Raw genomic sequence first — 43109 nt, 5'->3', positions numbered from 1 at the left:
GCGCGGGCGGCGCGGCCTGCGGCCGGGGCCGCGGCGTGCTGCCGGTGCGTCCGTCGGTCCGGCCGGCACCGTCGGCGCCGTTCGCGGCGGCGTCCTCGCCGACCGGCTTGCGCACCACGACCGGCGGGATCGGCCGCGACCCCGGAATGTTGATCTTGATGCGGGTGGTCAGCGTGGTCTCGGTCCTGGGCTCCCCCGGCCGCGCCGCTACCGCCTCGTCGGCGTCGCCCTGGCGGTTTCCGTACGGCGGGGTTCCCGAGGGGTAGGCGGCAGCGCCGCGCCCCTGGGGCCCGGAGGACGAACTGTCAGATTCACGACTCAAAGCAGGATCTCCCGGTTGGCTCCGCCGCTCGTCATCGACGTGCTTGGGCGGCTCGGCGGCGCGCACCACCATACTGTCCGGCGCGGGCGGGGATCCGGGGTGCGGAGGAACGCTCCCCGTACGGACGCCTGCCCGCGCCGCCGAACAAGGGCCGCGGACGGCCCGTCACATGCCACGTCGTACCGCACCCAGGTGCGCCGGGCGACCCATGGACGTCGTGGTACAGATCACAGCGACGGCGATGCCGCCCAGCAGGAAGGCATAGGCCCCCAGCCCGGCACCGAAGACGAAATCGCCCTCGGCGCGCGTCGTGCTGAGCGCGATCACCGTCACCAGCCAGACGGCGGCCGGGACCAGCGCCCCGACAACCGATACGGCCGCCCGCGCGCCCCCGGTGAACAGCGCCGCGGCACCCGCCAGCGCGAGCAGCAGGCCGCCGGGGAACCACGCCCCCTGGACCAGCGCCCCGGCCACCGCTACCAGCGCGCCGAGGACGACCAGGAGCACGTACAGCCCGGCCTTCAGCACGCCGCCGGGCGGCGTCTCCGACTGCCGCGGCGCCTTGGCCTCGGTGGCCCCGGCGCCGCCGCCGGCCGCCCGGCTGCGCCTGTCCGCCCCGTCGTTGCCGCTCATCGCGCCGTCTCCCTCGTGTCCGCGGCCGTATCCGGCCCGTCCTGCGTCCGTACGCCCGCGAAGAGGTCGTCCTCGCGCTCACCTTCCCGCGCGCCGGACGTGCCGCGCACGAGACGGTAGTGCTCGTCGCCCAGCAGCGGCTGGCCGAGATCGTTGGAGAGCGCGAAGAAGGGGCCGTCCACGGCGATCTGGGTGACGTGCGCGCGCATCGCAGCGGCCTTTGCCGCGCCGTGCTCGGGCGCGGCCGCGATCGAGGCGGTGACCTGGTCGTCCGGCACCACTCCGGGGACGTCGTCCACAGCGGCGACGCCGGGGAAGGACAGCCCGGCCGCGTGCAGCCGCTCGAAACCCTCCTCGACCACGGAGCGCGGATTGCAGTTCCAGTAGACCTTCTCGATCACGTGGGCCGCGCCGAGCTCCGGCCGGAAGGCGGGGTCGGCGGCCAGCTCCGCGGCGCGCATCGCGACCCGGTGGGCCTGGATGTGGTCGGGGTGGCCGTAGCCGCCGTCCGGGTCGTAGGTGACCAGGACCTGCGGGCGTACCTCGCGGACCACCTCGACCAGGTCGCCCGCGGCCGTGTCCAGGTCGGCCTGCCAGAAGGCGTCCGGACGGTCGTTCTGGGGCGCGCCCATCATCCCGGAGTCGCGGTAGCGGCCCGGGGCGCCGAGCAGGCGGTGGTCGGTGACACCCAGCTCGGCCATTGCGGCGGCCAGTTCGCCGCTGCGGTACGGGCCGAGCACGTCGTCCTTGTCGGCGGCCAGATGCGCGAGGTGCGGCGGGATGACCTCGCCCTCCTCGCCGAGAGTGCAGGTCACCAGCGTGACGAGGGCGCCCTCGGCCGCGTATTTGGCCATGGTGGCGCCGTTGTTGATCGACTCGTCGTCCGGGTGCGCGTGCACCAGCAGCAGACGGCGGGCGGGAAGGTCGGACATGGGGACAGCGTACGAGCCGTACGTGCGGCACGGGGAACCCGACCGGATGATCCACCCGGTCGGGCCCGCTGCCGCACGTCACGGCCGCCGGGGCGGCCGCGGTCGGCTCAGAACTTGATGCCGCCGATCATCCCGGCGATGTTGGTCGTCAGCTCTCTGATGGTGGGAGCGATCGTCGAGCTCGCGATGTAGAAGCCGAGCAAGATGCACACGACTGCGTGGCCCGCCTTCAAGCCTGACTTCTTCACCAGCAGGAAGACGATGATCGCCAGCAGCACCACCGCCGAAATCGAGAGTGCCACGGCGGTCACCTCCAAGTACGCACGGACGGAACGGGATTGGGCAGGTACAGGCCCCGGCCCTTTGGCCAATGGCTCCATACCCACACGCCTCAGCGATCATAACTATCGGCACGCACGCATATGCAGGTGCACGGGTGCAGAGTGGGGGCGCACACGATCTTCACGAGAGCGGCCACGGTGAGCCCCGTGGCCCTTACGCTCGGCCCATGACCGGACAGCTCTCATTTCCCCGGCAGCACGCGCGCACCCAGCGCTTCAGCCTGGGCGTGCCGCGCGGCTTCAGCATCTCGCCGGATAGTACGCGCGTCGTCTTCCTCCGCTCCCGATCCGGCACCGATCGGGCGAATCTGTTGTGGGTCCATGACCTTGACGCCGGGCGCGAGTACCCCGCGGCCGACCCGGCGGGGCTGCTGGGCGGCACCGACGAGGAACTGTCGCCGCAGGAGAAGGCGCGTCGGGAGCGGACCCGTGAGGGCTCGGCCGGCGTGGTCGGCTACGCCACCGACGCGGCCGTGGAACTGGCCGCCTTCCCCCTCTCCGGCCGGCTGTTCGTCTCCGAGCTGCGGGCCGGCACCTGCCGCGAACTGCCCGTCCCCGGCCCGGTGGTGGACCCGCGTCCGTCCCCGGACGGGCGGTACGTCGCGTACGTCGCGGAGGGCGCGCTGCGGGTCGTGCCCGTGGCGGGCGACGGCACGGCCGACGTTGACGGCTCACGGGACGGCGCACGAGACGGCGACCGTGCGCTGGCGGCGCCGGACGGACCGCACGTCACCTGGGGCCTCGCGGAGTTCATCGCGGCCGAGGAGATGAGCCGGTACCGCGGCTTCTGGTGGTCGCCGGAGAGCGACCGGCTGCTGGCCGCGCGGGTCGACGACTCCCCCGTACGGCGCTGGTGGATCGCCGACCCGGCGCACCCGGACAAGGCGCCCGCCGAGGTGGCCTATCCGGCGGCCGGCACGCCCAACGCCGAGGTCACGCTGGCCCTGCTGGGCCTGGACGGGGAGCGCACGGACGTCGTCTGGGACCGCGAGCGCTACCCGTATCTGGCCCGGGTGCACTGGTCCCCCGCCGGCCCGCCGCTGCTCCTGGTGCAGTCCCGCGACCAGCGCTCGCAGCGCTATCTGGCGGTCGACACCGATACGGGCGCGACGCGCCTGGTGCACGCCGACGAGGACCCGGTCTGGGTCGAGCCCTATCCGGGCGTGCCGGCCTGGACGCCCGACCGGCGGCTGGTGCGGATCGCCGACGAGGGCGGCGCGCGCAAACTCTTCGTGGGGGACCGGCCGCTGACGTCCGCGCCGCTGCACGTGCGCGGAGTGCTCGATATCGGCCAGGAAGATGTCCTGTTCTCAGCGAGCGGCGAGGACCTGCACGACGTGGGGGTCTACCGGGCCTGGTACCGCGGCAGCGGCGACCAGGGCGGCTGGGAGCGGGTGACGGAGCGCCCGTACGCCTCGTACTCCTCCGCGGTGCGCGTGGGCGAGGTGGCCGTCGTGTCGCACATGTGCGCGGAGCGGCCCGGGGCGCAGGTGGAGGTCCTGCGGCTGAGCGCCGACGGCAAGGAGACCCGGCTCGCGGAGATTCCGTCGCACGCGGAGACGCCGGTGCTCGCCGCCCGGCCGCGGTTCGTGACGGCGGGCGAGCGGGAGATCCCGTGCGCGGTGCTGCTGCCGACCGGTTACGAGGAGGGGGACGGGCCGCTGCCGGTGCTGCTGGACCCGTACGGCGGGCCGCACGCGCAGCGCGTGCTGGCGGCGCACAACGTCTTCCTCACCTCGCAGTGGTTCGCCGACCAGGGGTTCGCCGTGGTGGTCGCCGACGGCCGGGGCACGCCGGGCCGCTCCCCCGCCTGGGAGAAGGCGATTTCGCGGCGGGTCGCGGAGGTGGTGCTGGAGGACCAGGTCGACGCGCTGCACGCGCTGGCAGAGCGTTTCCCGCTGGATCTGGACCGGGTGGCCATCCGCGGCTGGTCCTTCGGCGGGTATCTCGCCGGGCTGGCCGCGCTGCGCCGCCCGGACGTCTTCCACGCGGCGGTGGTGGGCGCGCCCGTCACCGACCAGCGGCTGTACGACACCCACTACACCGAGCGGTACATGGGCCACCCGGACGAGGATCCGGATTCCTACGTAAGGAATTCCCTGGTCACGGACGCGGGCCTGGTGGAAGCGGCCGATCAGCACCGGCCAATGATGATCATTCATGGGCTGGCCGACGACAATGTGGTCGTGGCGCATTCGCTGCGGTTCTCCTCGGCACTGCTGGCCGCCGGCCGGCCGCACGAAGTACTCCCGCTGTCCGGGGTGACCCATATGACGCCCCAGGAACAAGTGGCCGAAAATCTGCTCCTTCTGCAAGTCGCATTCCTCAAGCGGAGCCTCGGCCTCTCCTAAGTACGGGAGAACGGGGCGAAAAGCGACCGGCCGGGGAGGCTGTTGGCCTCCCCGGCCGGTCCACGGCACCCGCACGGCCGTACGCTGTCGAGGATGGCGCGTTCGTATATCGGTGCTGCGACAGCCAAGTGTCCTTCTTGTTAAGGATGTTCGGGACGAAATGTCTCGCATGCCGTACACCTCCGGTAACTGTCAAGCACGCCGTGGCGTCAATCTGCGCAATCTTCGCTCAAGAAGCGAACAAGGTGGCTACGGTCCGTCCGCAGACTCTTGACTCCGCCGTAAATCACTTGCGAAAGTCCGCTCAACCAGCGGTGCAACTCTGTGCCGCTTCATGTTCCAAGAGAACTCGGCGCGGGGGCACTTCGCGATGACTAGTCCATCCCAGACCGCGGTTTCCAAGACCGACACCCCAGGACTTGGACCCGACGGGCTGAGCAAGGGAAAGGACCGCAAGGGCGGCGAATTGGTCGGCCGTTCGCCGGGCCAATTGATGTGGGCCCGCTTCCGGCGTGACCGCGTCGGAGTGATCAGCGCCTACGTCGTCCTGTTCTTCTTCGCCGTCGGCCTGCTGGCCCCGGTCATCTCCATGCTGTACGGCAAGGACCCCTACACGCGGTACGGCATGCTCACGCCGGGTCTGCTGACGAACGGTTACCCGACCCAGCCCAACGGCGGCATCTCCAGCGAGTTCTGGTTCGGCATCGAACCGACCCTGGGACGCGACGTGTTCATGCAGCTCGTCTACGGGATCCGCACCACGCTCTTCACCGCGCTCGCGATCACCATCGCCTCGGTGCTCACCGCCATCGTGCTGGGTGTGGCGGCCGGGTACTTCGGCGGCAAGACCGACTACTTCATCGGCCGGGTCATCGACCTGCTGATGGCCTTTCCGAACCAGCTCTTCTTCGTCGCCTTCGTCCCCGTCGTGGGCGCCGTCTTCGTCGCCCCCGAGGACGCCATGCCGACCTGGCTGCGCGCATCCATCCTGATCCTGGTGATGTGGTTCCTGGGCTGGATGAGCCTGGCGCGGCTGCTCCGCGGGCAGGTCCTCTCGCTGCGCGAACGGGAGTTCATCGAGGCGGCGAAGGTCTCCGGAGCCTCACCGGCCCGCATCATCCGGCGTGAACTGCTGCCCAACGTGGTGACGCCGATCCTGGTCCAGACGACGTACATGCTCCCGAACTTCGTGACGTCCATTGCGGGCCTGTCCTTTCTGGGCGTCGGCTTCGTCGAACCCACCCCGGACTGGGGGCGGATGTTCGCCAACGCCGCCGACTACTACCGCAACGACATCACGTACCTCTTCTTCCCCGGCCTGGCGATGGTCATCTTCATCGTCGCCTTCAACCTGCTCGGGGACTCGGTCCGGGACGCTTTCGACCCGAAGCGGGCTCGATGAGATCCGTTCCGTGGGGGGTGCTGCCACCCCGGCACCGCATGAGTCAGGCAGCAGCAACGGATCAACGACAGGCAGGTGCATACACCGTCATGAGCAGCAACCGTACGCGCAGAACTCACGCCACCCTGGTCGCGCTGGCCGCCGGCGCACTCGTCCTCACCGCATGCAGCAGCGGCGCGGGCACCGGCACCGGTGACGGCTCGGGCGACCGTTCGCACGCCGAGAAGCAGCGCGAGCAGATCGCGTTCGGCGACGCCGCGGCGTCCAAGGGAGCGGCCGAGGAGGTGCCGGGCGCCCAGAAGGGCGGCACCATCAAGGTCTACCAGCGCGACACCTACTCGCACCTGGACCCGGCGCAGATCTACGTCAGCGACGAGGGCGCGCTCGCCACGCTGCTGTTCCGCAAGCTGACGACCTACCACATGGACAACAAGGGCAAGTACACCGTCGTCGGTGACCTCGCCACGGACAGCGGCCAGTCCTCCGACGGCGGCAAGACCTGGAAGTACACCCTCAAGGACAACGTGAAGTGGGAGGACGGCTCCCCGGTCACCGCCAAGGACATCCGGCACTCGATCGAGCGGACGTTCGCGCCCTTCATCACCGACGGCCCGTACTACCTCCAGCAGTGGCTCGCGGACACGAACTCCACGGACTACCGCAAGCTCCTGAAGGACGGCCCGTACAAGGGCAAGCACCTTCCGGACAGCATCCTGGAGACGCCGGACGACAAGACCATCATCTTCCACTTCAAGTCGCCCCACCCGGACCTGCCCTACGCGCTGGCCATGGCCGGCTACGCCGCGGTGCAGGAGAAGAAGGACACCAAGGAGAAGTACGACAAGGCCCCGCAGTCCTCGGGCCCGTACAAGATCAAGCCGGGGTCCTTCAAGTCCGGCAAGGGCATGACGCTGGTCCGGAACCCGGAGTGGGACCCGAAGACGGACAACTCCCGCCACCAGTACGTCGACAAGTTCGACATCCAGTTCGGCGTGTCCTACCCCGACTCGACCCAGCGTCTGATCGCGGACAACGCCGACAACCAGACGGCGATCAGCTTCAACAACCAGGTCGACGCGGCCAGCATGCAGACCGTGGCCAACGACCCGAAGGTCAAGAAGCGGTCGACCTCGGGTTACCAGCCCTACGTCGGCGTCATCAACTTCAACATGAAGCGGATCAAGGACAAGAAGGTCCGCGAGGCCCTCGCCTACGCGATGCCGACGCAGGCCGTCCTGGACGCCTACGGCACCCCGGGCGGCGGCGAGCTGGCGGGCAGCTACATCAGCCCGACGGTCACCGGGTACAAGGACATCGACCCCTACGGCAAGCTGAAGAAGCCGCTGGGTGACGTGGCGAAGGCGAAGAAGATCCTGAAGGAAGCCGGCAAGACAGGCATGAAGATCACCTTCGCCTACATGAACGCGCCGGAGCCGCAGAAGTACTCGGTCTCCATCGTCGACAACCTCAAGAAGGCCGGCTTCGACGTCCAGCCGAAGGACCTGCCCTCCGACACGTACTACGACGTGGTCGGCAAGGTCGACAACAAGTTCGACATCTACGCGTCGGCGTGGGGCGCGGACTGGCCGAGCGCCTCGACCGTGCTGCCGCCCACCATGGACGGCCGGCAGATCCAGGACGGCTCGCCGAACTACGCGCACTACGACAACCCGGCGGTCAGCAAGGAGATGGACCGCATCTCCAAGATGTCCGACCAGGAGAAGGCGTCCGAGGAGTGGTTCAAGCTCAACGAGAAGATTCTCAAGGAGGACCTGCCGGCGATCCCGACCTTCTACTACAAGCAGATCCAGCTGCACGGTTCCAAGATCGGTGGCGTCGTGAACAACGACATCATCAGCGGTGTCGACCCGACGAAGCTGTTCGTCAAGAAGTAACCGCGCCCTCGCGCCGGTAACCCTGGCGCCCGGTGTGCCCGTCCGGACCGGACGGGCACACCGCGCGGTCCCCACCCACCTCCTTCCGCTGCCCCACGAGAGCTGCGATCTGCCATGCTTCGTTTCCTTTTCCGCCGGTCCCTCGGCGCGATCGTGATCCTGCTGCTGATCAGCGCGTTCACCTTCTTCCTGTTCTTCGCCGCCCCACGGGATCCCGCGCTGCTGTCCTGCGGAAAGAACTGCACCCCGGACGCCATCGCCCTGATTCACAAGAATCTCGGCCTGGACAAGCCGATCCCCGTCCAGTACTGGGACTTCATGTCCGGCATCGTGACCGGTCGCGACTTCGCCCAGGGCCCGTGCCCGGCCCCGTGCTTCGGCTACTCGTTCGCCAACGGGGACCCCGTCTGGGACACCATCATCGACCGTTTCCCGACCACCATCTCGCTGACCATCGGCGGCGCGGCGGTCTTCCTCACGGTCGGCCTGAGCACCGGCATGATCGCCGCCTGGAAGCAGGGCAAGCTGGTCGACAAGGTCTTCAGCTCCGCCTCGCTGGTGCTGAGCTCAATGCAGATCTACTTCATCGGCCCCATCGTGCTGGCCCTGCTGGTGTACAACCTCGAGATCCTGGGCCAGCCGAAGTACGTCAATTTCACGGACAATCCGGCCGCCTGGTTCATGGGGCTGCTGATCCCCTGGTGCGTGCTGTCGGTCATCTTCACCGCGCAGTACACCCGTATGGCGCGCTCCTCGATGATCGAGCAGCTGGCCGAGGAACACGTCCGTACCGCACGCGCCAAGGGCATGACCCGGGGGACGGTCTTCTTCCGGTACGCCTGGCGAGGGTCCCTCATCCCCATCGTCACCATCTTCGGCATCGACCTCGGGTCGCTCTTCGGCGGCGCGATGATCACGGAGCAGACCTTCGCCCTGCCGGGCCTGGGCACCCTCGCGGTGCAGTCCGTGCAGAACACCGACCTGCCCATGGTCATGGGCGTGATGCTGTTCGCGGCGACCTTCATCGTCCTCTTCAACATCATCGTCGATGCCTGCTACGCGTTCATCGACCCGCGCGTGCGCCTGTCCTAGGAGAGCCACCAGTGACCACACTCACCAAGACCGAAGGCGCACCGGTCCCGACCGGATCGGACCCCTTCCTGTCGGTACGCGACCTGTACGTGCGGTTCTCCACCGAGGACGGCATCGTCAAGGCCGTCGACGGGCTCTCCTTCGACCTGAGCAAGGGCCAGACGCTCGGCATCGTCGGCGAGTCCGGCTCCGGCAAGTCGGTAACGAACCTCGCCGTTCTGGGCCTGCACAACCCCGCCTCCACCGAGATCACCGGCGAGATCACGCTGGACGGCCAGGAGCTGACCGGCGCGACCGAGCGCACGCTGCAGAAGCTCCGCGGCAACAAGATGGCGATGATCTTCCAGGACCCGCTGACGGCGCTCTCGCCGTACTACACGGTGGGCCGGCAGATCGCCGAACCGTTCATCAAGCACACCGGCGCGAGCAAGCGCGAGGGCCGGCAGCGCGCCATCGAGATGCTGACCAAGGTCGGCATCCCGCAGCCGAACCTGCGGGTGGACGACTACCCGCACCAGTTCTCCGGCGGTATGCGCCAGCGCGCCATGATCGCCATGGCGCTGGTCTGCAACCCCGCGCTGCTCATCGCGGACGAGCCGACCACCGCGCTCGACGTCACCGTGCAGGCGCAGATCCTGGACCTCCTCAAGGACCTCCAGCAGGAGTTCGGCTCGGCGATCATCCTGATCACCCACGACCTCGGCGTGGTCGCCAACATGGCCGACGAGCTGCTGGTGATGTACGCCGGGCGGGCGGTCGAGCGCGGCACGGTCAAGGACATCCTCACCACGCCGCAGCACCCGTACGCCTGGGGCCTGCTGGGCTCGATGCCGCGCCTGTCGGCCAGCGTCGACGAGCCGCTGCACCCGATCCCCGGCACCCCGCCGAGCCTGCTCAACCCGCCGTCCGGCTGCCCCTTCCACCCGCGCTGCGCCTTCACCTCGGAGGTGGGCGGCACCCGCTGCGCCGACGAGCGGCCGCTGCTGGCGCCGGGGCGCGCCTCGGCCTGCCACCTGAGCGCCGAGCAGAAGCACACCTTCTTCACCGAGCAGATCAAGCCCCGGCTGGGCTAGGGAGCGACGACCATCATGAGTGAAGCCACAGACGTCACCCTGCCCGCTCCCCGCGACGCCGTCCCGACGGGCGAGCCGCTGCTGGTCACCGAGGGCCTGACCAAGCACTTCCCGATCATGGGCGGCTTTCCGTTCCGGCGGCGGATCGGCGCCGTGCAGGCGGTGGACGGGCTCGACCTGACCGTGTACGCGGGCGAGACCTTCGGCCTGGTGGGCGAGTCGGGCTGCGGCAAGTCCACGACGGGCCGGCTGCTGACCCGCCTCCTGGAGCCCACCAGCGGCACGATCTCGTACCGGGGCCGGGACATCACCCACGCGAACCGCAAGCAGCTCGCGCCGGTCCGGTCCGAGATCCAGATGATCTTCCAGGACCCGTACTCCTCGCTGAACCCGCGGCAGACCGTCGGCACGATCATCGGCGGCCCGATGGAGATCAACGGGATCAATCCGCCCGGGGGCCGTGAGAAGAAGGTCCGCGAGCTGCTGGAGACCGTCGGCCTCAACCCCGAGCACTACAACCGCTTCCCGCACGAGTTCTCCGGCGGCCAGCGGCAGCGCATCGGCGTGGCCCGCGCCCTCGCCCTGGAACCGAAACTGATCGTCGCCGACGAGCCGGTCTCGGCGCTGGACGTCTCCATCCAGGCCCAGGTCGTCAACCTCCTCCAGGACCTCCAGCGCGAGCTGGGCATCGCGTTCCTCTTCATCGCCCACGACCTGGCGATCGTGCGGCACTTCAGCCAGCGGGTCGCGGTGATGTACCTCGGCAAGGTCGTCGAGGTCGGCGACCGCGAGTCCATCTACACCCGGCCGCGCCACCCGTACACGCACGCGCTGCTCTCCGCGGTGCCGGAAGCCCGGCTGGCCGGGGACGACGAGGACGACCGCGAGCGCATCCGGCTCGCGGGGGATGTCCCCTCCCCCGTGAACCCGCCGTCCGGGTGCCGGTTCCGCACGCGGTGCTGGAAGGCGCAGGACAAGTGCGCGACCGAGGAGCCGCCGTTGTTGCAGATCGCGGGGAATGCAGCGGGGCACCTGACGGCGTGCCACTTTCCGGAGGAGCCGACGATTACCTCGCGGGGTGAGGACATTGTCCTGGACCCGGCGCTGGCGGCGATCGAGGAGTCCTCGGACCGGGACTGACGGCCCACCCGCCGTGGGTGGTTCGGTTCGTGGCGGACCGGCCCGCCGCGTCGGTTGCGCGCGCAGTTCCCCGCGCCCCTTACGGGGCGCCCCCTTCAGGGGCGCGGGGAACTGCGCGGCCAGCCACGACGCTGCCGCAGGCGGCTACTCGCTCGGCACGACATGGCGCTCCTCCGCGAAGTGACACGCGGAGGGATGCGCCCGCCCCGCCGCGCCCGCGAACCATTCGGGCACGGCCAACGGCGGTACGACCTCCGCACACACCGGCTGCGCCTTCCAGCACCGCGTGCGAAACCGGCACCCCGAAGGGGGATTCGCCGGCGACGGCACATCACCGGCGAGCAGGATCCGCTCCCGGTGCTCCCGGGCCTCGGGATCGGGGACCGGCACCGCGGAGAGCAGCGCCTGCGTGTACGGGTGCGTCGGGTGCCCGTAGATCTCGTCCTCGGTGCCGGTCTCCACGATCCGGCCCAGGTACATCACCGCCACCCGGTCCGAGATGTGCCGCACCACCGACAGGTCGTGCGCGATGAAGACATACGACAGATCGAACTCGTCCTGCAGCCGCTCCAGCAGGTTCACGACCTGCGCCTGTACGGAGACGTCCAGCGCGGACACCGGCTCGTCCGCGACGATGATCTCGGGCCGCAGCGCCAGCCCCCGCGCGATGCCGATCCGCTGCCGCTGTCCGCCGGAGAACTGGTGCGGATACCGGTTCACGTACTCCGGGTTCAGCCCGACCACGTCCAGCAACTCCTGGACCCGGCGCCGCCGGTCGCCCTTCGGGGCCACCTCCGGATGGATGTCGTACGGCTCGCCGATGATGTCGCCGACCGTCATGCGGGGGTTCAGCGACGTGTAGGGGTCCTGGAAGACCATCTGGATGTTGCGGCGGACCGCCTTCAGCGCGCGCCCGGACAGCCTGGTGATGTCCTCGCCGTGGTACCGGATCGCCCCCGCGGTCGGCCGCTCCAGGCCGACGAGCGTCCGGGCGACGGTGGACTTGCCGCAGCCGGACTCCCCCACGATGCCGAGCGTCTCGCCCTTGCGCAGGTCGAAGGAGACGCCGTCGACCGCCTTGACCGCGCCGACCTGCTTCTTCAGGACGATGCCCTGGGTCAGCGGGTAGTGCTTGACCAGGTCGCGTACTTCGAGAATGGCCTCAGCGGTCATGCGGCGGCTCCTCGTCACGCACGGTCTCCTCCCAGAAGTGGCAGGCGCTGGACCGGCCCGGCGCCACGTCGTACAGCGGCGGCCGGTCCGTGGTGCAGACGTCCCGGGCCCGGGGGCAGCGCGGGTGGAAGGGACAGCCGGGCGGGATGGCGGTCAGGCTCGGCGGCAGGCCCTTGATCGCGTACAGCTCCTGGCCCTTCTGGTCCAGCCGCGGGATCGAGTCCAGCAGGCCGCGGGTGTAGGGGTGCGCGGGGCACTTGTAGAGATCATGAATGGGCGCGGTCTCGACGATCCGGCCCGCGTACATCACCGCGATCCGGTCGGCGACGTCCGCGACCACCCCCAGGTCATGGGTGATCAGGATCAGCCCCATGTCGTACTCCCGCTGGAGATCGGCCAGCAGGTCCATGACCTGGGCCTGGACCGTCACGTCCAGCGCCGTCGTCGGCTCGTCGGCGATGATCAGGTCCGGCTCCAGGGCCAGCGCCATCGCGATCATGATCCGCTGGCGCATGCCGCCGGAGAACTGGTGCGGGTAATCACCGACCCGGCTGCGGGCCGCGGGGATCTTCACCCGGTCCATCAGCTCGACCGCCTTGGCGCGCGCGTCCTTGCGCTTCATGCCCTGGTGGACCTCGTACATCTCGCCGAGCTGGGCGCCCACCGACAGCACCGGGTTCAGCGCGGACAGCGCGTCCTGGAAGATCATCGCCATCCGGGCGCCGCGGATCCTGCGCCGCTCCTCGGGCGCGGCCTTGAGCAGGTCCCGGCCCCGGAAGAGGACCTCGCCGCCGGTGACGAAGCCGGGCGGCGAGTCGAGGATGCCCATGATCGCCTGGGCGGTGACGGACTTGCCGGAGCCGGACTCGCCGAGCACGGCGAGCGTCTCGCCGGCGTCGACGCGGTAGCTGACGCCGTTGACGGCCCGGGCGACGCCGTCGCGGGTGCGGAACTCCACGTACAGGTCGCGCACGTCGAGCAGCGCGGGCGCCGCCTCGGGATGCGTCGTGGTGGCCATCTGCGGTCTCCGTCTCCTCAGCGCAGCTTGGGGTCGAGGGCGTCGCGCACCGCGTCGCCGAGCATGATGAACGCCAGCACCGTGATCGACAGCGCGCCCGCCGGATACAGCAGCATGTGCGGCGCGTTGCGGATGTAGGTGGAGGCGGTGGAGATGTCGATGCCCCAGGAGACGGTGGGCGGTTTCAGGCCCGCGCCGAGGTAGGACAGCGTGGCCTCCAGGGAGATGTAGGTGCCCAGCGCGATGGTGGCGACGACGATGACGGGGGCCACGGCGTTGGGCGCGATGTGGCGGAGCAGCAGCCGGCCGGAGGAGGCGCCGAGCGCCCGCGCGGCCTGGACGTAGTCGTTCTGTTTGGCGGTGACGACGGAGCCGCGGGCGATCCGGGCGATCTGCGGCCAGCCGAGCAGCACGATGAAGCCGACCACCGGCCAGACGGTCTTGCTGGTGACGACGGAGAGAAAGACCAGGCCGCCCAGCAGCACGGGGATGCCGAAGAAGATGTCGGCGACGCGCGAGAGCAGCGCGTCCCACCAGCCGCCGAAGAAGCCGGCGAGGCCGCCGAGGACGCTGCCGAGGAGGGCCGCGCCCGCGGTGGCGCAGATGCCGACGGTGATGGAGGCGCGGGCGCCGTAGACGGTACGGGTGTAGACGTCCCGCCCCTGGGTGTCGAAGCCGAAGGGGTGGCCGGGCGCGGAGCCCTCCTGGGCCTTGGCGAGGTCCGCGCGGTAGGGATTCCCGTCGGCGATCAGCTGCGGCCAGATCGCGATGACGACCAGGAAGAGGATGATCAGCGCGGAGACCAGGAAGACGGGGTTGCGGCGCAGGTCGCGCCAGGCGTCGCCCCACAGGCTGCGCGGCTTGTCGCGCGGGCTCCCGCCCCGGCCGTTCCGGCCGCCCTCCAGCGTCTCGGCCTCGGCCATCGCCAGAGCGGCGGTGCCGCCGTCCCCATGGGTGATCGCTTCTTTCGGTACATAGCGCTCAGGCATAGCGGATCCTCGGGTCGAGGACGGCGTACAGCAGGTCGACGACGAGGTTGGCGAAGAGGAAGACCAGCACGAGGACGGTGACGAAGCCGACGACGGTGGGCGAGTTCTGCCGCAGGATGCCCTGGTAGAGCTGGAAGCCGACGCCGTGGATGTTGAAGATCCGCTCGGTGACGATGGCGCCGCCCATGAGCGAGCCGATGTCGGTGCCGATGAAGGTGACCACCGGGATCAGTGAGTTGCGCAGCAGATGCCGGGTGACGACCCGGCGCCGCGGCAGCCCCTTGGCCACCGCCGTGCGCACATAGTCCGCGCGGGCGTTCTCGGCGAGCGAGGTGCGGGTCAGCCGGGTGACGTACGCGAGCGAGACCAGCGCGAGCACCACCCCGGGCAGTAGCAGCTCGTCCAGGTACGCGTCGGTGGAGACGGTCGGCTTCACCCAGCCCCACTTCACCCCGAGCAGGAACTGCAGCACATAGCCGCTGACGAAGGTCGGGATGGAGACCACGACCAGGGTGAAGACCAGGACGGACGTGTCCAGCGCGCGCCCGCGCCGCAGCCCGCTCAGCACACCGAGGGTGACGCCGACGATGATCTCGATGACGATGGCGACCAGGGTCAGCCGCAGGGTGACCGGGAAGGCGGTGCCCATCAGCTCGGTGACCGGCTGCCCGTTGAAGGCCGTGCCGAAGTCCCCGCGGAAGATCTGGCCCATGTAGTGCAGGTACTGCTTCCACAGCGGCTGGTCGAGGAGGAGTTCCTCGCGGATCCGGGCCGCGGTGGCGGGGTCGGGGGCGCGGTCGCCGAACATCGCGGCGACCGGATCGCCCAGCGCGTACACCATGAAAAAGATCAGGAACGTGCTGCCGATGAACACCGGGATCATCTGGAGCAGGCGCCGGATGACGTAGCGTCCCATGAGGTCAGCTGCCGACCTTGATCCGGTCGTAGACGGGCACGCTGAACTGATTGAGTCTCACATCGCTCAGCCGGTCGGTGTAACCCCCGCTGCCGTTCTGGTACCAGAGCGGAATCACCGGCATGTCCTTGACCAGCACCCGCTCGGCGTCCTGGAACTTCCGCACCGCCGCCTGCCGGTCGGTCTCCGCGTTCGCCTCGTCGACCAGCTTGTCGAACTGCTTGTTGCTGTACTTGCCGTCGTTGGAGGAGGCGTCGGTGTAGTACATCGGCTGCAGGAAGTTCTGGATGAGCGGGTAGTCCATCTGCCAGCCGGCGCGGAACGGCCCCTTCATCTTCTTGGCCGTGATCTGGTTCCGGTAATCGGCGAAGGTCCCCACCGGATTGCCCACGCACGCCTTGTCGTTCTTCAGCACCTTGTTGACGCTGTTGCAGAGCGCGTCGACCCAGTCCTTGTGCGAGCCGGTGTCGGCGTTGTACGTGACGGTGACCTTGCCGCCGGGCAGCCCGCCGCCCTCCTTGATGAGCTTGCGCGCCTCGGCGGGGTTGTACTCGCACGCCTTTCCGCACAGCCCCGACTTGTACCCGCCGTCGGCCTTGAGCACGGGCGAGGTCCAGTCACTGGCCGGGGTGCGGGTGTTCTGGAAGATCTGCCGCGTGATCGTCTTGCGGTCGATCGCCATGGACAGCCCCTGCCGCACCTTCGCCATCTTCTGCGACCCCCATTGGGCGTCGTACATGGGAAAGGTCAGGGTCTGGATGATCCCGGCGGGCTGATTGATGTACCGGTCGCCGAGATCCGCCTCCGCGTTCTTCAGCTGCGCGGCGGGAATGTCGTCGCTGAGGTCGAGATTGCCGGCCTGGAGGTCGGTGTAGGCGGTGTTGTTGTCGGTGTAGACCCGCAGGTCCACGCCGCCGTTCCGGGCCTTGTCCGGGCCCTTGTACCCGCCCCACTTCCGCAGCTTCATCGCCGAGCCCTTGGTGTACGACTCGACCTTGTACGGCCCGTTCCCGACCGGCTTCTTCAGCCAGCCGTCGTGATCCTTGAAGAAGGCACGCGGCAGCGGCGCGAAGGCGGGATACCCGAGCGTCTGCGGCCAGGTCGAGAACTTCTGGTTGAGCTTGACGGTAAAGGTCCGGTCATCCTTCACCTGCAGCCCGGAGAGCGTCCGGGCGCTGGCCTTTCCGCTCTCCGGATGGACCTTCTCATACCCCTCGATATAGCCGAAGAAATACGCATTCTTCTGATTGTTGTCGATCAGCGCACCATAATTCCAGGCATCCACGAACGACTGCGCGGTGACCGGCTCCCCATTGCTGAACTTCCAGCCCTTTTTGATCGTGACCGTGTAATTCTGCTGATCCTCGGACTCGATCTTCTGGGCGAGCATGTCCTCGGCCTCGCCGGTCTTCGGGTCGTACCGCTTGAGCCCCCGGAAAATCATGTCGAGGACCTTGCCGCCCTGCACCTCGTTGGTATTGGCGGGCTCCAAGGGGTTCTGCGGGTCACCCCAGGACGAACTGAGGACCCCCTTGCCGTCCCCGCCACCGTCGCCCCCGCCGCCACCACACGCCGTCGCCACGAGGGCGACGGCCACCGTTCCCACCGCCCACTTCGCACGGGTGGCTCCACGCATCCGGTGCCTCCTCAGTCCGCGACACAAGTCGTACGTAGGCCACATAAGAACCCAAAGAGGATGCGGTCGCACTCCCACTACGTCCGTACGAGCCCCCGGCTCCACGGAAACCATCCGAATGCGCGAGCGCCCCCGGGGATGCCGGGGGCGCGGAGGGAGTGGGGACGCTTTGCTACTGAGGCGGAGCGGGGCGGTCGAGGGACTCCAGGATGCGGCGCTTGCCGGCGATCTCGTCCTCGACCAGGTCCCGGGAGAACCGCTCCGGGTCCTTTTCATAGAGCGCCCTGCCGCGCTCCGAGGTGAAAGCGGCGGCCGGAATCCGGTCTTCTCCCGCCGGGAAGAACTTGAGCACTTCCTCCACCGCCGCGAGACCGTAAGCCATCGCTGCCCGGTGCTCTCCCTGCTCGGCCGGCGAAGCGGCCAGGAGGAGGGGGCCGACACGTGCGGACACGCTGTTGGCCACGGTCTGGAACTCCCCCGGGTCAATGATCCGAGAAGGTGTCGCCCCACCGAATGCCGGCGGGGGCGGCGGCGTTTCTTCCACCATTTCAAAAACGAACTGCCGCTGGCGCCCGCATCCCGCGCACGCGCCCTCGTACATCGAAATCAGCGCGCCCTCGCGCTCCTGGAGGCTGTGCTGACGCGCGAAATCCGCGACCCCGCATTCGCACGGATGCAGGTCCATGTAGAGGTGGGCTTCCAGGGCCGAACGCGCTATCAGCATGATCGTGATCCTATACGCTGCGGCTCACGGTAGTACGGGAGTTGACGTCATCGGGGGAATACGTGGACGCGGGTACCGATCCCAGACTGCTGCTGAGCATGCCTCGGCAACAGGGCTCATGGACGAGCCAGCGCGAGTTGCTCGCGGCAGCGCAGCGGCTGCTGCCGCAGGTGCTGGAACTCGCCGGTTACCGGGCCGAGCTGAAGGTCGACGACGGGCGTCCCTTCTTCGACGCGCTGCATGTCTCCGGCCAGTCGATCTCCGTCTGGGTGGACGCGGTACCGCTCCCGGACGGCACGGTGGCACGGACGATGGTGAACACGACGTCCGAGCACTACATGATCCATACGTCCGACCGCCTGCCCCTCGACCGACTCGGCCGGGTGCTCTCGCAAGGCGCGGGCGAGTTCCTGGCCTGCCGGGAACGGTCACGTGACGGACTGGCCCCCGTAGCGGCGGACTTGCTGGGGCGCGGCGCGGAACTGCCCGCCGACCTTTCGCTGTCCGCGACCGACCGCGGCCGGATCGGCGAGCTCAACTGGCTCGCCGAGCAGTACGCCCGGCCCTCGCTCGAGGAGGAGCAGCGCGCGCAGGCCAGAGCGGAGCTCTCCGGGCTCCTCGACCGGTGCGGGCTGCGGCCCACCGTCCCCGTCAGCGAGACGGAGGGTTTCGCGGCCGCGGCGCAGGCCGCCGAGATCCGCCTCGACTACGCACGACAGCACCTGTCGGCCGGCAGCCTGCGTCTGGTCCGCGACCTCGCCCACCCCATAGAACACCTCACCCCCCAGGACGCCGCCGCCCTCCGCTCCTTCCGGGAGGCCGAGGCGCAGGCCGCGCGCGAGGTGCGGACGGTCCTCGGGGGGCGGGCGGTTTCGGTCGCGCTGCCGGAGGCGGACGCGCCGGTGAGCGCCTTGGGCGAGAGCGCCGAGCAGGAGGCGGCGGCGCGCAGTGCCCGGAGCGCGGTCACGGAGCGGCAGCTGCGGGACGAGGCGCTGTGGCAGGGCGGCCGGGTGCGGCCGCGCCCCGTGATGATCGGCGGCGGCGCCGCGCTGACCGGCCGGGACGAGGACATGCTGCTGGTCGACGCGGTCGGGCGCTGGCATCTGGACCCGGGCGCGGGTCTCGTGCAGTCCGCCGACCAGGACCGCGACCTGCGGCGCGTCGGGCTCGATCCGTACGCGGACAGCGGGCCCAAGGACCGGGTGTCCATCCTGGCGACCCGCGCGTGGGAGGACCGGCTGGCGGCGCGTGGGCCGCTGGTGGACGGGTACGGGCAGCTCGCGCTGGACAAGAACGGCAGGCTGGTGACGCGGATCGAGCCGCTGAGCGGCGGCGAGCCGCTCACGGTCGAGGTGGCCGGTACGCCGGTCATCGCCACGGGTCTGACGCCGGAGGTCGTGCCGGGTGTCGCGCGCGACGACAACGGCCGCGGGGTCCGGGGCGTGGAGAGCCTGAGCGAGGCGGTGCGCCTCCTCGGCGAGCGCGTGCCCGAACTGCGGGAGCGGCTCCACGAAGCGGAGCGGTCGGGAGACGGTGCCGCCGCCGTACTGCGCATGCTGGACGAAGAGGCGGTCCAGGGGCGGCTGGGTGACAGTAAGTCCGTGCAGGGCGAGACGGTGGACGGCATCCGGCAGACGCTGGCAGCCACGCAGCGGTGGGAGGACGCCCGCGCGGCCGCGCCGGGGCGGGCGCTGATGGGCGACGAGGTCGCAGACAACCGGTTCGACCCGCGCGCCGCCCAGCACTGGATCATCGCGGGCTCGGGCGGCACCGGCGTCGCCAACGCGGAGATCATCCTGGAGCGGAACCCGGACGCACGCGTCACCATCCTGGGTGGCAACGCCCCGGCTGCGCTCAACCACCAGGTGCAGTACCGGGAGATGACGGGCGAGGGCTCCGGGTACGGCGACCGGCTGGACATCAAGAGGGCCCGGCTGGGCGCGGTGGAGACCGTGCCGGGGCCGGACGGGAAGCCGCTCTTCCGGGTGCCGTTCACGGACCGGGACGGCAACGTGACGGAGCTGGTCGCCGACGGGTACGTCGCCAGCCTCGGCCGTACGAATCCGCTGCCGCCGGTCACCCGGGAACTCGCGGACCGCGTGCGGGAGGCGGGCAGCCAGGTCGAAGGCACGCTGCTCTTCGACGAGCACCAGCAGTACCTGGGGTACGGGCTGACCTTCCCGGTGGACGGCAGGGAGCACCGCGTGGACGTGACCGGCGCGGCCTCCTGGCAGCTGCCGCGGCAGGTGTTCGACCAGCAGACGGTCGGCGAGCTGAACAGGATGGGCGTGCGCCAGATCCCTTCGGAGAGCGCCAACGCCGCGCCCGGGTTCGCGCCGGTCGCGCACCAGGCCGCCGCCTTCGCCAACGCGCGGGCGACGGACTCGGTGCGGCGGCTGCCCGGGGTACCGGAGCGGTGGGTGGGGCCCCGGCCGCCGGCCCCGGAGACCGCGGCCCACGTCCCGGCCAAGTCCGCACCGGAGGCCGTGCCCCACGCCCCCGCCAAGTCCGGAGCCGCGGCACCGGTGGTCGCGCCACCGGTATGGCAGACCGGCGTCCCGGCCGAGCCGTCCAAGGGCCCGGCCGCGACACGTCCCGTACAGGCGCCGCCCACCGGGCCGGCGCCGGAACCGCCCCGGCCGGACCAGGGCATCGGAATCTAGGCGGCCTGGGCCGCCCCCCTTCTACGCCGCCCCCACCACGTCCTTCTCCTCCGCGAAGTGACAGGCCGACTCGTGAGCGGCGAGCGAGTCGGTGTTCTTCAGCGCCTCGGGGACGGCGAGAAGAGGGATCTCCTCGGCGCACTTGTCCTGGGCCTTCCAGCAGCGGGTGCGGAAGCGGCAGCCCGAGGGCGGGTTGGCCGGGGACGGCACGTCGCCGCTGAGGATGATCCGCTCGCGACCGCCGCGGGCCTCCGGGTCGGGGACCGGCACGGCCGACAGCAGGGCCTGGGTGTACGGGTGGGTCGGGTGCTCGTAGATCTCCTCGTCCGTGCCGATCTCGGCCATCTTCCCGAGGTACATCACGCCGACGCGGTCGGAGATGTGCCGGACGACGGAGAGGTCGTGGGCGATGAAGAGGTACGAGAGCTCGAACTCGTCCTGGAGGCGCTCCATCAGGTTGACGACCTGGGCCTGGACCGAGACGTCCAGCGCGGAGACCGGCTCGTCGCAGATGATGATCTCGGGGTTGAGTGCGAGGCCGCGGGCGATGCCGATGCGCTGGCGCTGGCCGCCGGAGAACTGGTGCGGGTACCGGTTCACGTACTCCGGGTTCAGCCCGACCACGTCCAGCAGCTCCTGGACCTTGCGGCGCCGGTCGCCCTTCGGGGCCACCTCGGGGTGGATGTCGAAGGGCTCGCCGATGATGTCGCCGACCGTCATGCGGGGGTTCAGCGACGTGTAGGGGTCCTGGAAGACCATCTGGATGTTGCGGCGGACGGCCTTCAGGGCGCGGCCGGTGAGCTTGGTGATGTCCTCGCCCTTGTAGAAGACCTCACCGGCGGTCGCCCGCTCCAGGTTCATCAGCAGCTTGGCGACGGTGGACTTGCCGCAGCCGGACTCCCCCACGATGCCCAGCGTCTCGCCCCGGTACAGGTCGAAGGAGATCCCGTCGACGGCCTTGACCGCGCCGACCTGCTTCTTGAAGAGGACGCCCTGGGTGAGCGGGAAGTGCTTCACCAGATTGCGTACCCGGAGGATCGGCTCGCGGTCCGCGTTCTTCGTGACGGGCTCAGCCATGGAGCGTCTCCTTCCAGAAGTGGCACGCGCTGCCGCGGCCGTCGGCGACCGTGGCCAGCGCCGGGACGTCTGCCCGGCAGACGTCCTGGGCCTTGGGGCAGCGCGGGTGGAAGGCGCAGCCGCCGGGGATGTTCAGCAGGTTGGGCGGCAGGCCCTTGATCGCGTACAGCTCCTGGCCCTTCTGGTCCAGGCGCGGGATGGAGTCCAGCAGGCCGCGGGTGTAGGGGTGCGCGGGGGTCTTGTACAGCTCGCCCACGGGTGCGTGCTCGACGATGCGGCCCGCGTACATCACCGCGATCTTGTCGGCCACGTCCGCGACCACGCCGAGGTCGTGGGTGATGAGGATCAGGCCCATGTGGTACTCGCGCTGCAGCTCCGCGAGGAGGTCCATGACCTGGGCCTGGACGGTCACGTCGAGGGCCGTGGTGGGCTCGTCGGCGATGATCAGGTCCGGTTCGAGGGCCAGCGCCATCGCGATCATGATGCGCTGGCGCATACCGCCGGAGAACTGGTGCGGGTAGTCCCCCACACGGCTGGCGGCCGCCGGGATCTTCACCTTGTCCATCAGCTCGATGGCCTTGGCCTTGGCGGCCTTCTTGGACAGGCCCTGGTGGACGCGGAACATCTCGCCGAGCTGGTAGCCGACGGAGAGCACCGGGTTCAGCGAGGACAGCGCGTCCTGGAAGATCATGGCGATCTTGGCGCCGCGGATCTTGCGGCGCTGCTCACCGGACATCGTCAGCATGTCCTGGCCGCGGAAGAGGATCTCGCCCTGCGGGATCTTCGCCGGCGGCATGTCGAGGATGCCCATGATCGCCTGGGCGGTGACGGACTTGCCGGAGCCGGACTCGCCGAGCACGGCGAGCGTCTCGCCCGCGCTGACGCTGTAGTTGACGCCGTTGACGGCCTTGACGACGCCGTCCCGGGTGTGGAATTCGACGTGCAGGTCACGGACCTGGAGCAGCGGCGAACCGGCCGCTTCCGGGGTCCGCGGGCCGGGCACGGCCGCGGTCTTCTCGGTGGTGGTCACGTACGCCTCCCTCAGCGCAGCTTGGGGTCGAGGGCGTCGCGCACCGCGTCGCCGAGCATGATGAACGCCAGCACCGTAAGAGACAGCGCGCCCGCCGGGTACAGCAGGGTGTGCGGCGCGTTGCGGATCTGGGTGGCGGCCTGGGAGATGTCGATGCCCCAGGAGACCGTCGGCGGCTTCAGTCCGACGCCGAGGAACGACAGGGTGGCCTCCAGCGAGATGTACGTACCGAGCGCGATGGTCGCCACGACGATGACGGGCGCAAGGGCGTTCGGGGCGATGTGCCGGAGCAGCATGCGCGGGGTGGAAGCGCCGAGCGCGCGGGCCGCCTGTACGTAGTCCTGCTGCTTGGCGGTGATCACCGCGCCGCGCGCGATACGGGCGATCTGCGGCCAGCCGAGGACGGCCATCAGCAGGACGACCGTGAAGATCGAACCGCCCTTGACGACGGACAGGAAGACGATGCCGCCGAGCAGGATCGGGATGCCGAAGAAGATGTCGCCGATCCGGGAGAGCAGCGAGTCCCACCAGCCGCCGAAGAAGCCGGCCAGCCCGCCCATGAGGCAGCCGAGGACGGCGGCGAGGAGGGTGGTGCAGATGCCGACGGTGACCGAGGCGCGGGCGCCGTACACGGTGCGCGCGTACACGTCGCAGCCCTGCTTGTCGAAGCCGAAGGGGTGACCGGGGGCCGCGCCCTGGGCGGACTTGGCGACGTCGCAGGCGTACGGGCTCGTGCTCGTCATGATGCTCGGCCAGATCGAGATGACGACCAGGAAGAGGATCAGTACGGCCGAGATGTAGAAGATCGGGTTGCGGCGGAGGTCGTGCCAGGCGTCACCCCACAGGGAGCGGGCCTTCTCGGCCTGCTCGGGCACGGACTCGGCGGCGGCCACGGCTTCGTCGGCCGCTGTCTTGGTCATCTCAGGCATACCGGATCCTCGGGTCCAGGACCGCGTAGAGCAGGTCGACGAGCAGGTTGGCGGCGAGGAAGACGACCACGAGCACGGTCACGAAGCCGACCACGGTCGGCGCGTTCTGCCGCAGGATGCCCTGGTAGAGCTGGTAGCCGACGCCCTGGAGGTTGAAGATCCGCTCGGTGACGATGGCGCCGGCCATCAGGCCGCCGATGTCGGTGCCGAGGAAGGTGACGACCGGGATGAGCGAGTTGCGCAGCAGGTGCACGCTGATCACGCGGCGGCGCGGCAGGCCCTTGGCGGTGGCGGTGCGGATGTAGTCGGAGCGGATGTTCTCCGCGATGGAGGTGCGGGTCAGCCGGGCCACGTACGCCAGCGAGACGCCGGCCAGCACGATGCCGGGCAGGATCAGCTCCTCGAAGCGCACCTCGGTGGAGACCGACGGGGGCAGCGCGCCCCACTTCACGCCGACGAAGTACTGCAGCAGGTAGCCGGTGACGAAGGTCGGGATGGAGATCACGAACAGGGTGAGGACCAGCACGCCGGTGTCGATCAGACGGCCGCGGCGCATGCCCGCGATGACGCCGAGCGTCACGCCCACCACCAGCTCGATGACGAAGGCGACCAGGGTGAGCTGGACGGTGTTGGGGAAGGCGTCCCCCATCAGCTCGATGACCGGGCGGCCGTTGAAGGCGGTGCCGAAGTCGCCCTGGAAGATGCCCGCCATGTACTGCAGGTACTGGCTCCACAGCGGGTCGTTCAGGTGCAGGGACTCCCGGATCTGGGCGGCGGTGGCCGGGTCGGGGGTCCGGTCTCCGAACATGGCCGCGACGGGATCGCCGAGCGCGTAGACCATGACGAAGATCAGGAAAGTGGTGCCGATGAAGACGGGCACCATCTGGAGCAGTCGTCGCACGACGTAGCGCCCCATGTGTCCTCCAGAAGTGCGCCGACGCGGGGGCAGCCGGGCCCGGGGCCTCTTCGACGAGGCCCGGGTGACCGGCTGCTCCCTGCCGCCGTGAGCGGTTGGTTCGGTGCGGCCCGCTCAGGGGCTGCGTCGGGTCAGCTCTTGACCTTGATCTCGGTGTAGACCGGGACGCTGAAGGCGTCGAGCTCGACGTCGGAGACGTTCTGCGACCAGCCGGCGACGCCGTTCTGGTAGAAGAGCGGGATGGCGACCATGTCGTCGAAGACCAGCTTCTCGGCGTCCTGGTACAGCTCGGTCGCCTTCTTGGTGTCCGGCTCGGCCGCGGCCTTCTTCAGCAGCTCGTCGAACTCCTTGTTGCTCCAGTGCGAGTCGTTGGAGCTGGCGCCGGTGGCGTACAGCGGCGTCAGGAAGTTCTCGATCTGCGGGTAGTCCATCTGCCAGCCGGCGCGGAAGGCGCTGGTCATCTCGCCCTTGGTGATCTGGCTGCGGAAGTCGCCGAAGGTGCCCACGGGGTTGCCCACGCACGCCTTGTCGTCACCCAGCACCTTGTTGACGCTGTTGCAGATCGCGTCCACCCACTCCTTGTGGGAGTCCTTGTCCGCGTTGTAGCTGATGGTCATCTTCCCGCCGGGCAGGCCGCCGCCCTCTTCGATGAGCTTCTTGGCCTCGGTGGGGTTGTACGTGCAGGCGTCGCCACAGGCGTCCTTGGAGTAGCCGTTGGCGGCACCCAGCACCGGGGAGGTGAGGTCGGTGGCCGGCGTCCGGGTGCCGTGGTAGATCTTCTCGGTGATCTGCTTGCGGTCGATCGCCATGGAGATGCCCTTGCGGACCTTCTCCATGCCCGGCTTGCTCCACGCGCCCTTGTCGAGCGGGAAGGTGATGGTCTGGTTGATGCCGGCCGGCTGCGAGACGTAGTTGCCCTGCAGGTCGGTCTTGGCGTTCTTGATCTGCTCGGCGGGCATGCTGTCGAGCACGTCGATGTTGCCGGCCTGCAGGTCGGAGTAGGCGGTGTTGGAGTCCGTGTAGACCTTCAGCAGCACGCCCTTGTTCTGCGGCTTGTCGTCGCCCTTGTACTTCTTGTTGGGCACGAGCTTCATCTGCGTGCCCTTCTGGTACGAGTCGACCGCGTACGGGCCGTTGCCGATGGGCTTGTCGAGGTAGCCCTTGTGGTCCGAGAAGAACTTCTTCGGCAGCGGCGCGAACGCCTTGTAGCCCAGCCGGACCGGCCAGGTCGACATCTTCTGGGTCAGCTTGACCGTGAAGGTGTGCTCGTCGACGACCTTCAGGCCCGAGAGGGTCTTCGCGGTCGGCTTGCCCTTGGCCGGGGCGACCTTGTCGTAGCCCTCGATGTCGGCGAAGAAGTAGCTGTTCTTCTGCTGGTTGGTGGCCAGCGCGCCGTAGTTCCAGGCGTCGACGAAGGAGCTGGCGGTCAGCGGCTCGCCGTTGGAGAACGTCAGGCCCTTCTTCACCTTGACGGTGAAGGTCTGCTGGTCCTTGGTCTCGATGGACTCGGCGGCGTCGTTCTCGGCCGCGCCGGTCTTCGGGTCGTACTTCTTGAGGTTCTGGAAGATCATGTCCAGGACCTTGCCGCCCTGCACCTCAGTGGTGTTGGCGGGCTCCAGCGGGTTCTGCGGGTCGCCCCAGGCGGACCGCACGACTCCGGCCTCGGAACCCGCGCTGTCTCCACCCCCGCCGCACGCCGTCACACCGAGGGCGATGGCTATGGCTCCCGCGACCCAAGTAGCGCTTCTGGCACCGCGCATGGGACTGCCTCCTCATGAGTCCATTAGTGACATGGAAAGGAGCCGGCCGTCCGCTGACACCCCTGACAGCGCGCGACCGGCCCCCGATGCTCGTGAGTCGGCGCCTTCACAGCGCGTGACCCATTGACCCGAGCTCAATAGCCCCCATCCTCAGTCACGTTCGCCCCATAAGCCACGAGTCTCTGGTCTCGGTTTGATCACATCCCGGAGATTGACGTCCGGAAACCGGACAAACCAATCCAACCAGACGGGAAGGAATCGGACCTCCAACTCACCGGAGGACGCCGCTCGTCCGCTATTCGGCCGCCCGGCGGGGGTCGCGGACGACCCTCGGCGTCTTGACCAGGAGCCACTGGTGGGATAGCGCACGCAAGGCCGAGCGGTTACACAGCGTGCATACGACAGCGCCCCGCCGGACAGAAGTCCGGCGGGGCGCTGGGAAGTCGGCCTGCGGTGCCTCGGGCCGTCAGTTGTGCTTGGCGCGCGAGGCGGCGCGGGCGCGCTCGCGGGCGTCCAGGTTCACCTTGCGGATGCGGACGGCCTCCGGGGTGACCTCGACGCACTCGTCGTCGCGGCAGAACTCCAGGGACTGCTCCAGGGAGAGCTTGCGCGGCGGCACGATCGCCTCGAAGGAGTCGGCCGAGGAGGAGCGCATGTTGGTGAGCTTCTTCTCCTTGGTGATGTTGACGTCCATGTCGTCGGCGCGGCTGTTCTCGCCGACGATCATGCCCTCGTACACCTCGGTGCCGGGCTCGGTGAAGAGCACACCGCGCTCCTGGAGGTTGGTCATCGCGAAGGCGGTGACCGCACCGGCGCGGTCGGCGACCAGCGAGCCGTTGTTACGGGTCGTCAGCGTGCCGAACCAGGGCTCGTGGCCCTCGTGGATCGAGTGCGCGATGCCCGTACCGCGGGTGTTGGTCAGGAACTCCGTACGGAAGCCGATCAGACCGCGGGACGGCACGATGAACTCCATGCGGACCCAGCCGGAGCCGTGGTTGGACATGTTGTCCATCCGGCCCTTGCGGACGCCCATGAGCTGCGTGACCGCGCCCATGTGCTCCTCGGGCACGTCGATGGTCATGCGCTCGGTCGGCTCGTAGGTCTTGCCGTCGACCTCCTTGGTGACCACCTGCGGCTTGCCGATGGTCATCTCGAAGCCCTCACGGCGCATCTGCTCGACCAGGATGGCCAGCGCCAGCTCACCGCGGCCCTGCACCTCCCAGGCGTCGGGGCGCTCGGTGTCCAGCACGCGCAGCGAGACGTTACCGATCAGCTCGCGCTCCAGGCGGTCCTTCACCTGGCGGGCGGTGACCTTGCGGTCCTTGACCGCGGCCTTGGCGTCCGCGCCCTTGCCCGTGCCACCGCGGCCGACCAGCGGCGAGGTGTTCGTACCGATGGTCATCGAGATCGCGGGCTCGTCGACCGTGATCAGCGGCAGCGCGATCGGGTTCTCCGGGTCGGCCAGCGTCTCGCCGATCATGATGTCGGGGATACCGGCGACGGCACAGATGTCACCGGGGCCCGCCACCTCGGCCGGCTTGCGGGTCAGCGCCTCGGTCATCATCAGCTCGGTGATGCGGACGTTGGAGATGGTGCCGTCACGCTTGATCCACGCGACGGTCTGGCCCTTCTTCAGCTCGCCCTGCTCGACGCGGAGCAGCGCGATACGGCCGAGGAAGTTGTCCGCGTCGAGGTTGGTGACGTGGGCCTGCAGCGGCGCGGTCTCGTCGTACTCGGGGGCCGGGACGGTCTCCAGGAGCGCGTTGAAGAACGGCTCCAGGTTCGTGCTGTCGGCCGGGACGGTGCCGTCCTCCGGCTTGGTCAGCGACGCGACGCCGTCACGGGCGCAGGCGTAGACGATCGGGAACTCGATCTGGTCCTCGTCCGCGTCCAGGTCCAGGAACAGGTCGTACGTCTCGTCGACGACCTCGGCGATCCGGGAGTCGGGGCGGTCGGTCTTGTTGATGCACAGGATGACCGGCATCTTCGCGGCCAGCGCCTTGCGCAGCACGAAGCGGGTCTGCGGCAGCGGACCCTCGGAGGCGTCGACCAGCAGGACGACCGCGTCGACCATCGACAGACCGCGCTCGACCTCGCCACCGAAGTCGGCGTGGCCGGGGGTGTCGATGATGTTGATCGTGATCGGGTCCCCGCCGTCCTTGGGGTGATACTTCACCGCCGTGTTCTTGGCGAGGATCGTGATGCCCTTCTCACGCTCCAGGTCGTTGGAGTCCATCATGCGCTCGTCGAGGTTCTCGGCGGCGTGTGCGGCGAAGGCTCCCGCCTGCTTGAGCATGGCGTCGACAAGGGTGGTCTTGCCGTGGTCGACGTGGGCGACGATGGCGACGTTACGAATGTCGTGGCGCGTGGGCACTTGCGGCGCTTCTCCCGGAATTGTGGTTGACGGCGCGTACGGTCCGGCACGCGCGCCCGCCGGGCATGCAGACGCCACGGCCTCGTCCCATGGTACGGGGCTGGCGCGGCAACGGCCGCCTCAGCCCGCTCGCACCCGTCCTGACCTGCTACTTCTTATAACCGATGTGCTGGTAAACGGGCGTCGCGAAGCCAAAAGCGCCCACATTGGCGAGCTGGGACCGGGCCGCGACGAGCTGCGGCTGCCGGTACAGCGGGATCGATCCTGCGGCCGCCCAGATCCGCTGGTCGGCCTGGGCGACGAGGTCCCGTGCCGCGTCCGGGTCGAGCTCGGCGGACGCCTGGTCGAAGAGCTGGTCGATCCGGTCGGTGCCGACCCGGGTGTAGTTCTGCTCGACGGTCAGCGAGCCGTCGGCGGCGGGCCGGGGCTTGGCGTAGATGGGCCGGGCGTCGGTGGCCGGGTAGGCGCTGCCGGGCCAGGAGTAGAGCGCCAGGTCGTAGTCCCCGGACGCGATGTGGTCCTCGAAGTAGCTCTTGTCGGCCACCTTCTGGACGGTCGTCCGTACGCCGATCTTCGCCAGCATTTCGGAGATCCGGTCGGCGACCGTACGGAGCTGGGCGGTGCCGGGGCCGTCGGGCAGGACGAAGCGCAGCATGAGCGGCCGGCCGTTCTTCTTCACGAAGACGGCGCTCTTGCGGGCGGCGGCGTCGTCCTTGCCGCGCGCGTGCTCGCGGTGCCCGGTGCCCTTGCCGTCGGGGCCGCTGTGGGCGTCCCCCGCGTCCTGGGCGGCCCCGGCCTCGACGGCCTCGGGCCGCTTCCGCGCCTGCTGCCCGCCCGGCCGCTGCTGTCCCGCCTCCCGTTCCGCACGCTCCGCCGCCGCGGCGAGCCGGTTGCGTTCGGCGGCGGCCTCGGCCTCGCGGGCCTGGGCGGCGCTGAGCGGACCGGCCGGACCGGTGCCCGCGGCCTCCTGACCCGCACCGGGCTTGGTGTCGTCCCAGCCCCACTGCCCGGGGCCCGCCGCGAGGGCGGTGGTCTGCCGCCGGGCGGCGTCCGCCAGTACGTCGGCCTCGTCCCAGGCGTCCGCGGCCCGGCCGCTCGCCCGCTGGTACGCGGCGTACGCGGCCGACCGGGTGTCGCCGAGCGCGCGCCGCCGCTCCGCACGCGCCGTCGCGTCGTACAGCGCCGCGCTCTGCCGCAGCAGGGCCGACCGCTGCAGGCCCGCGGAACCGGCGCCGGTCAGCGCCGAGAGGGACGCCGGGCCGGTCGCGGTCTCCGCGCCGGAGCGGGCGGGACCGCCGTGCGGCTGCCCGGCGCCCCGCTGTCCGCTCTTCCCGTCTCCCTGCCCGTTCTCCCCGTCCGTCCGGTCGCCGGGCTGTGCGTCCGTCTTCTCCTCGACGCCCCCCTGCGGCATCCGCCAGCCCGCGTCGGCCAGCAGCGCCTGGGCGGCCTCGGCGTCCTGGCCGCCCAGCGCGCCGCTGTTGTCGCGGTACCCGGGCTGCCCGGCGAGCAGCAGATGGCTGCCGACCGGCGCCGCGGGCAGCCGGAGCGGGCCCAGTACCTCCTTCGCCAGCGTGCTGCGGTCGATGGCGCGGGCCACCGCGCGGCGGACCCGCTCGTCGGTGAGCGGTCCGGTACTGCCGTTGAGGGCGAGCTGTGTGAAGGACGGGGAGAGGGCGCGGTGGACGGTGTAGCCACGCAGGTGTGCGCGGCGCTCGGCGGCGGCCGCGGCCTCCCTGCGATGCTCGAGCTCCGCCTTACGCTCGGCGTCGGTGCCGCGGGCCAGTGCCTGGTGGCGCAGCGCGTCGGCGGAGACGGCGCCGCGCGGCGCGTCGTCCCCGACGGCGGCCCGCTGGTTCCCGCCGCCCGCCGCGGTGAGCTCCTCGGCCGTGCCGCGGTCGATCTCCGCGACGTCGATCTTCCCCTTGGCCAGCGCGGCGGGCCGCTTCGAGGCGGGCAGCTCGGTCAGCACGATCTTCTTCAGCCGGGCCCGGCCGCCCCACCACTCCGCGTTCCGTACGAGGGTGACCGTGCCGGCGCCGGCGTCCCGCTTCCGCACCCGGAACGGCCCGGCGCTGCTCGCGAGCTTCTTGCGCGAGCCGTCGTTGAACGCCGCCGGGCTGCCCATGGCGCTCTTCGGGTACAGCGGCGTGAACAGCGACTGCCAGTCGGCGTACGGGCGGTCGAAGGTCACCCGGACCTCGCCGGGACCGCCGCCCTGCTCGACCTTCTCGATGCGGTCGTAGCCGGCGTTGCGCGCCGTCCAGTACGCGGCGTTCCTGCCGCGCAGCGCCTTCCACTGGGCGGCGAAGTCGGCCGCCGAGATCTTCCGGCCGTCGCTCCAGCGCGCCGCGGGGTTCAGGGAGTACCGCACGACCTGCTTCGGCTCGCGCTGGGTGACCTCGGCGGCCTTGAGGTAGTCCGGGTTGCGCTGCGGTACGCCGTTGGCGTCCACGGTGAACAGCGCGGGCAGCACAGCGCCCGCCACCATGTCCGTGCTCTCGCCGGCATCCGCCTGGAAGGCGTTGAAGGTGCCGGGGAGCTCGTCCACGGCCCAGCGCACCGTGCCGCCGTCGCGCAGCGTCGCCGGGGCGGCCGGGGCGATGTCCTGGCTGCCGGCGCCGGCCGGCTGCGCCTCGTCGCCGCTGCAGCCGGCCAGTACGGGCAGCGGCAGCAGCGCGCCGACGGTGAGGAGCGCGACCCGGCGGCGCCCGCGGCCCGCCGTCCGGCCGCCGTTCGGGCCCTGCGGTCCGACGTCGTCGGTCATCACTGTTACCTCCGGGCTCGCCCGTGCGGCGGCGCCGCCGCTGATCACATTCGGCCGACTTTGCGGCTCATCACATCTATGGCCCGTCCACTCAAAACGACGGCGTGCCCCGCGACCCGGCGACACGGCGGCCGTACTTCCCAAGGCCACCCGCCCGGCCCAACGCGTTCCGCTACGACCGGTCACGCCCCCCTATGCGCCATCGTGACCCGGAATACCGGCGAATCCCTTCCCAACCGCGACTGTGACGCGCGACACTCGCAGGCGCATGAGATTGCCGACCGCACCCTCGGAAGTGAGGGCTCGTCATGTCCTTGCACGATGATCTGACGGCTGTGCAGCGCAGCCTCGACGACCTGGTCCGCTCGGTGGGACGCCTGGAGCAGCGGGTCGGCGGCGGGCTGGAGATACGCCGGGTCCGCAGCGACACCGAGCATCTGCGCGAGAGCCTCGAACTGCTGCGCGCACAGACCACACCGGAAACCGGCGGCCGGCCGGCCCCGGCCGGAGGCCGCGCGGTCTCCGACATGGTGACCATCCCGGACGCGCCGTACGACGCCTCTCTGTGGACCGACGCCGAGGACGAGGGGCTGGGCGCCCGCGACCGCCGGGCGCCGTAGCGGGGTCTCCTGCCCGGACGTCCCCCTCGCCCCCCGTTCTCACCCCCCGCTCACGGAGACCGACGTTGGCCACAGGCACAGAACCCTCATCCACGACCGGCGCGAGCGGGGTGCACGGCCCCGCCCGCGCCGCCATCCCCGCCCGTCACCTGCGCACCGAACGCTGGTGGCTGTACCCGGCGAGCACGGCGGCCGGACTGCTCGCGTTCATCGTGTACTCGACGTGGCGGGCGTTCGCGAACGCCGACTACTACCACGCGCCCTACGTCTCGCCGTTCTACTCCCCCTGCCTCGCGGAGAACTGCGAGACCATGCGCGCGGGCCCCAACTGGGAGATCTTCGGCAGCTGGTGGGGCCTGTCCCCCGCGCTGCTGATCCTGATCTTCCCGCTGGGCTTCCGGCTGACCTGCTACTACTACCGCAAGGCGTACTACCGCGGCTTCTGGGCCTCGCCCCCGGCCTGCGCGGTCGCCGAGCCGCACAAGACGTACAGCGGCGAGACCCGCTTCCCGCTGATCCTGCAGAACATCCACCGGTACTTCTTCTACGCCGCGCTGCTGGTGGCGGGCGTGCTGACGTACGACACCGTCCTCGCCTTCCGCGACGAGAACTATGCCTGGGGCCATATGGGCCTGGGCAGCCTGATCTTCCTCGTCAACATCGCGCTGATCTGGGCTTACACCCTCTCCTGCCACTCCTGCCGGCACATCGTCGGCGGCCGCCTGAAGCACTTCTCCAAGCATCCGGTGCGGTACCGGCTGTGGGGCTGGGTCGGAAAGCTCAACGCCCGGCACGCGGCGCTCGCCTGGGCCTCGCTGATCAGCGTGGCCGCCGCCGACTTCTACGTCTACCTGCTGGCCGTCGGGGCCTTCGACGATCCGCGGTTCTTCTAGAGCTTCCAGGAAGGTGCGCACTTTCATGACGCAAGTCGAACGGCAGGGCTGGGACGTGGTCGTGGTGGGCGCGGGCGGCGCCGGGCTGCGGGCCGCCATCGAGGCCCGTGAGCAGGGCATGCGGACGGCGGTGATCTGCAAGTCGCTCTTCGGCAAGGCCCATACGGTCATGGCCGAGGGCGGCATCGCCGCCAGCATGGGCAACGTCAACGAGGGCGACAACTGGAAGGTCCACTTCCGCGACACGATGCGCGGCGGGAAGTTCCTGAACCACTGGCGGATGGCCGAGCTGCACGCGCGCGAGGCCCCGGACCGGGTCTGGGAGCTGGAGACCTGGGGCGCACTCTTCGACCGGACGCCGGACGGGCGGATCTCGCAGCGCAACTTCGGCGGGCACGAGTACCCGCGCCTCGCGCACGTCGGCGACCGCACGGGCCTGGAGCTGATCCGCACCCTCCAGCAGAAGATCGTCTCGCTGCAGCAGGAGGACGAGCGGGAGTTCGGCTCCTACGAGGCGCGGCTGAAGGTGTTCCAGGAGTGCACGGTCACCCGGATCTTGAAAGAACACAGCCTCGAGCAGGACGGCCGGGTCGCGGGAGCGTTCTGTTACGAGCGCGAGTCCGGCCGCTTCTTCGTCCTGGAGGCCCCGTCCGTCGTCCTCGCCACCGGCGGCATCGGCAAGTCCTTCAAGGTGACGTCGAATTCCTGGGAGTACACCGGCGACGGCCACGCACTCGCCCTGCTCGCCGGAGCCCCGCTCGTGAACATGGAGTTCGTCCAGTTCCACCCCACCGGGATGGTCTGGCCGCCGTCGGTGAAGGGCATCCTCGTCACCGAGTCGGTGCGCGGCGACGGCGGGGTGCTGCGCAACAGCGAGGGCAAGCGCTTCATGTTCGACTACATCCCGGACGTCTTCAAGGAGAAGTACGCGCAGTCCGAGGACGAGGGCGACCGCTGGTACGAGGACCCGGACAACAACCGCCGGCCGCCCGAGCTGCTCCCCCGCGACGAGGTCGCGCGGGCCATCAACGCCGAGGTCAAGGCGGGCCGCGGCTCCCCGCACGGCGGCGTCTTCCTGGACGTCTCCACGCGGATGCCCGCCGAGGTGATCCGCCGCCGGCTGCCCTCGATGCACCACCAGTTCAAGGAGCTGGCGGACGTGGACATCACGGCCGAGGCGATGGAGGTCGGGCCGACCTGCCACTACGTCATGGGCGGCGTGGACGTCGACCCGGACACCGCGGCCGCGGCCGGCGTGCCCGGGCTGTTCGCCGCGGGCGAGGTGGCCGGCGGTATGCACGGCTCCAACCGGCTCGGCGGCAACTCCCTCTCCGACCTGCTGGTCTTCGGGCGGCGGGCCGGGCTGTACGCGGCGGAGTACGCCGCGGCGCTGGTGGGCGGCGAGCGGCCCGCCGTGGACCCGCGGGAGATCGAGGCGGCCGAGGCGGAGGCGCTGCGGCCGTTCAGCGCGGAGGGCGGGGAGGGCGGTGACCCGCCGCACGCCGGGGGCCCGGCGGAGAACCCGTACACCCTGCATCAGGAGCTCCAGCAGGCGATGAACGACCTGGTGGGCATCATCCGGCGGCAGCCGGAGATGGAGCAGGCCCTGGACAAGCTGGCGGACCTGCGGGTGCGGGCGCGGCGGGCCGGGGTGGAGGGCCACCGGCAGTACAACCCCGGCTGGCACCTCTCCATCGACCTGCGGAACATGCTGCTGGTCAGCGAGTGCGTGGCGCGGGCCGCGCTGGAGCGCAAGGAGAGCCGCGGCGGCCACACCCGCGACGACCATCCGGAGATGGACCGCCGCTGGCGGCGCGTCAACCTGCTGTGCCGGCTGGCCAACGACGGCCGCTCCGGACTCCCGGAGGACCCGGCGCTCGCCCACATCAGGCTGGAGCGGCGGGACACGCCGGCGATCCGCGCCGACCTTCTGGAGCTGTTCGAGCGGGACGAACTGGCGAAGTACCTGACGGACGAGGAGCTGAGCTCGTGAGTTCGTACGACGCGCACTTCAGGGTGTGGCGGGGGGACGCGACGGGCGGCGCCCTCGGCGACTTCACCGTCGAGGTGAACGAGGGCGAGGTGGTGCTGGACATCATCCACCGGCTGCAGGCCACCCAGGCGCCGGACCTGGCCGTGCGCTGGAACTGCAAGGCCGGCAAGTGCGGCTCGTGCAGCGCGGAGATCAACGGCCGGCCCCGGCTGATGTGCATGACGCGGATGTCCGTCTTCGACCGCGCGGAGACCGTCACGGTCACCCCGATGCGGGCCTTCCCGGTGGTCCGTGACCTGGTCACGGACGTCTCCTTCAACTACGCCAAGGCCCGCGAGGTGCCGTCCTTCGTCCCGCCCGCCGACCTCAAGCCCGGCGAGTACCGCATGCAGCAGGAGGACGTCGGCCGCTCCCAGGAGTTCCGGAAGTGCATCGAGTGCTTCCTCTGCCAGGACACCTGCCATGTCGTCCGCGACCACGAGGAGAACAAGGAGGCGTTCGCGGGCCCCCGCTTCCTCATGCGCGTCGCCGAGCTGGACATGCACCCGCTGGACGCCGCGGCCGACGAGGGCCTGGACCGCAAGCGCGCCGCCCAGGACGCCCACGGCCTGGGCTACTGCAACATCACCAAGTGCTGCACCGAGGTCTGCCCCGAAAACATCCGCATCACGGACAACGCCCTGATCCCGCTCAAGGAGCGGGCGGCGGACCGCAAGTACGACCCGCTGATCTGGCTGGGGAAGACGATCCGCAGGCGGCAAAAATAAGCCCGTCCGGCAATTGAGGACGAGCGGCCGCCAGGCCGCGATGAGCCCGGCGGCCGCCCGCAGCGGCAAGCCAGCGGCTAGAAAAGGTCCAGCAGCGCATCCGCCGGATCCACCGGTTTCGTGTCGCCGTCGGGCAGGTCCAGTTCGAACCAGACGGTCTTGCCCCGCGGCGTACGGCGGCTGCCCCAGCCCCTGCTGAGGAGGCCGACGAGCTGGAGGCCGCGGCCGCCCTCGTCGGTGTCCCGCGCGCGCCGCCGCCGCGGCTGCGCGAGGTCCGCGTCCCACACCTCGCAGACCAGCGTGCGGTCCAGCAGCAGCCGCAGCCGGATGTCGCCGTGACCGTGCCGCAGGGCGTTCGTGACCAGCTCGCTGACCAGCAGTTCGGTGGTGTCCACGAGGGGCTCCAGGCCCCAGTCGGTGAGCTGGTCGCGGGCCAGTTCCCGGGCGCGGGCGACCGAGCGGGCCTCGGGGGCGAGGCTCCAGTCGCCGACCGCGTCCTTCGGAAGGCCGTGCACCCGGGCCATCAGCAGGGCGATGTCGTCCTCGCCGTGCCGGGTGTCCAGCGCGGACAGTACGTGGTCGCAGGCGTCCTCCAGCGGCCGGCCGGCCGCCGACAGGGCCGTGCGGAACGCCTGCAGGCCCTCGTCGAGCGGGTGGTCCCGGGACTCGACCAGGCCGTCGGTGTACAGCGCGAGCAGCGCCCCGTCCGGCAGCTCGACCTCGGTCTCCTCGAAGGGCTCGCCGCCGACGCCCAGCGGCATGCCGGGCGGGACATCAAGGAGGAGAGCGTCCTCGCCCTCCTCCACCAGGACCGGCGGCAGATGGCCGGCGTTGGCGAACGTACATCGCCGGGTGACCGGGTCGTAGACGGCGTACACGCAGGTGGCGAGGTAGACCTCGGAGAGATCGGCGGCGCGGTCGGTGCGCCGGGAGCCCGTGTGCGTACCGGCGTCCGCGCCGGCTTCGATGTCCGCGTGCTGACCCGCGCCACCCGCCGCTCCACGACCCCGCAGGCCCGCACGCCGCTCGCTGCCCGTGGCACCCAGCCCGCGCGCGATCTCGTCGAGCGCCGACAGCACCTCGGCCGGCTCCAGGTCCAGCAGGGCCAATGTCCGTACCGCCGTACGCAGTTCACCCATGGCGACGGCGGCGCGCAGGCCGCGGCCCATGACGTCGCCGACGACCAGGGCCGTGCGGTGGCCGGGCAGCTCGATGACGTCGAACCAGTCGCCGCCGACCTCGGTGGCGGTCGTGCCGGGCAGATAGCGGCAGGCGATGTCCAGGCCCGCCGCCTCGGGGTCGCCGGGCGGCAGCAGGCTGCGCTGGAGGATCAGCGCGCGCTCGTGCTCGCGGCGGTACAGCCGGGCGTTGTCGATGCAGACGGCGGCGCGCGCCGCCAGCTCCACGGCGAGCGCGGTGTCCCGCTCGCCGAAGGACTCGCTGCCCTTCGTACGGGAGAACTGCACCAGGCCGACGACGGTGTCGCGGGCGACCATCGGCACGGCGAGCGTGGAGTGCACCACGGCGCCTCCGAGCTCGGGCCGCTCGTCGTCCGTCTGCCGTCCCGGGATGATCTGCGCCTCGGCCGTACGGAGCGCGCCCGCGCAAGGGGAGTTGAAGGGGAAACGGTGCACCGCGCCGACCGCGACCGGCGTGCCGTCGTCCTCCGCCGCGTCACCGCCCGGGGCGCTGCCGCCGCTGCCGCCCTCCGGGAGCGGCCCGTCGGACACGGCACTGGCGAAGGCGACCCGGCGCAGCTCGGCGCTGCCGTCGGTCATGCCGGGCGGCGCCTCGTCCCCGGCCAGCAGTCCTTGGTACAGGTCGACCGAGGCCAGGTCGCAGAACTGCGGTACGGCGACGTCGAGAAGGGTGCGGGCCGTGGTCTCCAGGTCCAGCGAATTGCCTATGCGCGCCCCCGCCTCGTTCAACAGCGCCAGATTGCGGCGGGCGTTGGCGGCCTCCCGCTCGGCGCGGCGGCGGCCCGTGACGTCCTGGGCGAGCGCGGCGACGCCGATGGGGCGGCCGCTGGCGCTGTGCAGCCGGTACAGCGACACCGACCAGCGGCGGCGCTCGTCCGTGCCGTGCGGGGTGCCCACCAGCTGCATCTCGGCGACCGGCTCGCCGGTCTCCAGGACCCGGCGCAGCGCGGCGTTGAGCCGGTCGGCCTCGGGACGGGGCAGATACTCCTCGGGCGACGCGCCGTTGTACCTGCTCGGCGGGCCGCCGAAGACGGTGGCGAAGCGCTCGTTGACCCGGCGCAGCCGCAGATCCGTGCCGAAGAGCATGAATCCGATCGGGGACTGTCCGAAAACCGCCTGCGCGGCGGCGAGATCGGTCTCGATGCCGCGCAGCGCCCGTACGTCCACGACGAGGCAGACCGCGGCCCGTTCACCCGTGCCGGTCTCGGACGGCATGACATAGATCTCGGCGAGGCCGTCGACAGGGGCGTCCGGGCCCGTGCGGTAGGGCACCAGGCCGGTCCACTCGCGGCCGTCGAGGATCTCGCTGACCGTGCGGTGTCCGGCCTCGCGCAGCTCGCGCGGGACGAACGCCTCCACCGGGTCCTGGCCGATGGCGTCCTTGGCGGGGATGCCGAGCATGTCGGCGGCGCGGCGGCTCCATTGCTCGATGCGGCCGTCGGGGCCGAGGGCGAAGGAAGCGACGCGGATGTAGTCATAAATCGATCCGGGCGCGCTGCTCTGCCAGACGGGCGGGCCGTCCGGTACGTCCATCCGGCCCGACCCATCCCTCATCGCAGGGTGTTCCTCACCCGCTGACATCTCGCTCACGAGCCCCGTCCCCTCCAGCTCATCGTGCCCGCACCGGACAGGCCGAGTATCCAGCAACACGGCTATCCGGAACACGGTCTTCACGATCACAGCACAGTCTCGATCGCAGGTCATCGACGAGTTCTCGATGAAACTGCAACGATCGCGACCCACCCAGACTCATAACCAGACACGGTGCGCTCCAACCTCCCCACCAGGCACGAAGCAGTGATTTCTGCGCGACGGCCACAGGGGGCGCGATCGCCCGGTGGGTGTCAGCCGGTTTCGGCGAGCTCGAACCACACCGTCTTGCCGCTCCTGCCCCGTCGGGTGCCCCAGCGGCGGGCGCTGCATGCCACCAGCTGCAGTCCGCGTCCGCCTTCGTCGTCGGGCGCCGCCGTGCGCTCGCGGGGCGGGTCGGGCAGCGGGTCGGACACTTCCACGAGGAGGTCGCCGCCGCGCAGCCGGACGATCCGTACGCCGATCGGCCCGCTGGCGTACCGCAGGGAGTTCGTCACGAGTTCGCTGACGAGGAGGACGGCCACGTCCACCGCCGGCTCCATGTCCCAGTCGCGCAGCGTCTCGCGGACCATGGCACGGGCCGTACGGACCACGCCCGGCTCGGCCGGGAAGCTCCACTCGGCGATCGGGGGGATCGCTGCCGTCCCCAGCCGGCGGGCCTGCCACGCAGGAGACCCCGAGGGACCTGCCGCTGCGCTCTCGCTCACGCCGATCACTTCCCCAGCCCGATGCTCCCCCGGCGGTTTTGTACATTTTGAGGGGGGTTAATCAGCACATACCCGATATCAGGGTTCGGTTATCGCCCCAAGAGGGTCAACCAGGTGCATCGTGGCGCGAACGGCGTAGCCCATCAATCGAGCGCCCCCTGCCTCATGAGCCGGTTCATCGCCTCGGCGACGGCCGGCCGGTCCTGATCCAGCCAGTCCACCGTGTCCTCGTCGCCCGGCGGCAGCCAGCGCAGCACATCGTGGTCCTGCAGCGGCCGCGGCGTCCCGGAGACCAGCCGTACGGTCCACACCTGGAGGACCAGTCCGGGTTTCAGCGGCCACTCCCCGGGGATGCGCGCCAGCGGCTCGACCGTGACGCCCAGTTCCTCGCGCAGCTCCCGTACGAGCGCCTGCTCGGGCGTCTCGCCGTCCTCGACCTTGCCGCCGGGCAGCTCCCAGCGCCCGGCCAGCTCCGGCGGCGCGCTGCGCCGCGCGGCCAGCAGCCGCCCCCGGTCCAGCACCGCTCCGCCCACCACCACGCGCACCGCACTCATGCGCGGCAGCCTATGCGGCCGTTACTCCCTTTCCGCCACGGCCCTTCGCGCCGCGGCCCTTCCCGCACCGGTCCCGGCAGTCCGCCGCGGCGGCCGTCAGGCCGTGGCGCGGTCGACGCGCTCGACCACGTAGAGCCGCTCGCGGGCGCGGCCGCCGAGCCGGTCGGCGACCTGCTCCGCCTCCGTCCGAGTGGCATACCGGCCGACGCGGTAGCGGTTGCCGTTGTCGTCCTCGCGGATGACCAGCCACGGCAGTACGGCGCCACTGTCGGTCATCGCGCTCCTCCGTCCGCCGTCCGGCGCGCCGCGGCGCGCCCGTCCTGCACTAACACCGAAAACCCGATCCGCATATGCCCGAGCCTACGCCCGACCTTCACGCACCGGATACGTCTTTGCACAAAGAGGCACCGAACCGGCCATGTCACCGTCCACATCCGTCCTTCCGCGTCACTCGTACCGCTGACGGGACCGGCCGGCGGGCCCGGAAACGGCGGCCGCCCGGCACCGAGACGGTGCCGGGCGGCCGGACGTGTGCGGGCGACGGGTCAGGCGTTGGCGCCGACCTTCTCGGCCGGGTCCCGGCCCTCGTCGCCACCGTCGATGGCCTTGTCCCGCTCCGCGGCGGCGCGCGCCTCGGCCTCGGCCACGAGGAGCGAGGGGTTACGCCAGGAGCTGCGCACGCCCCAGTAGTAGAAGGCCAGCGCGAGCACCACGACGACCACGAGGTCCACACCCTGCGGGATGAAACCGCGGCCGCCGAACTCCGTACCGCCGCAGTACGACACCGCGGCCATGACCAGCAGGTACGCGACCATCCAGGCACCGGCCTTCAGGTGCGGCTTCAGCTCGGCCCAGGGCTTGCGCAGCTCGTACCAGGCCCAGACGGGCAGGCCGGCGGCCATGATGAGGATGACCTTGCCGGTGAGCGGCCAGCGGCCCCAGTACAGGACGAGCGAGCCGAAGACCATCGCGACCGGGGCGATGACGGGCATCGCCCGCAGGTTCACCGGGCGCTTGAGGTCCGGCGAGAGGCGGCGCAGCGACATCACGGCGACCGGCCCGGTGATGTACGAGATGACGGTCGCGATGGAGACGATCTCGGCGAGCGAGCCCCAGCCGCGGAAGACCGCGAGGAAGAGGAACGCGATGACCAGGTTGAGGACCAGGGCCGGGCGCGGCACGCCGGTCTTCTTGTCGACCTTGCCGAAGATGCCGGGCAGGTGGCCGTTCTCCTGCACGCCGTGAATCATGCGCGAGGTGGTGGCGGCGTAGATCATGCCGGTGCCGGACGGGGAGATGAAGGCGTCCGCGTACAGCAGCATCGCCAGCCAGTTCAGGCCCCAGGCGAGCGAGAGGTCGGCGAGCGGGGAGTTGTAGCCCAGGCCCTCCCAGCCGCCGGCCTTGGTCAGGTCCGCGGTGGGGACGCCCCCGAGGAAGGCGACCTGCAGCGCGATGTAGATGACCAGCGCGATGACGATCGAGAGGATGACCGCCTTGGGCAGCGACTTGCCGGGGTTGCGCGCCTCGGCCGCCATGTTCAGCGGGGACTGGAAGCCGTTGAAGGCCCAGACGATGCCGGAGAGCGCGACGGCGGTGAAGACGGCGCTCCAGCCGTTGGGCGCGAAGCCGCCGTGGTCCGTCACGTTGCCGGTGTCGAAGTGCGCCATGATCAGCGCGCCCGCGGTCAGGACCGGGACGACGACCTTGAAGACCGTGATCGCGGTGTTGGTCTTCGCGAACAGCGTGATCGCGAACCAGTTCAGGAAGAAGTAGAAGACCAGCAGCACGCTGGCGCACACGACGCCGGAGCCGGTGAGCTCCTTGCCGTCGTACAGGCCCTGCGCCCAGCCGAAGTCCCACGAGCTCATGTACTGGACGGACGCGGTCGCCTCACCGGGAATGACGGAGACGATCGCGATCCAGTTGGCCCAGGCGGCGAGGTAGCCGGCCAGCGAGCCGTGCGAGTACTGGCCGTACCGGACCATGCCGCCGGCCTTGGGGAACATCGAGCCCAGCTCGCTGTAGGTCAGCGCGATGGTGAGGGCGACGGCCGCGCCGATGACCCACGCCAGGATGGCGGCAGGACCGGCAATGGCGGCGGCGCGCTCGGCTCCGAACAGCCAGCCGGAGCCGATGATCGACCCGAGTCCCGTGGCCGTCAGGGCGATGGTCCCTAGGGACCTGCGGTAGTTCGAGTGGGAGCCCTGCTCCGCGCTCGGGGTCTTCGGCGTGCTCAACGTGCTTGGTCTCCTGATCTTCCCCCACGGCCGTGCACAAACTTCGCCATCGTAAGAGCGAAACGGAAGATCAGAATCCAAGGTCCGGTCAAATGCCCCTGTTCGCTTGGGTGATGTGAGTTTTTCAACATCGCAAAGCGAGGGGCATATAGGGATATTACTGGGCGTTCTGGGGCGCAAACGTGGTGGTTACGCACCAGTACGGACGGTGGTGTGCCGACGTCAGTCCGCAGTCGGCACAGGGCACTTCGCTACCGGGAACGGCGCCGATTCACGGTCACTTCACCGGGAGGTGGTACGCGATCCGGTGCCGGTCGGCGAGCATGACCACATCGGCGGTCTCCACGGGGCGGCCGCCCGCGTAATACGTCCGCGAGATGACCAGTACGGAATGGCCGGGCACACCGCCCAGCACCATCGCCTCCTCGGCCAGCCCCGGCCGGGCCCCGACCTCCTCGACGACGTTGTCGACGATCACGTCGATGGCCGCCATCCGCTCGACCACACCGCGCCCGGCCAGCGGCCCCTCCTCGGGCAGCATCACGGGCGTCCGGCCCGTCACCTCCAGCGGCTCCCAGGAGGTGGAGAGCATCACCGGCTCGCCCTCGGTGCGGAAGAGATAGCGCGTCCGCATGACCCGCTCGCCCGGCCTGATGCGCAGCCGGTCGGCGATCGCCTCGCTCGCCTCGTCCTGCTCACTGCTGGACTCCCAGGTCCCCTTGACCTTCTCGTCCGACTGCTCCTGGCGGAACGGCGTCGCGCCGGCACCGGTACGGAATCCGGCGCGGGCGATGCGGCGCTGGACCGGGCGCTCGCGGACGTACGTCCCCGATCCCGAGCGGCCCTCCACCAGTCCTTCGGCCATCAGGACCTTGCGCGCCTCCAGCGCGACCGTGTCCGAAACGCCGTACTCCTCGCGGATGCGGGCTTGCGAGGGGAGGCGGGTGTGCGGCGGCAGCACGCCGTCGACGATCTTCTGACGCAGGTCACCGGCGACACGGAGGTACGCGGGCTGCTCACCGAAAGGCACATGCCCTCCCAAGGGCTTGACAGTCAGCAACAGCGTGGCAACCCACCGTTGTCACCCGCAAGCCTGGGCCACTTATTCACCCGATGTGATGACATGCAGCTCAGCAGGCACAGCAGTGGGCACACTCGTGCGCCCGGCGCGCGCCACGGCCGCGCGCCGGCGCCCCCGGAGGTCCCCGGAACCGCCCACAAGCCCCCGCGACCGGCAAGGATCAGCCGTTTCCGACGGGCCCGTTTCCGCCATCCCCGGCCACCGCACCGTGGCATCCTCGAAGCAGGCGTACGCCGTCCACCGGTGTGCCGCGCAGGGACGCGCACGCGGTGCGCCGCCCCGGGAAGGAGCCCCTCGTGCCCGCACCCGACCCCACCG

33 protein-coding genes and 1 pseudogene are annotated in these 43109 nt (G+C 70.2%); 11 read left to right on the top strand and 23 right to left on the bottom strand.

The window, feature by feature from the left end; all coding sequences use genetic code 11:
• From CCS38_RS23150 to CCS38_RS23135, 4 genes and pseudogenes are all read right to left on the bottom strand, one after another.
• Window positions 1–322, bottom strand: a pseudogene (locus tag CCS38_RS23150) (hypothetical protein); the annotation flags it as partial.
• 165 nt (window positions 323–487) lie between these two features.
• On the bottom strand, window positions 488–955 hold the full coding sequence (locus CCS38_RS23145; RefSeq protein WP_223735237.1) for a DUF6113 family protein: 468 nt from the start codon (window positions 953–955) through the stop codon (window positions 488–490).
• Complete coding sequence (gene mshB, locus CCS38_RS23140) at window positions 952–1887, bottom strand: N-acetyl-1-D-myo-inositol-2-amino-2-deoxy-alpha-D-glucopyranoside deacetylase (RefSeq protein WP_223735236.1); 936 nt, start codon at window positions 1885–1887, stop codon at window positions 952–954. Before mshB ends, CCS38_RS23145 begins: the two co-directional genes overlap by 4 nt.
• 107 nt (window positions 1888–1994) lie before the next feature.
• A complete protein-coding gene (locus tag CCS38_RS23135; RefSeq protein ID WP_030264052.1) occupies window positions 1995–2189 on the bottom strand; it encodes a hypothetical protein in 195 nt (64 codons plus the stop codon).
• A gap of 206 nt (window positions 2190–2395) precedes the next feature.
• Here CCS38_RS23135 and CCS38_RS23130 point away from each other — a divergent pair, with 206 nt between their 5' ends.
• The 6 genes from CCS38_RS23130 to CCS38_RS23105 all read left to right on the top strand — a co-directional run bounded on the left by CCS38_RS23130 (window position 2396) and on the right by CCS38_RS23105 (window position 11181).
• Window positions 2396–4579: a S9 family peptidase gene (locus tag CCS38_RS23130; protein ID WP_223735235.1), complete on the top strand. Its 2184-nt coding sequence runs from the start codon at window positions 2396–2398 to the stop codon at window positions 4577–4579.
• 370 nt (window positions 4580–4949) lie between these two features.
• On the top strand, window positions 4950–5981 hold the full coding sequence (locus CCS38_RS23125) for an ABC transporter permease (protein ID WP_223735234.1): 1032 nt from the start codon (window positions 4950–4952) through the stop codon (window positions 5979–5981).
• 89 nt (window positions 5982–6070) lie between these two features.
• Complete coding sequence (locus CCS38_RS23120; RefSeq protein WP_223735233.1) at window positions 6071–7876, top strand: ABC transporter substrate-binding protein; 1806 nt, start codon at window positions 6071–6073, stop codon at window positions 7874–7876.
• A 114-nt stretch (window positions 7877–7990) separates the two neighbouring features.
• Window positions 7991–8968 (top strand): ABC transporter permease, encoded by a 978-nt coding sequence (locus tag CCS38_RS23115; RefSeq protein ID WP_223735232.1) that lies wholly within the window; start codon window positions 7991–7993, stop codon window positions 8966–8968.
• 11 nt (window positions 8969–8979) lie between these two features.
• Window positions 8980–10041 (top strand): ABC transporter ATP-binding protein, encoded by a 1062-nt coding sequence (locus tag CCS38_RS23110; RefSeq protein WP_223735231.1) that lies wholly within the window; start codon window positions 8980–8982, stop codon window positions 10039–10041.
• A gap of 15 nt (window positions 10042–10056) precedes the next feature.
• On the top strand, window positions 10057–11181 hold the full coding sequence (locus tag CCS38_RS23105; protein WP_223735230.1) for an ABC transporter ATP-binding protein: 1125 nt from the start codon (window positions 10057–10059) through the stop codon (window positions 11179–11181).
• 144 nt (window positions 11182–11325) lie between these two features.
• Here the strand turns inward: CCS38_RS23105 and CCS38_RS23100 are convergent, their stop codons facing one another.
• From CCS38_RS23100 to CCS38_RS23075, 6 genes are all read right to left on the bottom strand, one after another.
• Window positions 11326–12354: an ABC transporter ATP-binding protein gene (locus tag CCS38_RS23100; RefSeq protein WP_223735229.1), complete on the bottom strand. Its 1029-nt coding sequence runs from the start codon at window positions 12352–12354 to the stop codon at window positions 11326–11328.
• Window positions 12344–13372: an ABC transporter ATP-binding protein gene (locus tag CCS38_RS23095; RefSeq protein ID WP_223735228.1), complete on the bottom strand. Its 1029-nt coding sequence runs from the start codon at window positions 13370–13372 to the stop codon at window positions 12344–12346. The genes CCS38_RS23100 and CCS38_RS23095 overlap by 11 nt, the downstream gene beginning before the upstream one ends.
• Before the next feature lie 17 nt (window positions 13373–13389).
• Window positions 13390–14361, bottom strand: coding sequence for an ABC transporter permease (locus tag CCS38_RS23090; protein ID WP_223735227.1), 972 nt, complete (start codon window positions 14359–14361; stop codon window positions 13390–13392).
• Window positions 14354–15277: an ABC transporter permease gene (locus tag CCS38_RS23085; RefSeq protein ID WP_030264021.1), complete on the bottom strand. Its 924-nt coding sequence runs from the start codon at window positions 15275–15277 to the stop codon at window positions 14354–14356. The genes CCS38_RS23090 and CCS38_RS23085 overlap by 8 nt, the downstream gene beginning before the upstream one ends.
• Window positions 15278–15281: 4 nt before the next feature.
• Window positions 15282–16913, bottom strand: a complete 1632-nt coding sequence (locus CCS38_RS23080) for a peptide ABC transporter substrate-binding protein (protein WP_223735226.1) — start codon at window positions 16911–16913, stop codon at window positions 15282–15284.
• Between the two features lie 172 nt (window positions 16914–17085).
• Entirely contained in the window at window positions 17086–17637 is a 552-nt protein-coding gene (locus CCS38_RS23075) for a hypothetical protein (RefSeq protein WP_223735225.1), read from the bottom strand.
• 98 nt (window positions 17638–17735) lie between these two features.
• Here CCS38_RS23075 and CCS38_RS23070 point away from each other — a divergent pair, with 98 nt between their 5' ends.
• The gene (locus CCS38_RS23070) at window positions 17736–20300 is read left to right on the top strand and encodes a hypothetical protein (protein ID WP_223735224.1); all 2565 of its coding nucleotides are present in this window, start codon (window positions 17736–17738) and stop codon (window positions 20298–20300) included.
• A 21-nt stretch (window positions 20301–20321) separates the two neighbouring features.
• Here CCS38_RS23070 and CCS38_RS23065 read toward each other — a convergent pair whose 3' ends face one another.
• From CCS38_RS23065 to CCS38_RS23035, 7 genes are all read right to left on the bottom strand, one after another.
• A complete protein-coding gene (locus CCS38_RS23065; protein ID WP_223735223.1) occupies window positions 20322–21377 on the bottom strand; it encodes an ABC transporter ATP-binding protein in 1056 nt (351 codons plus the stop codon).
• Window positions 21370–22407 carry an ABC transporter ATP-binding protein gene (locus CCS38_RS23060; RefSeq protein ID WP_223735222.1) on the bottom strand — a complete coding sequence of 346 codons (1038 nt, stop codon included), beginning with the start codon at window positions 22405–22407 and terminating at the stop codon, window positions 21370–21372. The genes CCS38_RS23065 and CCS38_RS23060 overlap by 8 nt, the downstream gene beginning before the upstream one ends.
• An 11-nt stretch (window positions 22408–22418) precedes the next feature.
• Window positions 22419–23327 (bottom strand): ABC transporter permease, encoded by a 909-nt coding sequence (locus tag CCS38_RS23055; RefSeq protein ID WP_223735238.1) that lies wholly within the window; start codon window positions 23325–23327, stop codon window positions 22419–22421.
• A 1-nt stretch (window position 23328) separates the two neighbouring features.
• On the bottom strand, window positions 23329–24252 hold the full coding sequence (locus CCS38_RS23050; protein ID WP_223735221.1) for an ABC transporter permease: 924 nt from the start codon (window positions 24250–24252) through the stop codon (window positions 23329–23331).
• 131 nt (window positions 24253–24383) lie between these two features.
• A complete protein-coding gene (locus CCS38_RS23045; RefSeq protein WP_223735220.1) occupies window positions 24384–26012 on the bottom strand; it encodes a peptide ABC transporter substrate-binding protein in 1629 nt (542 codons plus the stop codon).
• Window positions 26013–26478: 466 nt separating this feature from the next.
• Window positions 26479–28386, bottom strand: coding sequence for a translational GTPase TypA (gene typA, locus CCS38_RS23040; RefSeq protein ID WP_223735219.1), 1908 nt, complete (start codon window positions 28384–28386; stop codon window positions 26479–26481).
• A 148-nt stretch (window positions 28387–28534) separates the two neighbouring features.
• Complete coding sequence (locus tag CCS38_RS23035) at window positions 28535–31150, bottom strand: ABC transporter substrate-binding protein (protein WP_223735218.1); 2616 nt, start codon at window positions 31148–31150, stop codon at window positions 28535–28537.
• 308 nt (window positions 31151–31458) lie between these two features.
• Here CCS38_RS23035 and CCS38_RS23030 point away from each other — a divergent pair, with 308 nt between their 5' ends.
• The 4 genes from CCS38_RS23030 (at window position 31459) to CCS38_RS23015 (ending at window position 35423) form a co-directional block, all read left to right on the top strand.
• The gene (locus CCS38_RS23030; protein ID WP_223735217.1) at window positions 31459–31770 is read left to right on the top strand and encodes an Rv0250c family protein; all 312 of its coding nucleotides are present in this window, start codon (window positions 31459–31461) and stop codon (window positions 31768–31770) included.
• 65 nt (window positions 31771–31835) lie between these two features.
• Window positions 31836–32663, top strand: coding sequence for a succinate dehydrogenase subunit SdhC (gene sdhC / locus CCS38_RS23025; protein ID WP_223735216.1), 828 nt, complete (start codon window positions 31836–31838; stop codon window positions 32661–32663).
• Window positions 32664–32688: 25 nt separating this feature from the next.
• Window positions 32689–34656, top strand: a complete 1968-nt coding sequence (locus tag CCS38_RS23020; RefSeq protein WP_223735215.1) for a fumarate reductase/succinate dehydrogenase flavoprotein subunit — start codon at window positions 32689–32691, stop codon at window positions 34654–34656.
• Window positions 34653–35423 carry a succinate dehydrogenase/fumarate reductase iron-sulfur subunit gene (locus CCS38_RS23015; protein WP_223735214.1) on the top strand — a complete coding sequence of 257 codons (771 nt, stop codon included), beginning with the start codon at window positions 34653–34655 and terminating at the stop codon, window positions 35421–35423. Before CCS38_RS23020 ends, CCS38_RS23015 begins: the two co-directional genes overlap by 4 nt.
• Window positions 35424–35500: 77 nt before the next feature.
• Here the strand turns inward: CCS38_RS23015 and CCS38_RS23010 are convergent, their stop codons facing one another.
• From CCS38_RS23010 to CCS38_RS22985, 6 genes are all read right to left on the bottom strand, one after another.
• On the bottom strand, window positions 35501–38176 hold the full coding sequence (locus CCS38_RS23010; protein WP_223735213.1) for a SpoIIE family protein phosphatase: 2676 nt from the start codon (window positions 38174–38176) through the stop codon (window positions 35501–35503).
• 290 nt (window positions 38177–38466) lie between these two features.
• Window positions 38467–38862, bottom strand: coding sequence for an ATP-binding protein (locus CCS38_RS23005; protein WP_030263980.1), 396 nt, complete (start codon window positions 38860–38862; stop codon window positions 38467–38469).
• 200 nt (window positions 38863–39062) lie between these two features.
• Window positions 39063–39473, bottom strand: a complete 411-nt coding sequence (locus tag CCS38_RS23000) for a (deoxy)nucleoside triphosphate pyrophosphohydrolase (protein ID WP_223735212.1) — start codon at window positions 39471–39473, stop codon at window positions 39063–39065.
• 96 nt (window positions 39474–39569) lie between these two features.
• The gene (locus tag CCS38_RS22995; RefSeq protein WP_030263977.1) at window positions 39570–39749 is read right to left on the bottom strand and encodes a hypothetical protein; all 180 of its coding nucleotides are present in this window, start codon (window positions 39747–39749) and stop codon (window positions 39570–39572) included.
• Window positions 39750–40018: 269 nt separating this feature from the next.
• On the bottom strand, window positions 40019–41710 hold the full coding sequence (locus CCS38_RS22990; RefSeq protein ID WP_223735211.1) for an APC family permease: 1692 nt from the start codon (window positions 41708–41710) through the stop codon (window positions 40019–40021).
• A 277-nt stretch (window positions 41711–41987) separates the two neighbouring features.
• Window positions 41988–42740: a GntR family transcriptional regulator gene (locus CCS38_RS22985; RefSeq protein ID WP_223735210.1), complete on the bottom strand. Its 753-nt coding sequence runs from the start codon at window positions 42738–42740 to the stop codon at window positions 41988–41990.
• Between the last annotated feature and the right edge of the window lie 369 nt (window positions 42741–43109).

Source organism: Streptomyces purpurogeneiscleroticus, from assembly GCF_020024005.1.
GTDB lineage: Bacteria > Actinomycetota > Actinomycetes > Streptomycetales > Streptomycetaceae > Streptomyces > Streptomyces purpurogeneiscleroticus.
Note: the sequence above shows the minus strand (reverse complement) of the source record. Positions and strands in the feature narration are given on the sequence as shown.

Bases quoted from the DNA above. Each gene is read 5' to 3' on its own strand.
- CCS38_RS23145 (WP_223735237.1), bottom strand. From the start codon at position 955: ATGAGCGGCAACGACGGGGCGGACAGGCGCAGCCGGGCGGCCGGCGGC.
- mshB (WP_223735236.1), bottom strand. From the start codon at position 1,887: ATGTCCGACCTTCCCGCCCGCCGTCTGCTGCTGGTGCACGCGCACCCG.
- CCS38_RS23130 (WP_223735235.1), top strand. From the start codon at position 2,396: ATGACCGGACAGCTCTCATTTCCCCGGCAGCACGCGCGCACCCAGCGC.
- CCS38_RS23125 (WP_223735234.1), top strand. From the start codon at position 4,950: ATGACTAGTCCATCCCAGACCGCGGTTTCCAAGACCGACACCCCAGGA.
- CCS38_RS23120 (WP_223735233.1), top strand. From the start codon at position 6,071: ATGAGCAGCAACCGTACGCGCAGAACTCACGCCACCCTGGTCGCGCTG.
- CCS38_RS23115 (WP_223735232.1), top strand. From the start codon at position 7,991: ATGCTTCGTTTCCTTTTCCGCCGGTCCCTCGGCGCGATCGTGATCCTG.
- CCS38_RS23105 (WP_223735230.1), top strand. From the start codon at position 10,057: ATGAGTGAAGCCACAGACGTCACCCTGCCCGCTCCCCGCGACGCCGTC.
- CCS38_RS23100 (WP_223735229.1), bottom strand. From the start codon at position 12,354: ATGACCGCTGAGGCCATTCTCGAAGTACGCGACCTGGTCAAGCACTAC.
- CCS38_RS23095 (WP_223735228.1), bottom strand. From the start codon at position 13,372: ATGGCCACCACGACGCATCCCGAGGCGGCGCCCGCGCTGCTCGACGTG.
- CCS38_RS23090 (WP_223735227.1), bottom strand. From the start codon at position 14,361: ATGCCTGAGCGCTATGTACCGAAAGAAGCGATCACCCATGGGGACGGC.
- CCS38_RS23085 (WP_030264021.1), bottom strand. From the start codon at position 15,277: ATGGGACGCTACGTCATCCGGCGCCTGCTCCAGATGATCCCGGTGTTC.
- CCS38_RS23080 (WP_223735226.1), bottom strand. From the start codon at position 16,913: ATGCGTGGAGCCACCCGTGCGAAGTGGGCGGTGGGAACGGTGGCCGTC.
- CCS38_RS23075 (WP_223735225.1), bottom strand. From the start codon at position 17,637: ATGCTGATAGCGCGTTCGGCCCTGGAAGCCCACCTCTACATGGACCTG.
- CCS38_RS23070 (WP_223735224.1), top strand. From the start codon at position 17,736: ATGCCTCGGCAACAGGGCTCATGGACGAGCCAGCGCGAGTTGCTCGCG.
- CCS38_RS23065 (WP_223735223.1), bottom strand. From the start codon at position 21,377: ATGGCTGAGCCCGTCACGAAGAACGCGGACCGCGAGCCGATCCTCCGG.
- CCS38_RS23055 (WP_223735238.1), bottom strand. From the start codon at position 23,327: ATGACCAAGACAGCGGCCGACGAAGCCGTGGCCGCCGCCGAGTCCGTG.
- CCS38_RS23050 (WP_223735221.1), bottom strand. From the start codon at position 24,252: ATGGGGCGCTACGTCGTGCGACGACTGCTCCAGATGGTGCCCGTCTTC.
- CCS38_RS23045 (WP_223735220.1), bottom strand. From the start codon at position 26,012: ATGCGCGGTGCCAGAAGCGCTACTTGGGTCGCGGGAGCCATAGCCATC.
- CCS38_RS23035 (WP_223735218.1), bottom strand. From the start codon at position 31,150: ATGACCGACGACGTCGGACCGCAGGGCCCGAACGGCGGCCGGACGGCG.
- CCS38_RS23030 (WP_223735217.1), top strand. From the start codon at position 31,459: ATGTCCTTGCACGATGATCTGACGGCTGTGCAGCGCAGCCTCGACGAC.
- CCS38_RS23020 (WP_223735215.1), top strand. From the start codon at position 32,689: ATGACGCAAGTCGAACGGCAGGGCTGGGACGTGGTCGTGGTGGGCGCG.
- CCS38_RS23010 (WP_223735213.1), bottom strand. From the start codon at position 38,176: ATGAGGGATGGGTCGGGCCGGATGGACGTACCGGACGGCCCGCCCGTC.
- CCS38_RS23000 (WP_223735212.1), bottom strand. From the start codon at position 39,473: ATGAGTGCGGTGCGCGTGGTGGTGGGCGGAGCGGTGCTGGACCGGGGG.
- CCS38_RS22995 (WP_030263977.1), bottom strand. From the start codon at position 39,749: ATGACCGACAGTGGCGCCGTACTGCCGTGGCTGGTCATCCGCGAGGAC.